55 protein-coding genes (1 of these 55 running past the window's edge) are annotated in these 55,357 nt (G+C 66.4%); 22 read left to right on the forward strand and 33 right to left on the reverse strand.

The window, feature by feature from the left end:
- Positions 1–273: the start of an RgsD C-terminal domain-containing protein gene (locus ACSF9G_RS10420; RefSeq protein WP_436641223.1), read on the reverse strand. It extends 942 nt beyond the left edge of the window; 273 of the gene's 1,215 nt are visible here — the first part of the coding sequence; the start codon lies at positions 271–273; its stop codon lies off the left edge, out of view.
- 20 nt (positions 274–293) lie between these two features.
- Positions 294–2,243, reverse strand: a complete 1,950-nt coding sequence (locus ACSF9G_RS10425; protein WP_436641225.1) for a vWA domain-containing protein — start codon at positions 2,241–2,243, stop codon at positions 294–296.
- A 119-nt stretch (positions 2,244–2,362) separates the two neighbouring features.
- Here ACSF9G_RS10425 and ACSF9G_RS10430 point away from each other — a divergent pair, with 119 nt between their 5' ends.
- From ACSF9G_RS10430 to ACSF9G_RS10450, 5 genes are all read left to right on the forward strand, one after another.
- Entirely contained in the window at positions 2,363–2,944 is a 582-nt protein-coding gene (locus ACSF9G_RS10430) for a nitroreductase family protein (RefSeq protein WP_436641227.1), read from the forward strand.
- A gap of 1 nt (position 2,945) precedes the next feature.
- Complete coding sequence (locus tag ACSF9G_RS10435; RefSeq protein WP_436641229.1) at positions 2,946–3,662, forward strand: HAD family hydrolase; 717 nt, start codon at positions 2,946–2,948, stop codon at positions 3,660–3,662.
- Positions 3,663–3,739: 77 nt separating this feature from the next.
- On the forward strand, positions 3,740–4,177 hold the full coding sequence (locus tag ACSF9G_RS10440) for a DUF1489 family protein (RefSeq protein ID WP_436641231.1): 438 nt from the start codon (positions 3,740–3,742) through the stop codon (positions 4,175–4,177).
- 101 nt (positions 4,178–4,278) lie between these two features.
- Positions 4,279–5,013 carry a vWA domain-containing protein gene (locus ACSF9G_RS10445; RefSeq protein WP_436641233.1) on the forward strand — a complete coding sequence of 245 codons (735 nt, stop codon included), beginning with the start codon at positions 4,279–4,281 and terminating at the stop codon, positions 5,011–5,013.
- Positions 5,014–5,025: 12 nt separating this feature from the next.
- Positions 5,026–5,742 carry a DnaJ domain-containing protein gene (locus ACSF9G_RS10450; RefSeq protein ID WP_436641235.1) on the forward strand — a complete coding sequence of 239 codons (717 nt, stop codon included), beginning with the start codon at positions 5,026–5,028 and terminating at the stop codon, positions 5,740–5,742.
- A gap of 5 nt (positions 5,743–5,747) precedes the next feature.
- Here ACSF9G_RS10450 and ACSF9G_RS10455 read toward each other — a convergent pair whose 3' ends face one another.
- Positions 5,748–7,148, reverse strand: coding sequence for a serine hydrolase (locus ACSF9G_RS10455; protein ID WP_436641237.1), 1,401 nt, complete (start codon positions 7,146–7,148; stop codon positions 5,748–5,750).
- A 400-nt stretch (positions 7,149–7,548) separates the two neighbouring features.
- On the opposite strand from ACSF9G_RS10455, the gene ACSF9G_RS10460 reads away from it, so the two are divergent.
- From ACSF9G_RS10460 to ACSF9G_RS10485, 6 genes are all read left to right on the forward strand, one after another.
- A complete protein-coding gene (locus ACSF9G_RS10460) occupies positions 7,549–7,881 on the forward strand; it encodes a phasin family protein (RefSeq protein ID WP_436641239.1) in 333 nt (110 codons plus the stop codon).
- Positions 7,882–8,158: 277 nt separating this feature from the next.
- On the forward strand, positions 8,159–8,485 hold the full coding sequence (clpS, locus tag ACSF9G_RS10465) for an ATP-dependent Clp protease adapter ClpS (RefSeq protein WP_436642114.1): 327 nt from the start codon (positions 8,159–8,161) through the stop codon (positions 8,483–8,485).
- A gap of 9 nt (positions 8,486–8,494) precedes the next feature.
- Entirely contained in the window at positions 8,495–10,936 is a 2,442-nt protein-coding gene (clpA, locus tag ACSF9G_RS10470; protein WP_436641241.1) for an ATP-dependent Clp protease ATP-binding subunit ClpA, read from the forward strand.
- Between the two features lie 30 nt (positions 10,937–10,966).
- Positions 10,967–11,680, forward strand: coding sequence for an AzlC family ABC transporter permease (locus tag ACSF9G_RS10475; protein WP_436641243.1), 714 nt, complete (start codon positions 10,967–10,969; stop codon positions 11,678–11,680).
- A gap of 43 nt (positions 11,681–11,723) precedes the next feature.
- Positions 11,724–12,071 (forward strand): AzlD domain-containing protein, encoded by a 348-nt coding sequence (locus tag ACSF9G_RS10480; RefSeq protein WP_436641245.1) that lies wholly within the window; start codon positions 11,724–11,726, stop codon positions 12,069–12,071.
- A gap of 102 nt (positions 12,072–12,173) precedes the next feature.
- Positions 12,174–12,608 carry an organic hydroperoxide resistance protein gene (locus ACSF9G_RS10485; protein WP_436641247.1) on the forward strand — a complete coding sequence of 145 codons (435 nt, stop codon included), beginning with the start codon at positions 12,174–12,176 and terminating at the stop codon, positions 12,606–12,608.
- Positions 12,609–12,695: 87 nt separating this feature from the next.
- On the opposite strand, the gene ACSF9G_RS10490 is transcribed toward ACSF9G_RS10485, so the two are convergent.
- From ACSF9G_RS10490 to ACSF9G_RS10500, 3 genes are all read right to left on the reverse strand, one after another.
- The gene (locus ACSF9G_RS10490; protein ID WP_436641249.1) at positions 12,696–13,121 is read right to left on the reverse strand and encodes an HIT family protein; all 426 of its coding nucleotides are present in this window, start codon (positions 13,119–13,121) and stop codon (positions 12,696–12,698) included.
- An 88-nt stretch (positions 13,122–13,209) separates the two neighbouring features.
- Positions 13,210–14,661 carry a sensor domain-containing diguanylate cyclase gene (locus ACSF9G_RS10495; protein ID WP_436641251.1) on the reverse strand — a complete coding sequence of 484 codons (1,452 nt, stop codon included), beginning with the start codon at positions 14,659–14,661 and terminating at the stop codon, positions 13,210–13,212.
- Positions 14,662–14,886: 225 nt separating this feature from the next.
- Positions 14,887–15,465, reverse strand: coding sequence for a beta-class carbonic anhydrase (locus ACSF9G_RS10500; RefSeq protein ID WP_436642116.1), 579 nt, complete (start codon positions 15,463–15,465; stop codon positions 14,887–14,889).
- A gap of 174 nt (positions 15,466–15,639) precedes the next feature.
- Between ACSF9G_RS10500 and ACSF9G_RS10505 the strand changes: the two genes are divergently transcribed.
- On the forward strand, positions 15,640–16,740 hold the full coding sequence (locus ACSF9G_RS10505) for a YeeE/YedE family protein (protein ID WP_436641253.1): 1,101 nt from the start codon (positions 15,640–15,642) through the stop codon (positions 16,738–16,740).
- Between the two features lie 40 nt (positions 16,741–16,780).
- Here the strand turns inward: ACSF9G_RS10505 and ACSF9G_RS10510 are convergent, their stop codons facing one another.
- From ACSF9G_RS10510 to ACSF9G_RS10525, 4 genes are read right to left on the reverse strand one after another with little or no spacing between them, the layout of a single operon-like run.
- Complete coding sequence (locus ACSF9G_RS10510) at positions 16,781–17,218, reverse strand: acyl-CoA thioesterase (RefSeq protein WP_436641255.1); 438 nt, start codon at positions 17,216–17,218, stop codon at positions 16,781–16,783.
- Positions 17,215–18,462, reverse strand: a complete 1,248-nt coding sequence (locus ACSF9G_RS10515) for a GNAT family N-acetyltransferase (protein ID WP_436641257.1) — start codon at positions 18,460–18,462, stop codon at positions 17,215–17,217. Before ACSF9G_RS10515 ends, ACSF9G_RS10510 begins: the two co-directional genes overlap by 4 nt.
- Before the next feature lie 26 nt (positions 18,463–18,488).
- Entirely contained in the window at positions 18,489–19,232 is a 744-nt protein-coding gene (locus tag ACSF9G_RS10520) for a glycerophosphodiester phosphodiesterase (RefSeq protein WP_436641259.1), read from the reverse strand.
- Positions 19,233–19,240: 8 nt separating this feature from the next.
- Positions 19,241–19,705 (reverse strand): RidA family protein, encoded by a 465-nt coding sequence (locus tag ACSF9G_RS10525; RefSeq protein ID WP_436641261.1) that lies wholly within the window; start codon positions 19,703–19,705, stop codon positions 19,241–19,243.
- Between the two features lie 146 nt (positions 19,706–19,851).
- Here ACSF9G_RS10525 and ACSF9G_RS10530 point away from each other — a divergent pair, with 146 nt between their 5' ends.
- On the forward strand, positions 19,852–20,673 hold the full coding sequence (locus ACSF9G_RS10530) for a cell envelope integrity EipB family protein (protein ID WP_436641263.1): 822 nt from the start codon (positions 19,852–19,854) through the stop codon (positions 20,671–20,673).
- A 27-nt stretch (positions 20,674–20,700) separates the two neighbouring features.
- Here ACSF9G_RS10530 and ACSF9G_RS10535 read toward each other — a convergent pair whose 3' ends face one another.
- The 3 genes from ACSF9G_RS10535 to ACSF9G_RS10545 all read right to left on the reverse strand — a co-directional run bounded on the left by ACSF9G_RS10535 (position 20,701) and on the right by ACSF9G_RS10545 (position 23,290).
- On the reverse strand, positions 20,701–21,990 hold the full coding sequence (locus ACSF9G_RS10535; RefSeq protein ID WP_436641265.1) for a DNA polymerase IV: 1,290 nt from the start codon (positions 21,988–21,990) through the stop codon (positions 20,701–20,703).
- 66 nt (positions 21,991–22,056) lie between these two features.
- Positions 22,057–22,986, reverse strand: a complete 930-nt coding sequence (locus ACSF9G_RS10540) for an ROK family protein (protein WP_436641267.1) — start codon at positions 22,984–22,986, stop codon at positions 22,057–22,059.
- 19 nt (positions 22,987–23,005) lie between these two features.
- A complete protein-coding gene (locus tag ACSF9G_RS10545) occupies positions 23,006–23,290 on the reverse strand; it encodes a DUF3572 domain-containing protein (protein ID WP_436641269.1) in 285 nt (94 codons plus the stop codon).
- Between the two features lie 149 nt (positions 23,291–23,439).
- Between ACSF9G_RS10545 and ACSF9G_RS10550 the strand changes: the two genes are divergently transcribed.
- Together ACSF9G_RS10550 and ACSF9G_RS10555 are read left to right on the forward strand one after the other, a co-directional pair.
- A complete protein-coding gene (locus ACSF9G_RS10550) occupies positions 23,440–23,823 on the forward strand; it encodes a response regulator (RefSeq protein ID WP_436641271.1) in 384 nt (127 codons plus the stop codon).
- Complete coding sequence (locus ACSF9G_RS10555) at positions 23,823–25,196, forward strand: PleD family two-component system response regulator (RefSeq protein ID WP_436641273.1); 1,374 nt, start codon at positions 23,823–23,825, stop codon at positions 25,194–25,196. Before ACSF9G_RS10550 ends, ACSF9G_RS10555 begins: the two co-directional genes overlap by 1 nt.
- Positions 25,197–25,617: 421 nt before the next feature.
- Here ACSF9G_RS10555 and ACSF9G_RS10560 read toward each other — a convergent pair whose 3' ends face one another.
- The 6 genes from ACSF9G_RS10560 to topA all read right to left on the reverse strand — a co-directional run bounded on the left by ACSF9G_RS10560 (position 25,618) and on the right by topA (position 33,638).
- Positions 25,618–27,105 (reverse strand): aldehyde dehydrogenase, encoded by a 1,488-nt coding sequence (locus tag ACSF9G_RS10560; protein ID WP_436641275.1) that lies wholly within the window; start codon positions 27,103–27,105, stop codon positions 25,618–25,620.
- Between the two features lie 115 nt (positions 27,106–27,220).
- Entirely contained in the window at positions 27,221–27,388 is a 168-nt protein-coding gene (gene rpmG / locus ACSF9G_RS10565) for a 50S ribosomal protein L33 (protein WP_261616756.1), read from the reverse strand.
- Between the two features lie 183 nt (positions 27,389–27,571).
- A complete protein-coding gene (locus ACSF9G_RS10570; protein ID WP_436641277.1) occupies positions 27,572–28,309 on the reverse strand; it encodes an NUDIX hydrolase in 738 nt (245 codons plus the stop codon).
- Entirely contained in the window at positions 28,306–28,782 is a 477-nt protein-coding gene (locus ACSF9G_RS10575; RefSeq protein WP_436641279.1) for a DUF983 domain-containing protein, read from the reverse strand. The genes ACSF9G_RS10570 and ACSF9G_RS10575 overlap by 4 nt, the downstream gene beginning before the upstream one ends.
- On the reverse strand, positions 28,779–31,055 hold the full coding sequence (gene rnr, locus ACSF9G_RS10580; RefSeq protein WP_436641281.1) for a ribonuclease R: 2,277 nt from the start codon (positions 31,053–31,055) through the stop codon (positions 28,779–28,781). Before rnr ends, ACSF9G_RS10575 begins: the two co-directional genes overlap by 4 nt.
- A gap of 15 nt (positions 31,056–31,070) precedes the next feature.
- Positions 31,071–33,638 carry a type I DNA topoisomerase gene (gene topA, locus ACSF9G_RS10585; protein WP_436641283.1) on the reverse strand — a complete coding sequence of 856 codons (2,568 nt, stop codon included), beginning with the start codon at positions 33,636–33,638 and terminating at the stop codon, positions 31,071–31,073.
- 254 nt (positions 33,639–33,892) lie between these two features.
- Between topA and ACSF9G_RS10590 the strand changes: the two genes are divergently transcribed.
- Positions 33,893–34,129 carry a hypothetical protein gene (locus ACSF9G_RS10590; protein ID WP_436641285.1) on the forward strand — a complete coding sequence of 79 codons (237 nt, stop codon included), beginning with the start codon at positions 33,893–33,895 and terminating at the stop codon, positions 34,127–34,129.
- Positions 34,130–34,151: 22 nt separating this feature from the next.
- Here the strand turns inward: ACSF9G_RS10590 and ACSF9G_RS10595 are convergent, their stop codons facing one another.
- The 8 genes from ACSF9G_RS10595 to ruvX all read right to left on the reverse strand — a co-directional run bounded on the left by ACSF9G_RS10595 (position 34,152) and on the right by ruvX (position 41,733).
- Positions 34,152–34,583, reverse strand: coding sequence for a class I SAM-dependent methyltransferase (locus tag ACSF9G_RS10595; RefSeq protein ID WP_436641287.1), 432 nt, complete (start codon positions 34,581–34,583; stop codon positions 34,152–34,154).
- 129 nt (positions 34,584–34,712) lie between these two features.
- Positions 34,713–35,843 (reverse strand): DNA-processing protein DprA, encoded by a 1,131-nt coding sequence (gene dprA / locus ACSF9G_RS10600; RefSeq protein ID WP_436641289.1) that lies wholly within the window; start codon positions 35,841–35,843, stop codon positions 34,713–34,715.
- Positions 35,840–36,457 (reverse strand): glycerol-3-phosphate 1-O-acyltransferase PlsY, encoded by a 618-nt coding sequence (plsY, locus tag ACSF9G_RS10605; protein WP_436641291.1) that lies wholly within the window; start codon positions 36,455–36,457, stop codon positions 35,840–35,842. Before plsY ends, dprA begins: the two co-directional genes overlap by 4 nt.
- Before the next feature lie 25 nt (positions 36,458–36,482).
- Complete coding sequence (locus tag ACSF9G_RS10610; protein WP_436641293.1) at positions 36,483–37,820, reverse strand: dihydroorotase; 1,338 nt, start codon at positions 37,818–37,820, stop codon at positions 36,483–36,485.
- An 8-nt stretch (positions 37,821–37,828) separates the two neighbouring features.
- Positions 37,829–38,785 carry an aspartate carbamoyltransferase catalytic subunit gene (locus tag ACSF9G_RS10615; RefSeq protein WP_436641295.1) on the reverse strand — a complete coding sequence of 319 codons (957 nt, stop codon included), beginning with the start codon at positions 38,783–38,785 and terminating at the stop codon, positions 37,829–37,831.
- A gap of 88 nt (positions 38,786–38,873) precedes the next feature.
- Positions 38,874–40,169 (reverse strand): GGDEF domain-containing protein, encoded by a 1,296-nt coding sequence (locus ACSF9G_RS10620; protein WP_436641297.1) that lies wholly within the window; start codon positions 40,167–40,169, stop codon positions 38,874–38,876.
- 150 nt (positions 40,170–40,319) lie between these two features.
- Positions 40,320–41,252: an AEC family transporter gene (locus ACSF9G_RS10625; protein WP_436641299.1), complete on the reverse strand. Its 933-nt coding sequence runs from the start codon at positions 41,250–41,252 to the stop codon at positions 40,320–40,322.
- 7 nt (positions 41,253–41,259) lie between these two features.
- Entirely contained in the window at positions 41,260–41,733 is a 474-nt protein-coding gene (gene ruvX / locus ACSF9G_RS10630) for a Holliday junction resolvase RuvX (RefSeq protein ID WP_436641301.1), read from the reverse strand.
- 118 nt (positions 41,734–41,851) lie between these two features.
- Here ruvX and ACSF9G_RS10635 point away from each other — a divergent pair, with 118 nt between their 5' ends.
- From ACSF9G_RS10635 to der, 6 genes are all read left to right on the forward strand, one after another.
- Positions 41,852–42,553: a metal-dependent hydrolase gene (locus ACSF9G_RS10635; protein WP_436641303.1), complete on the forward strand. Its 702-nt coding sequence runs from the start codon at positions 41,852–41,854 to the stop codon at positions 42,551–42,553.
- A gap of 111 nt (positions 42,554–42,664) precedes the next feature.
- Positions 42,665–42,952 carry an Asp-tRNA(Asn)/Glu-tRNA(Gln) amidotransferase subunit GatC gene (gene gatC, locus ACSF9G_RS10640; protein WP_436641305.1) on the forward strand — a complete coding sequence of 96 codons (288 nt, stop codon included), beginning with the start codon at positions 42,665–42,667 and terminating at the stop codon, positions 42,950–42,952.
- A gap of 58 nt (positions 42,953–43,010) precedes the next feature.
- On the forward strand, positions 43,011–44,489 hold the full coding sequence (gene gatA, locus ACSF9G_RS10645; protein WP_436641307.1) for an Asp-tRNA(Asn)/Glu-tRNA(Gln) amidotransferase subunit GatA: 1,479 nt from the start codon (positions 43,011–43,013) through the stop codon (positions 44,487–44,489).
- Between the two features lie 225 nt (positions 44,490–44,714).
- Positions 44,715–45,461 carry a tetratricopeptide repeat protein gene (locus ACSF9G_RS10650; RefSeq protein ID WP_436641309.1) on the forward strand — a complete coding sequence of 249 codons (747 nt, stop codon included), beginning with the start codon at positions 44,715–44,717 and terminating at the stop codon, positions 45,459–45,461.
- Positions 45,461–46,834 carry an outer membrane protein assembly factor BamB family protein gene (locus ACSF9G_RS10655; RefSeq protein ID WP_436641311.1) on the forward strand — a complete coding sequence of 458 codons (1,374 nt, stop codon included), beginning with the start codon at positions 45,461–45,463 and terminating at the stop codon, positions 46,832–46,834. The genes ACSF9G_RS10650 and ACSF9G_RS10655 overlap by 1 nt, the downstream gene beginning before the upstream one ends.
- Before the next feature lie 24 nt (positions 46,835–46,858).
- A complete protein-coding gene (gene der / locus ACSF9G_RS10660; RefSeq protein WP_436641313.1) occupies positions 46,859–48,217 on the forward strand; it encodes a ribosome biogenesis GTPase Der in 1,359 nt (452 codons plus the stop codon).
- On the opposite strand, the gene ACSF9G_RS10665 is transcribed toward der, so the two are convergent.
- The 6 genes from ACSF9G_RS10665 to ACSF9G_RS10690 form a co-directional block, all read right to left on the reverse strand.
- Complete coding sequence (locus ACSF9G_RS10665) at positions 48,214–48,966, reverse strand: SDR family NAD(P)-dependent oxidoreductase (RefSeq protein WP_436641315.1); 753 nt, start codon at positions 48,964–48,966, stop codon at positions 48,214–48,216. The two genes, der and ACSF9G_RS10665, sit on opposite strands and share 4 nt — an antisense overlap.
- Before the next feature lie 11 nt (positions 48,967–48,977).
- Positions 48,978–50,468 carry an amidophosphoribosyltransferase gene (gene purF / locus ACSF9G_RS10670; RefSeq protein ID WP_436641317.1) on the reverse strand — a complete coding sequence of 497 codons (1,491 nt, stop codon included), beginning with the start codon at positions 50,466–50,468 and terminating at the stop codon, positions 48,978–48,980.
- A gap of 48 nt (positions 50,469–50,516) precedes the next feature.
- Positions 50,517–51,170: a CvpA family protein gene (locus tag ACSF9G_RS10675; RefSeq protein WP_436641319.1), complete on the reverse strand. Its 654-nt coding sequence runs from the start codon at positions 51,168–51,170 to the stop codon at positions 50,517–50,519.
- 95 nt (positions 51,171–51,265) lie between these two features.
- Positions 51,266–52,657 (reverse strand): DNA repair protein RadA, encoded by a 1,392-nt coding sequence (radA, locus tag ACSF9G_RS10680; protein WP_436641321.1) that lies wholly within the window; start codon positions 52,655–52,657, stop codon positions 51,266–51,268.
- A 1-nt stretch (position 52,658) separates the two neighbouring features.
- Positions 52,659–53,804 carry an alanine racemase gene (gene alr / locus ACSF9G_RS10685; RefSeq protein WP_436641323.1) on the reverse strand — a complete coding sequence of 382 codons (1,146 nt, stop codon included), beginning with the start codon at positions 53,802–53,804 and terminating at the stop codon, positions 52,659–52,661.
- Positions 53,801–55,297, reverse strand: a complete 1,497-nt coding sequence (locus tag ACSF9G_RS10690; protein WP_436641325.1) for a replicative DNA helicase — start codon at positions 55,295–55,297, stop codon at positions 53,801–53,803. The genes alr and ACSF9G_RS10690 overlap by 4 nt, the downstream gene beginning before the upstream one ends.
- Positions 55,298–55,357 lie beyond the last annotated feature (60 nt).

The following is a 55,357-nucleotide window of genomic DNA, read 5'->3' on the forward strand; positions in this document are numbered from 1 at the left end:
AGACGTCGCCGCAGAATCGCGTGCCGGATTTTCTGCCGCCGCGCCGCCCGCCATCAATCCAAGCGAAATCATCCCGAAAACAGCTGCTTTCGCCAGGTGTCGAAGGTGATGATTGACGTTTCTCGGGCTCATCCGGCTGCTTTTGTCGGTGTGGGTCCCCCCGCACGGTTCGTCGCGTAGAATCTCCGGCCGGTGGTTCCAGCCGGATCCTCTACACGCGAACGGCGCTAATACGGGCCGCGAATATGGCACCGAAAAGGCGTGCCGTGCCAAGCCCTAACGGCGGAAAACCGTTACTGCGGCGGTGCCATCCCAATTTCGAGGGTCTGTCCGCTAACGACTGTGAAGGCCCGGTTCGCCGTCTTGTCGCCAACGATCAGTCGGGCTTCGTAGTCGCCCGGCGCCAGCACGTAGCTGACGTCTTCGCGAGTCGTCGCGCCGATCTGCTTGCCGGCCGCATCGTCGATTTCCCAGCGAATCCGCTCCCCGGGGGTGCCGTCCACGGAGAAACGGACGAAGCCGGCCTGCTGTTCGATCGTAATTTCCGAAAGCTGGCCGGCCGGGACGCTAACGTCCGTCTCGGAAACGACGTTCTGGCTCCCCAGCCGGGCTATGACGCGATAGCTGCCGGCGGGCAACCGTAGCACCGGCTCCGGTCTGGCCGTTGCGGAGATTTTCTTACGCTTTCCGGACAGATCCTTCGTTGCCGATTCGATTTCGTAGCGGAAACCGGCATCGGGAATGGCACCGGACAGGCCCGCGACCTGGGTGGACAGTTTCAGTGCTCCGAGTTCCATCACGATGGTGCGCTCGGTGCGCTGGTTGGCCGCGACCTCGACCTCGGTCGATGCCTCCGCCTCACCGGATCGTGCGACCACCAGGTACTTTCCGGCGGGCAGGCCGAATTCCGCGACGTCCCGGGCGGACCGGGTCACTTCCTTGCGTTTGCCCGACAGGTCGGCGCTGGCCTCGTAGACGGTGAAGTGCATGTTGTCGAGCGGCTCGCCGCCTTCGGTGGCGGTCGCCGAGATCACCAGGATGCCGGCGCCCAGGACGAGGGTTTCCTCGGTGAGCTTTCCGGCCGCGACGGTGACCTCCTTGCCGCCGCTGGCGCTCTTGTATTTTCCTTCCAGCCAATAGGTGCCGGCCGGCACGAAGAAATCGCCCTTGGCGCTGCCGGAGCGGGCGATCTCCTGGCGCTTCCCCTGCAGGTCCTTTTCGCTGCCGTAGAGGGTCCAATACGCCTCTTCCAGCGGTTGGGCGCCTTCCGAGGGTACCGCGACAGAAGTTAGGCGGCCGGCGCCGAGGACGAATATTTCGTCGGCCACGGCGCCTTCGGGCACCTCGATCTCGCGGGCCTGCTTGGCCTGCTTGTAGGAGACCTCGACCCAGTACTTGCCGGGCGGAACCTCGAGCGTCGCCACCGGACTGCCACTGCGCTTCACTTCCTGGCGCTTGCCGTTCTCGTCGGCTTCCGCCTCGTAGATCACCCAGTACGGGCCGGACGACAGCACCTCGGCGCCTTCGGCGGGAACGGCGGAAAGCTTGAGATTCGGGCCGGTCTGCGCCGGTTCCGGAGCCGGTTCGGGCGCGGTTTCGGGTTCGGCGGCGGCAACCTCGCGCACCGCGGTGTCGAGCGCGTCGGTCAGTTCGCCGGCGTTGCGCGCCTGGAAGAACTGCCCGCCGGTGCGCTCGGCAAGGCAGGAGAAGCTGGCGGCTTCCTCGGCGCTCACGTCGAAGCCAACGACGTGGACGGTGAAGTCGACTCCGGCGGCTTCAAGGTCGGCGGCGAGTCGGCAAGGGTCGGCATTGCAGGTCTCGATGCCGTCGGAGACCAGGATCACGGTCGACGGCACGTCGCTGTAGCGCAGTTCCTCCGCGGCGCGGCGCACGGCCTCCGTCAGCGGCGTCTTGCCCTTCGGCTTGATCGCGTCGATCACCGACATGTAGCGCGCGGGATCGACCGGCCCGACCGGGATCACGGTTTCGATGTCGCCGCAATCACCTTCCGAGCGATGGCCGTAGGCGATCACGCCGAGGCTCATGTCAGCGGGAATGTCGCCGAGCACGTCGCGCACCACGTCGCGGGCGATGACGATCTTGTTCTTGCCGTCGATCTGCCCCCACATGCTGTTGGAGGCGTCGAGCACCAGCATCACGTTGCGCTGTTCGGCGTGGGCGGTGGGAAGAAAAACGAGAGCGGTGAAAAGAAACAACGAAAATGCGAAGATTCGTTTGAACATTGCTTTGGAAATCCCGATCTGAGCGCGCTACAAAATCGAAACCTGTCGAAAGACTGCCGGTACAGGTTCACGCAACGATACCTTGCGCCGGCCCCCAGAAGAAGAGCCGCCCCACGGTTATGAACAAGCCCAATACCGATTTGATGACATATCTGTCGACCCGCCGGTCGATTCCCTCGGCGAAACTGGTCGCTCCCGCGCCGTCGACGGAGGAACTGGACAGGATCCTGACGGTCGCGGCGCGGGTGCCAGACCATGGCAAGCTGGCGCCGTGGCGATTCGTCGTGATTGCGGGGGAGGCGCGGTCCGTGTTCGTCGATCGGCTGATGGCGATCTGGCGCGCCACTCATCCCGACGCGTCCGCCGAGGCCGAGGCCGTCGAGCGCGGCAAGAGGACGGGCGGACCGCTCGTGGTGGCGGTGATCTCGCGTACGAGCGACCACCCCAAGGTGCCCGCCTGGGAGCAGGAGCTGTCGGCCGGGGCCGCGTGCATGAACCTGCTTCATGCCGCCCACGCCAGCGGCTATGCCGGCCAGTGGCTGACAGGGTGGCCGGCGTTCGATGCCGATGTGGCGACGTTGCTCGCGGTGGAAGCCAACGAGCGGATCGCCGGATTCGTCTATATCGGCACGCCGGCCGAACCGCCGAGCGAGCGCGACCGGCCCGATCTGTCCAGGATCGTCACCGAGTGGCGGGGCTGACATGAGGCGGCGGCGCCGGATTCGCGGCGTATTGCTCGACAAGGACGGCACGCTGATCGACTGCGACGCCACCTGGGCGCCGGTTATCCGCCACCTTGCGGTCGAGCTCGCCCCACCGGGCGATCCAGTGGAACTGGTCGAAGCCGCCGGCCTCGACCGCGAAACCGGGCGCCTGAAGGCGGGGTCGATCTGGGCGGCCGGCTCGACCCGCGATCTCGTCCGGTTGTGGTGGCCCTCTGCCGGGGTGGAGGAGGCGCGCGACCTGGCGGTACGGATCGACGCGATATGCGCTGCCAAGGGCCCAGAAAACGTGGTGCCTCTGCTGGATCTACACGCCTTGATTCGCGATTTGCGCGAGCGCGGGCTGGATGTCGGTATCGCCACCAACGATTCCACGATCGCCTTGGCGGCCTTCATCGACAAACTGGGGCTGACCGGTCGGATCGAACACCTGATCGGCTACGACAGCGTCGCCCGGCCGAAGCCGGAGGCGGACATGGTCCATGCCTTTTGCGATGCGGCCGGATTACATCCGGGCGAGGTGGCCGTTGTCGGCGACAATACCCATGACCTGGAGATGGCGCGGGCGGCCGGCGCGGGCTGGGCCGTCGGTGTGCTGACGGGCACGAGCGACAGGGCGCATCTCGAACCGCATGCCGACGTCATACTCGAAGGCGTGTCGGACCTGGTGGCGTGGCTTGAAAGGACGAACGGCTGACCGGCTTCGTCCACAGCCGTGAGAGAGCGATACCGGGCGGATTTGCGGTTTCCGGCGAACGGACTAGTTTCAGTGGCATGACCGTCAACCTGATCAAGCTGTGCGTCGGCGCGGAGTCCGTCGAGGACCTGACGGGCTGGATCGCCGAACGTCTCGCCGACAAGCAGAGACGCGGCATTCCTACCGAACAGATCCATGTCACGCGCATGACCCCGAAGCGGCATGACGATATCCTGGACGGAGGGTCGCTGTATTGGGTGATCAAAGGCATCATCCAGTGCCGTCAGCGCATATTGGAACTGCGCCCGGTGACCGGAGAGGACGGCGTGGCCCGCTGCGGCATCGTTCTCGATCCCGATGTGCGGCTGGTCGAACCGCGCCCGCGTGGCGCTTTCCAGGGCTGGCGCTATCTTGACGCCAGGGACGCGCCGCCGGATCTCGGGACCAAGACGAGCGGCATAGCCGAAATGCCGGCCGCGATGCGCCGGGAGCTTGTGGAACTGGGCCTGCTTTAGGCCTTTCCGAGGCTGCGAACCGGCCTCGGTTGCGATTTCGGCGCGACGCGCCAAATTTACTAGGGTAGCGAAGCGATTGCCCCGGGAGGCAGCAAAGAGTCATGTCGGGGGAACGAAAGAGCCCTGTAGCCCGCGAGGAAGGCGGAAAGATCAAGGAGGCGAGCACGCGCTCCGAGATCGACACGTTCCTGAAGCAGGCGCGTACGCTGACGCCCGCCAACACCGGCGGCGCGCGCGGTCGTCTGATCTTCGCCCTGGACGCCACCATGAGCCGGCAGCCGACCTGGGACTCCGCCTGCCAGCTTCAGGCGGAGATGTTCAACGAGACGGCCCAGATCGGCGGCCTGGACGTGCAGCTTCTCTATTTCCGTGGCTTCAACGAGTGCCGCGCGAGCCGTTGGGTCAGCGATCCCAAGGCGCTCGCCGACCTGATGACGCGGATCGATTGCCGCGGTGGCCACACCCAGATCCGCAAGGCGCTGGCGCACGTGCGCAACGAGTCCCGCAAGAAGTCCGTCCAGGCGCTCGTCTACATCGGTGACTGCATGGAGGAATCCATCGACGACCTGTGCGCCGTCGCCGGCGAGATCGGCATGACCGGCACCCGCGCCTTCATGTTCCATGAAGGCCGCGATGCGATCGCCGAGAAGGCGTTCCGCGAGATCGCACGGTTGACCAACGGCGCCTATTGCCGGTTCGACGCCGGATCGGCACAGCACCTGCGCGAGCTGCTGGCGGCGGTCGCCGTCTATGCGGCCGGCGGCCGGGCGGCCCTGGTCGATTATGGCCGGAAGGGCGGCGGTCAGGCCCGTTTGCTCCTCGAACAGATGCGCTGAGGCGAGCCGGGTATGGGGCCGTTTCTCCTAGGTCTGATCGGACTGATCCTGCTGGTGATCGCTGCGAATGCCTTCACCAAGGCCAACCCGGCGACGCTCGCGGCAGGTCTGCGCAAGGGCGTGGCCGGGGCCTTGCTGCTCGCCGCGGTCGGCCTCGCGCTGCTGGGCCGCTGGCAGCTTGCCGCGCCGCTGGCGATTGTCGGGTTCTCGCTGTTCGGGTTCGGCGGGAATCCGTTCGCTGGGCTCGGGTCGCGCGCGAACCGGTCGGCCGGCCAGACCTCGACCGTGCGGTCTCCCTGGCTGGAGATGACCCTCGATCACGACAGCGGACGCATGGAGGGCACAGTGCTGCGCGGGCAGTACGCGGGAAGCCCGCTTGAATCGCTTGAGGTCGATACGCTGCTGGACATGCTGTCCGAGCTCGACGACGCGGAGAGCCGGCAGCTACTCGAAGCGTATCTGGACCGCCGGGCGCCCGGTTGGAGTGAAGACGGAGAGACTGACGCGGCAGCGGGGGCGGGCGGACCGCGAAGTACCGGGCCAATGACGGCGGAGGAGGCCTATAAGGTGCTGGGCATTGAGCCTGGGGCCGGCGAGGCCGAGATCCGGCGAGCGCACAAGGAGCTCATGATGAAGCTCCATCCCGACCGGGGCGGTTCGACCTACCTTGCCGCGAAGATCAACGAGGCCAAGGAGTTTCTGCTTGGCAAACATCGCCGCCGCTCCTGACCCGGTCAATTGCGCGCCGGGAAGCAGCCGAACGACCGCTGCTTGAGCTGGGAGCAGGCGCCTTCAGCGCTCAGTCTGTCGAATCCGGCGAAGCGGGCGCGCCACAGGGTCTCGCCGTTCTTCTCGATTGTCTCCGTGAAGGCCTTCGCCGACGCCAGCGCCGTGGGGGCCGTGGACTTGGCCCTCTGCAGCGTGTCTAGCGCCAGCTGACGGTCGTTGAAGGCGCCGATCTGGATCACCCAGCCGCCCGCGGTGGCCATCGAGACGGTCGCCAGTTCCGGAACGTCCGAGCTCGTGTCGCCCTGGTCGACTTCGGTGGCCGGCTGTTCCTGGATCGGCTGCTCGATCAGCGCGACCATCGCGTTGCTGTCCAGCGGCATCGGCTTGCCGGCCATGCCGGCCGTCACCAGCGTTCCGGGAACCGTGGTAGAGGGCACCAGCATTCGGGGCGCAGGCACGGCCTGCATCGCGGTCGCCGACACCGGAAGCGAGGCTTGGTCGGGCCGGGTGCGCGGCAGCGGCGCGTTGGCGAACATGATCGCGCCACCCTTCGAGGCAATACGGATGTTCTTTTCGAGGATGTCGCGCATGTGGGCATCGCGGCTGGACCCGGTACGGCCGCCCATGACGACGCCAATGATGTGGCGGCCGTCACGGCGCATCGAAGAGACCAGGTTGAATCCGGAGGCGCGGATATAGCCGGTCTTCATGCCGTCGACGCCCTTCACACGGCCGAGCAGCTTGTTGTGGTTGCCATAGGTGCGTCCCTTCCACGTGAAGGAGCGCGTCTGGAAATAGCTGTAGTACTGCGGAAAGCGCCGCTGGGTCTGGATCGCCAGCGTCGCCATGTCGCGCGCCGTCGTATACTGCCCGGAATCCGGCAGGCCGTGCGGATTGCGGAAGTTGGACTTGCGCATCCCCATGGCGTGGGCGGTGCGCGTCATGCGGAGGGCGAAGGCGGCAACCGAGCCGCCGAGGTTTTCCGCCACCACGACCGCGACGTCGTTGGCCGACTTGGTCACCAGGGCGCGGATCGCCTGGTCCACGGTGATCGTCTCGCCGGGGCGAACGCCGATTTTCGACGGCGCCTGGTTCGCGGCGTTCTGGGAAACCTTGAGCGGGGTATCGAAGCGAATGCGACCGGCTTCGACATCCTCGAGCATCAGGTAGATCGTCATGATCTTGGTGAGCGACGCGGGATAGCGCCGGTCATCGGCGTAGCGCGAGAAAAGCACGTGACCGTTGGCGGCGTCGATGACGAATGCCGCGTAGCGTTCTTCCGCGCCGGCCGGCTGCGCGGACAGCAGACTGGTCGCGACCGTCGCCGCGCCGATACCCGCCGCTACGCCGATGCCCAATGTGAACAACTTGATTGTCGTCCGGATACGCCGGAGTACGCCGATCATCGATCGATCTCCATTCCGCTGAGCCGGTACCTCTACGCGAGGCCTGCTGCCACGCGACGCTGACGTCCGGTTCGTGTCGGCCGCCGCGTATGACGGACGCCTTTTGCGGAATCCCCACACCCACGCAATCGACCCGTTTACACCGTGCGAATGCAGCAATTCTGCGGCCGTCCCTGCTTTTGATGCCTGTTACGGTCGCTAAGCTATAAACGATCCAGTTAGGAAACCGTAAAGCAAGTTGGACCAAGACGGGTGCCGCTACGGCGTCCGGGGTTTCCGGATTTGTGCAGTGCAAAAAAATATTGACAAATATGCTGCGCTGCATATATCGTGATTGCAATGCACAAAGGCCGGATGCGTCCGGCCGGGAAGTCTTATCCCAGTTCTAGGAGACCCGCCCATGATCAACGGTTTTGATGACATTCAGAAAATCGGCAAGGACAACATGGACTATGCGATGAAGAGCTTCGGCTCCTTCTCCAAGGGCATGCAGTCGCTCGCCGTCGAGATGGCCGACTACTCGAAGAAGTCCTTCGAGGACAGCGCGGCCACCATGGAGAAGCTGATGGCCGCGAAGTCCATCGACAAGGCCATGGAAATCCAGACCGACTACGTGAAGTCGAGCTATGAGGGCTTCGTCGCCCAGGCCACGAAAGTCGGCGAGCTTTATGCCGATCTGGCCAAAGACGCCTACAAGCCCTTCGAGGGCATGGTCGCCAAGGTGTCCAAGTAAGGCGTTTTCGACGCAAACCACTGCGTATTTAGTCAGCGCGTAGGGCCCGGCCGTTTGGTCGGGCCTTTTGCTTTTGTGCTCCCCTCTGGAAACGGAGGCCGCTCCTTCCTAACTTAACCATCCAGCGTCTAGCCTGTCGCACCGGCTGCTTTTACAATGGGATTCGAAGGCACCTATCGCGATTTCCCGGATCGAGGGGATGCTGACAGTTACGGGAGAGCGCACGGGAATGAAGGGTATCACGCCATCTCTGGCCGAACGGCACTGGCCCCTCTACATGGCCAAGCGCGGCGGGGAGACGGATGACGAAAGCGGTACCGGCACCGCCACCAAGACGCGGCCGAAGACCAAGAGGCCGAGCCTGTACCGGGTGCTGCTTCTGAACGACGACTACACGCCGATGGAGTTCGTCGTCCACGTTTTGGAGCGGTTCTTTCACAAGGGCCCGGAAGAGGCGACCACCATCATGCTGCACGTGCACCACAACGGCGTGGGCGAATGCGGCGTCTATACGTATGAAGTGGCGGAGACCAAAGTGACGCAAGTCATGGACTTTGCCCGAAAGCATCAGCATCCTTTGCAGTGCGTCATGGAGAAGAAGTAGGATCGCATCGTGCCATCGTTCTCGAGAAGTCTAGAGCAGGCCTTGCATCGCGCGCTCGCTATCGCCAACGAGCGGCGCCACGAATACGCGACGCTTGAGCATTTGCTGCTGGCGCTGGTCGACGACCAGGACGCAGCGGCCGTAATGCGGGCCTGCAACGTCGATATCGACGCGCTGCGGCAGAGCCTCGTCGACTACATCGACAACGAGCTCGACAACCTGATCAGCGAGAGCGGCGAGGATTCCAAACCGACCGCCGGCTTCCAGCGCGTCATCCAGCGCGCCGTCATCCACGTGCAGTCCTCCGGCCGCGAGGAGGTGACCGGCGCCAACGTGCTGGTCGCGATCTTCGCCGAGCGCGAGAGCCACGCCGCCTTCTTCCTGCAGGAGCAGGACATGACCCGCTACGACGCGGTCAACTACATCAGCCACGGCATCGCCAAGCGGCCGGGCTTCTCCGAGACGCGCACCGTGCGCGGCGCCGAGGACGAGGCCGGTGAGGGCGAGGACGGCGACAAGAAGAAGTCCGACGCGCTCGAGGCCTATTGCGTCAACCTGAACCAGAAGGCCAAGGAAGGCCGCATCGATCCGCTGATCGGCCGCGAGGCCGAGCTGCAGCGCACGATCCAGGTCCTGTGCCGGCGCCAGAAGAACAACCCGCTGTTCGTCGGTGATCCCGGCGTCGGCAAGACGGCGATCGCCGAGGGCCTCGCCCGCCACATCGTCAACGGCGAGGTGCCGGAGGTTCTGAAGAAGGCGACGATCTTCCAGCTCGACATGGGCACGCTGCTCGCCGGCACCCGCTATCGCGGCGACTTCGAGGAGCGGCTGAAGGCGGTGGTCAAGGAGATCGAGAAGTATCCCGGCGCCATCATGTTCATCGACGAGATCCACACGGTGATCGGCGCCGGCGCCACGTCCGGCGGCGCGATGGACGCCTCGAACTTGCTCAAGCCGGCGCTGCAGAGCGGCCAGCTGCGCTGCATCGGCTCGACCACCTACAAGGAGTACCGCCAGTACTTCGAGAAGGACCGCGCCCTGGTGCGCCGGTTCCAGAAGATCGACGTCACCGAGCCGACGGTTCCCGACGCCATCAAGATCCTCAAGGGCCTCAAGCCCTATTTCGAGGACTTCCACAACGTCAAATACACCAACGACGCCATCAAGTCGGCAGTCGAGCTGTCGGCGCGCTACATCCACGACCGCAAGCTGCCCGACAAGGCGATCGACGTCATCGACGAGACCGGCGCCTCGCAGATGTTGCTGCCCGAATCCAAGCGTCGTCGCACGATCGGCTTGAAGGAGGTCGAGGCGACGGTCGCCACCATGGCCCGGATTCCGCCGAAGACCGTGTCGAAGTCGGATTCCGAGGTGCTCGCCCATATCGACGGGAACCTGAAGCGCACCGTGTTCGGCCAGAACAAGGCGATCGAGGCGCTGTCGGCTGCGATCAAGCTCGCCCGCGCGGGCCTGCGCGAGCCCGAGAAGCCGATCGGCAGCTACCTGTTCTCCGGCCCCACCGGCGTCGGCAAGACCGAGGTCGCCAAGCAGCTCGCGCAGTTGCTCGGCGTGGAGCTGCTGCGCTTCGACATGTCGGAGTACATGGAGCGGCACACGGTCTCCCGCCTGATCGGCGCGCCGCCCGGCTATGTCGGCTTCGACCAGGGCGGTCTGTTGACCGACGGCGTCGACCAGCATCCCCATTGCGTGCTGCTGCTCGACGAGATCGAGAAGGCGCATCCGGACCTGTTCAACATCCTTCTGCAGGTGATGGACCACGGCAAGCTGACCGATCACAACGGCAAGCACGTCGATTTCAGGAACGTCATCCTGATCATGACGACCAATGCCGGCGCCGCCGACATGGCCAAGGCGCCGATCGGATTCGGCCGCACCAAGCGCGAAGGCGACGACGAGGAAGCGATCAACCGCATGTTCGCGCCGGAATTCCGCAACCGGCTCGACGCGATCATCCCGTTCGACAACCTGCCGCCGGAAGTGGTGGCGATGGTGGTCGACAAGTTCGTCCTGCAGCTGGAGGCCCAGCTCGCCGACCGCAACATCACGATCGAGATGAGCCCGGAGGCGAACAAGTGGGTCGCCGATCGCGGTTACGATCCGCAGATGGGCGCCCGGCCGCTCGCGCGCATCATCCAGGAATACATCAAGAAGCCGCTCGCCGAAGAGGTGCTGTTCGGCAAGCTGAAGAACGGCGGCACGGTGAAGGTGATCGTCGAGACGCCCAAGGACGCCGAGCCGCGCCTTGGCTTCGAGTATATCGAGCCGGAGCCGCGTCCGAGCCCGCCGAAGAAGGCGCGCAAGAAGACCACGAAGGCCAAGAAGCCCGGTCCGTCCGGAAAGAAGACCGGCGGCGGTTCGGGTGGCGAGGGATCGGGCACGGGAAAGCGCGGCGGCCCCGTCGTGCCGAAGATCCCGCTGGCCAGCCAGTAGCCGCCGGACGGCCATGACCGGACATCAGTGGTGAGCGTGGCGCCGAACGGGTCGCGCGCGGCATTTCGAATGGGGGCGGGCAGGGCGATCGGGGTTCCCGGTATCGTCCTGTTCGCGTCGTTCTTCGGCTTCGGCGCCTTCGCCCGCGCCGCCGGCCTCGATGTCTTCCAGGCGACGATCATCACCGCCACCGTTTTCGCCCTGCCCGGGCAGGTCGTTCTCGTCGACCAGATCGCCACGGGCGCGAGCCTCGCCGCCGCGACCGTCGCCGTAACCCTGACGGCCGTGCGGCTTCTGCCGATGACGGTCGCGATCCTGCCCGTTCTCCGCCAGCCCGGTCAGTCCGCCTGGAAACAGATCCCGCTGTCGCACTTCGTGGCGGTGACGGTCTGGATCGAGTCGATGCGTCGGCTACCGGAGGTCGAGCGCCACCTCCGCATACCCTATTACCTCGGCATCGTCGCGTCGCTCTGGCCGATCTGTATCGTCGCGACCGTACTGGGATACGAGATCGCCGGAGGTGTGCCTGCGGCCATCGCTGCCGCGCTGCTGTTGCTGACGCCGTTCTATTTCCTGCTGTCGATGATGACGGCGGCGCGCGAACGGATCGACTGGCTCGCCATCGTCGCCGGCTTCTGCCTGGGCCCGGTGTTCTACCGCTACATGCCGGGACTGGACCTACTGTGGACCGGGCTGGTCGGCGGCACCGGGGCCTTCGTGCTCACGCGGGGATGGAGGCAATGACCGGGGCGCCAGCAACCGGGGCGCCAGCAACCGGGGCGCCAAGATGAGCGGGTTCTCGGGCGGCTGGTGGCCGTATGTCTTCATCGCCGTGGCCGGATTCGCGGCCACCGATTTCTGGCGTCTCCTCGGCGTCGGCATGGCCGCGCGGATCGACGAGACGAGCCTTGTCCTGCGCTGGGTTAAAGCGGTGGCGACGGCCCTGATCGCGGGCCTCGTCGCGCGGCTGATCGTCTTTCCCGTCGGCGATCTCGCCGCAACCAGCCTCGTCGCCCGGTTCGGCGCGGTCGCGGTCGGCGTGATTGTCTTCGCCCTGTTCAGGCGCAACATGCTGGTCGGCATACTGGCCGGCGAGGCGGCGCTGCTGGCGCTGGTCTGGCTCGGGGCAGGGTAGGGTCCGGCAACGAACGGAAACGGGCGTCCGTCCCTCGTCAGGGTGCGTGACGCCACTATATGGCGTCTTTATCGAACATCGCGAATACAACGGAGCATATTCATGAGCATCAAGCCGCTTTTCACCGCGACGGCGAGCGCCACCGGCGGCCGCAACGGCCATTCGGAGGCCACCGACGGATCGGTATCGGTCGATCTTTCCGTGCCGAAGGAGATGGGCGGTCCCGGCAACCCGGACACGACGACGCCGGAGCACCTGTTCGCCGCGGGATACGCGGCCTGCTTCGGCGGAGCGCTCGACTTCATCGCGTCCCAGCACAAGAAGGACGCCAAGGGCGCCGTCGTCACCTGCTCCGTCACGATCGGTCCGCGCGATGCGGGCGGCTTCGGCCTGATGGTGAAGCTGCACGTCAAGGACGACAGCCTGCCGAAGGACGAACTGCTGGCGCTCGCCAACGAGGCGCACGAGAAGATCTGCCCCTATTCGCACGCCACGCGCGGAAACGTGCCGGTCGAGATCGAGGTGGACGGCGCCTGACGAACGCACGAGGGCACCAAGGAAGCCCTCTGGTCTTGCGATTGCCCGTTGGCCCCGGATCACAATCCGGGGCCAACGGGGTGCGGCTCAGTCCGCCAGCGCCGCGGCGACGATCTTAGCCGTTTCCGCCAGCTCGTCCTTGTCGGCCATTGTCGTGCCGTGCGGCTTCAGGCTTTCGCCTTCCCAGCGCGGGATGATATGGATGTGCAGGTGAAACACCGTCTGCCCCGCGCCGGCGCCGTTGAACTGCTGGATCATGAAACCGTCGGCCCCGAGCGCGTCCGTGATCTTCGGCGCAAGCGTCTGCACGACACTCATCAGGTTGGCGAGGTCGTCATGGCCGATGTCGGTGAGGTCGGTCGCCCTCACCTTGGGGATGACCAGCGTGTGGCCGCGGGACCGCGGCATGATGTCGAGGAAGGCGAAGCTGCGGTCGTCCTCGTAAACCTTGAAGCTCGGAATCTCGCCACGGAGTATCTTGGCGAAGATGTTGTCGTCGTCATAGGCGGCCATGGCGGTCTTCCTTCCTGTGGGCTCGCCGTTACAAGCCAGAGCCGCCGGGGCAGGTCAAGGCCGACCGCAGGACGCCGCGGCTGCCACCTTACGCCACCGATACCAACGCGACCGGATGCGACGGCTCGTCGGTCTCGGGATAGGCCGCGACCACCCGGTTGCGGCCGGTTCTCTTGGCCTGGTAGAGCGCCGCGTCGGCGGATTCGACAAAGTCCTCGCTCGGCAAGGAGGCCGGTCGCCGGCAGGCGCAGCCGATGCTGACGGTGACGCTGACGGGCTCGGCGGCCCCGCAATCGAAGAGTTGGCGCTCGACGGCGCGACGCAGCCGGTCCGCCGTTGCCCAGGCTTCGCACTCGTCGGTGTCGGGCAGGATGACGGCGAACTCCTCGCCGCCATATCGCGCGACCACATCGCCCGGGCGGATGGTGTTTTCCATCAACTCCACCACGCCCCGCAGGATCCGGTCTCCGGTCTGGTGGCCGTGCGTGTCGTTGACCCGTTTGAAGAAATCGATGTCGACCATCAGCAGCGACAGCGGCCGTTCGTGCCGGTCGGCACTCGCGCAGTCCGCCGACAGGCGCTCGGTGAAGGCGGCGCGGTTCAGCGCGCCGGTGAGGCCGTCGCGGGTCGAGCGGTGCTCGAGTTCCCGGTATAGCCGTTGCAGCGAGGCGGCGGCGACGTTGAACGCGCGGCCGAGCTGACCGAGCTCGTCGGCCTTGTTGTGCAGCCGGACGCGATGGGCGAAGTCGCGCTTGCCCAGCCGGCGCGCGCCTTCCTGCAGGCTTTCGATCGGATGGAGGATGGATCGGCAGACATAGAGGCTGGTGAGGATCAGGATCAGATAGCCGGCCAGGATCGCCGACATCATGACATAGCCCGCCCAACTGGAAACGGCCTGACCGTTGCTGAGGTGCCGCTCTATCTCGCTGACCGTCCGGCTATAGAATTCCGAGGTCGCGGCGTAGGCGCTTTCGAGGCCTGTGGTCGTGTTGTGGAACGCCGCGGAGAACGCGGGCGTCTCCGGATTGCGTGCAAAGAGCCCGCTGGCCGCCTGACGCGCGCTTTGCCAGGCGTCGTAGGCCGAGACCATCAGATGGACGTCGATGTCGTCCTGATGTTCTTCGAAGTTCGTCAGATGGCCGACGAACATCAGAAAGTTCGATTCGATCGCGCCGGCGGCCAGCTCGAATTCCGTCGCCAACGCGGGGCTCTGATCCTTTTCGTAGAGCCTTACCAGCCGCTCGGCCTCCAGCAGCGAAACGGCGATATTGTGGGACGGGGTGATGTCCGTCCGTACCTCGTGCACCGTGTGTTCGAATGTCGACAGAAGCGCGTATTGCGATGCCTTCCAGACCGCCGCGGTGAGGGTAATGCCGAGGAGCGCGCAGGCCAGCGCGAAGACGAACCGAACGCGGATCGACCTGCGAAACGTACGCGTGATGGCGGTCCAGGTCGGCAGTGCGCGGCGCGATCCCGGGCGATCGCCGGAAGCAGGTTGGATTCTCCCGGCGTCCTCGTTTTCTGGGTATGAAATGGACATGAGCCCCCTTGCCGCGCGTCGTAGTCGATTTCTTGTTGTGTCGACCGGCTAACCTAGGGGCAATAGGTCGCAATCCGGTTAATCGGCGGGTGCGGTTTGGACACACCCGAACTGGGCGTACTGTGTAGAGGGGCGTGCCGGGAACCGGATCGGGACCTCGTGTCTGCGGAGACGGGCGCCGCGGGCGGCGGATACCATCCGCCGCCCGCCGCTTCGCTTGTCGTGTCAGCGCCGGCCCCTGGCCTGTCCCGCCTTGGTTGCGGCGGGCACCTCGACCAGCTTGCCGGTCCTGACGTCGTAGATGTAGCCGTGGATCGGGATGCGCCCCGGCACCAGCGGATGGCTTCGGATGCGCCTGACGTCCTCGACGACGCTTTCGGCGAGGTCCGAGATCGTCAGCCAGTCGATATACTTTCCTTCGGACGAGCCGCGACCCTTTCCGGTGTCGTGCCAGCCGTTCTCGTCAACCGTCGCCGTCTCCAGGCTCTTGCCGAGGAGGCCGCGCATGACGTCGTCGGTGAAGGTCTCCATGCCGCAGTCGGTGTGGTGGATGACGAACCACTCGCGCGTACCCAGCAGCTTGTAAGAGATCACCAGCGAACGGATGGCGTCGTCGCTGGCCCGGCCGCCGGCATTGCGGATGACATGGGCGTCGCCTTCCGCCAGGCCCGCGTATTTCGCCGGATCGAGCCGCGCGTCCATGCATGTCAGGATCGCGAAGGCGCGTGCGGGCGGCATCGGCAGGTGGCCCTTGTCGAAGCCCTTGCATCCGGGAATGCCCGCAAAAGTGTCGCCCCCGGCAATGCGGCGGTCAAGAAGCGGGCTTGAGGATGTCCGGAAAATCGGGTTTTCCTGCGCCGTGGTTGGACGCCTCCGGAACCGTTTTCTGGAAACACATTCTCAAATTATGATATGAACATATGAGGGGCGGGGGCACGGGGCCGACAAGAGCCCGGGCATGGTAGGAGACACGCGGCGATGGACGAGATTTCCGTCAGGATTCTGGTGGCGGCGGCGGGCTTCGGTGCCGGCATCATCTTCGGTGCGACGGCCCAGCGAACCAACTTCTGTACGATGGGTTCGCTGTCCGACATCGTCTACATGGGCAGCTACACCCGCTTCCGGGCGTGGCTTCTCGCGATCGCGATCGCGATCCTCACGAGCCAGGCGATGGACGCCGCCGGAATGGTCGAGCTCGACGGCTCGATCTATCTGACCGCCAATTTCGGCTGGCTGACCTCGATCGTCGGCGGCCTGCTGTTCGGTTTCGGCATGGTGCTGGCCGGCGGCTGCGGCAACAAGGTTCTGGTCCGCGTCGGCGGCGGCAACCTGAAATCGGTCGTCGCCGTGCTGTTCCTCGGCATCTTCGCCTACATGACCCTTCGCGGCCTGATCGGCCTGGCCCGGCTCGAGCTGGAACGCTCCAATGTCGACCTGACGCAGTACGGCCACGAGACCCAGGGCATCCCGGACCTCCTCGCCAACACGCTGGCCGTGGACGCCGGCACGATCCGCTGGGTGGTGGCGCTCGTGGTGGCGCTCGGCTTCCTGTGGTTCTGCTTCAAGGATCGGGATTTCCGGTCCTCGCCGCGCGACATCGCCGCCGGCGTCATCATCGGCCTGCTGATTCCGACCGGCTGGTGGATCACCGGCGTGCTCGGCTACGACGACTTCGAGCCGACGCAGCTCGCCTCCTTCACCTTCGTCGCGCCGATCGGCGAGAGCATGCAGTACCTGATGACCTTCACCGGCGCGACGATCAATTTCGGCATCGCCACGGTCGGCGGCGTCATCGTCGGCTCGTTCCTGGCGTCGATCCTGTCGCGCGAGTTCCAGGTGGAATCCTTCACCGACGCGGCCGACACCATGCGGCACATGCTCGGCGGCGCGATGATGGGCGTCGGCGGCGTGCTGGCGCTGGGCTGCACCATCGGCCAGGGACTGACCGGGCTGTCGACATTGGCGCTCGGCTCGTTCATCGCCTGGCTGTCGATCATCGCCGGCGGCGTTCTCGCGCTGAAGTACCTGGAGGAAGGCTCGATGAGCGGCGCCGTCAAGGCGCTGATCGTGCGCTCCTGACGTCTACGGCGCCGGATTAGCCGGCGGTCCAGTCGATGGACTAGTCGATGGCGATTTCCCTGAGTGCCGCGCGCATCGGATCGGGCAGGGGCATAGGCCGGCGCGTGGCGCTGTCGACATAGACGTGGACGAAGCCGCCCTGCGCCGCCGCGATCCCGGCGTCTTTGTCGAAAATGCCGATCCCGTAGGTGACGCTCGATGAGCCGATGCGGTCGACCCTCAGGCCGCCTTCGATCGGCTCGGGAAACGCGAGCGGCGCGAAATAGTGGCAGTGCGAGTTGACGACGAGGCCGATCATCGCGCCGCCGAGCGGGTCGACGAGGCCGTTGTCGATCAGGAAGCGGTTCACCACCGTGTCGAACAGCGCGTAATAGACCACGTTGTTGAGATGGCCGTACTGGTCGTTGTCCATCCAGCGCGTGGTGATCGGCTGGAACAGGCGATAGCGGTCGCGGCTCTCGGGCGTCGCCCTCGTCATTGGCTGTCCTTCCGGAACGGGGCGTGGTCTCTCAGCAGCCTGGCCTCCGCGTCGACATAGTGCCGTTCGCGTTCGAGATAGTCGGCGATCGCGTCGCGCAGGCCCGCATCGGCGATGTAGTGGGCGGAATAGGTGGTGACCGGCAGATAGCCGCGCGACAGCTTGTGCTCGCCCTGGGCGCCGGCCTCCACGAAGGCCATGCGATTGTCGATCGCGTGCTCGATCGCCTGGTAATAGCAGACCTCGAAATGCAGGAACGGATGGTCCTCGACGCAGCCCCAGTGGCGGCCGTAGAGCGTCGTGTCGCCGGCGAAGTTGAGCGCGCCCGCGATCCAGCGTCCCGCGCGCTTCGCCATGATGAGGACGATGCGCTCGGCCATCGACGCGCCGATCTCCGAGAAGAACGCTCGGTTCAGGTAGGGCCGTCCCCACTTGCGCCCGCCGGTATCCATGTAGAACGCGAAGAACGCGTCCCAATGGTCTTCCGTGATGTCGGAGCCGGACAGGCGAACGACGTCGATGCCCTCGGCGAGGGCCTCGCGCCGTTCGCGGCGGATCGCCTTGCGCTTGCGCGACGACAGGGCGGCGAGAAAAGCGTCGAAATCCGCGTAGCCCTCGTTCGCCCAGTGGAACTGCCGGTCGGTGCGTTGCAGCGCGCCGACCGCCCCGAGCAGGTCCCACTCGTGTTTCGGCAGGAACGTCCAGTGGACCGACGACGCCTTGTGCCGTTTGCACAGTTCGACCGCGGCCGCGATCAGCGCGTTGCGGTTGCGGTCCGCGTCGGGACCCGGCCGCGCCATCAGCCGCGGCCCCGTTACCGGCGTGAACGGCACGGAGATCTGGAGCTTCGGATAATAGTGGCCGCCGGCCCGCTCGTAGGCGTCGGCCCAGCCGTGATCGAATACGTACTCGCCATGGGAATGGTTCTTCAGATAGCAGGGCATCGCCGCCGCGATGACGCCGCCGTCCGTCCGGTGATCCTCCACCACGAGATGCTGCGGCAGCCAACCGGTCCTCGCCGAGACCGTTCCAGAGGCTTCTAGGGAATTAAGAAAAGTATGTGAAACAAATGGGTTGTATGTTTCTTCTGCAGTGATGTCTGAGAGACTTCTTGGTGCGGCGTCGGGCTGCGTCCGGGGATTGGCGCAGGCATCCCAGTCCGCGGCGGGAATATCGCCCAGCCGGTCCACGACGCGGACCGAAATGGTCCCGCCGCCGGATTCGGACGATTTCGAACGCGCCATCGCTCAAGTCCCCGCCACGAGATGTTTCAGGCCCGAAACCCCTCGAAGGTGATCTGATCGGCCCAGGTATCGCTGCACCGTCGCTGTTTTTCGGACCGGACCGTCCAGGTAATCAGCGGCAGGCCGAAGACCCAGCGCAACGCCAGCGGCGCCACCGCCGGCAGGTCGTCCACACAGTACGAAACGAAATGCGGTTTGGTTCGCCAGCCATGGAGAAGATGGCGCAGCCTGAACACGTCCCACCACGTCATTCCTTCGGGTTTGTCCTGCCGGAAGGATTCGGCGACGATCCCGCGCGGCAAGGCCGGAGCGATACGGCGAAACGCATCGACGGTTCCGGGATCGAACGACATCACCGCGACGCGACCCTTGTAGCCCGTCAGGACTTCGGCGATCCGGGCACAGAATTCGGGCATTCCCGTGAAGTCGGTCTTCACCTCGACGATCACCGGCACCCGGTCGCCGACCACCCCGAGAAAGTCGTTGAGCGTCGGGATGCGATCGTCTGTCCCTTTGAAGGGGACGCCGGCCAGCTCTTTGGCCGTCAGCGCGGAAACGGGCCCGGAGCCCGTCGTCAGCCGGTCGAGCGTGTCGTCGTGGAAGACGACCGGGACCAGGTCCCGGTCGGGCTGGACGTCGAGCTCGATGGTATAGCCGGCCTCCATCGCCGCCCGTGCCGCCGAAAGCGTGTTTTCGATGACGCCGTTCTCGGCGTCATGCAGTCCGCGATGGGCGATGGGGCGGGCGGTGAGCCAGTCGAGGCCGGCCATGTGATCCCTTACGCGACCTCGAAGATGCCCTCGACCTCGACGGCGACGCCGAGCGGCAGTGCGGAGGAACCGACGGCGGCGCGGGCATGCTTGCCCTTGTCGCCGAGTGCCTCGGCGATCAGGTCGGACGCGCCGTTGACGACCTTGGGCTGGTCATGGAAGTCCGGCGTGCAGTTGACGAAGCCATTGAGTTTCACGCAGCGCGTCACCTTCTCCAGGTCGCCGGTCGCCATCTTCATCACCGCGAGCAGGTTGATGGCGCACAGCCGCGCCGCCGCCATGCCCTGTTCGATGGTGTAGTCGGCGCCGAGCTTTGCTACATGCTCGATCCCGTTCGGTCCCATCGGCACCTGGCCGGAGCAGTAGACGAGGTTGCCGGTCTTCACGAACGGCACGTAGTTGGCGGCAGGCGCCGGCGGCGTGGGCAGGGTAATGCCCATGGCAGCCAGGCGGGATTCGACGGTATCGGACATGCGAAGTTCTCCTCGGGTGTCGGCGCAGTGCCACCGTTGATCCCCGATTTCGCTGCGTCATGCAAGACGCGGCCCGGCGCGCCCTTGTAAAAACATCTTGTGATGCGAGATTGTCGAAACATCGGAACTCTGAGGGGATTCGCCTAATGCTCATGCCGCGCCTCGGCCGGTTCGCTTTCGCCGCAGCACTGGTGCTGGTCGCGACGCCGCTCCAGGCCGGCGTGCCGACCATCGCCCCGCACCGGGCCGTCTACGACCTCGAGATCGATCGCACGCAGGGCGGGGGCGGTTCTTCGGACATCGAGGGGCGGCTGGTCCTGGAGACCATGGGATCGGCCTGCGAGGGGTTCACGGTGACCACGCGTTTCGTCACCCGCATCACCGGCACGCGGCGCAGCCTCGTCAACGACCTGCGTTCGACCACCTGGGAGGCCGGCGACGGCTCCAGCTACCGTTTCGTGACCAAGAACTATCTCGATCAGGACCTGGCCGACGAGACCGACGGAATCGCGACGCGCGAGGATGGAACGATCACGGTCGACCTGAGCGTCCCCGAGGACACGGAGTTCTCGCTCGACTCCGAAATCCTGTTCCCGACCCAGCACGTGATGCGCATTCTCCAGGCAGCGGAGTCGGGCGAGAAGATCGTCGTCGCCGACATCTATGACGGCTCCGATACGGGCCGCAAGGTTTACTCGACGACCACCGTGATCGGCGCGCGCCGGGAGCCCGGCGGAGACGAGGGCCAGATCGGCGACGATGTGCTTGGAGATCTGGCGAGCTGGTCGGTGTCGGTCGGCTATTTCGACAACGACGCGGAAAACAAGGACCTGCCGTCCTACGAGTTCAGCTACGATCTGTTCTCCAACGGAGTCAGCCGCAAGATCGTGCTCGACTATGGCGACTTCACTCTGGTCGGCGACCTGTCCGCGATCGAGTTCCTCGACGCCGAGCCCTGCGAGCAGTAGGGCGGGGCTTCCCCGGATATTCCGAAACTACTTCGACCGATCTCGCGGGGCGTCCCCCGAAAACGCGATCCCGCGCTTCACGGCGTCGCGGCCGAATTTGTCGCGCACCGCGTCGACGGCGCGTTCCGCCGCGGCGCGGCGGGCCGGTCCCGTATCGATCAGGTCGGTGAGGGCGTCGGCGTCCTCTGGCCCGAACTCCGATACGCCGATGCCGATCAGCCGGAACGCCGTGCCGTCGGCGGCGTCGGCGAGAAGCCGCTGGCCGCTTTCGAAGATGCGGTCGGCGAGCTGGGTTGGCGAGGACAGCGTGTGCGAGCGGGTCAGCGTTCGGAACCCGGCGGTCTTCAGCTTCAGCGTCACCGTGCGCCCGCTCAACTGCGCCGTCTTGAGCCGGCGTGAGACCGTTTCGCTCAGGTCCCACAGGATCGTCCTCAGGCGCGCCGGGTCGGAAATGTCGTCCTCGAACGTCGTTTCGGAGCTGACGCTCTTGGCCGGCCGGTCGGGCGAGACGCGACGGTCGTCTTCGCCGCGCGCCAGCTGCGCGAGCCGCAGCCCCGTCGCGCCGTAGCGTCGCGCCATATCCGTTTCCGGGATGCGCTGCAGGTCGCCGATCCTGGTGATGCCGTCCCTGGCCAGCTTCGTCTGCATGGCCGCGCCGACGCCGAAGATCAGTCCGACCGGCTTGTCGCGCAGGAAGTCCAGCGTCTCGGCCTTGCCGATGACCGAGAAGCCGCGCGGTTTCTTCAGGTCGGAGGCGATCTTGGCGAGGAACTTGTTGTGGCTGAGGCCGACCGAGATGGTGATGCCGATCTCGCTCTCGACGCGGCGGGCGAAGCGGACCAGCGTGCTCGCCGGCGCCATGCGGTGGGCGGCCTGTGTGCCGGTCATGTCGAGGAAGGCCTCGTCGATCGACAGCGGCTCGACCAGCGGCGTCAGCTCCAGCATCAGCGCGCGCACCTGGCGGCCGACGGCGGAATACTTCTCCATGTTCGGCTTGATGACGACGGCGTTCGGGCAGAGCTTCAGCGCCTTGAACATCGGCATCGCCGAGCGCACGCCGTCGATGCGGGCGATATAGCAGGCGGTCGACACGACGCCGCGCTTGCCGCCGCCGATGATCAGCGGCCTGTCGGCGAGGCTGGGGTCGTCGCGCTTCTCGATCGCCGCATAGAAGGCATCGCAGTCCACATGGGCGACGGACAGGTCGAACAGCTCGGCGTGGCGCACGAGCCGGGGCCCGCCGCAGGACGGGCAGCGCGCCGCCCCGTCGGGCGGGCGCGTCGAACAATCGAGGCAGAGAGTGGGCAGTCCCGACATGGCCGTGCCTGGCGAGCGACGAGATCGGCCCGACTATAGCGCGTCGGGCCGTTCCCGGCATCCATCTCAGCGCGAGGCGTCTTCCCCCGTCCACAGCCGTGCGGCGCCGCGCACGCCGCTGGCATCGCCGTGCGCCGGCGGCCGGATGTCGATCTTCGGCGTGTCGGCGAAGACGTAGGGCGCCATCGCCGGGGGCACCCGTGCGTAGAGATGGGGAAGCTGAGACAGCCCGCCGCCGAACACGATGACCTCCGGGTCGATGATGTTGGTGATCATCGCCAGCGCCCGGGCGAGCCGCGAGACGTGGCGCTCGAGCGCCGCCTCGCAGGCCGGGTCGGCGGCGGCGCGGGCGGCGATCTCGGGGCCGGACAGGATGTGGTCCGTCGCCTGCGCGAAGTCCCGCTCCAGCCCGCTTCCCGACAGCCAGGTCTCCAGGCATCCCAGCCGGCCGCACCAGCAGCGCGGGCCTGGATGTTCCTCGGCGGTGGACCAGGGGAGGGGCGTGTGGCCCCATTCGCCGCCGCAGCGGTTCGGCCCCTCGACGATCCGCCCGCCGACGACGACGCCGCCGCCGCAGCCGGTGCCCATGATGACGCCGAACACGCTGTCCGCGCCCGCCGCGGCGCCGTCGGTGGCTTCGGACAGGGCGAAGCAGTTGGCGTCGTTGGAAAAGCGCGCCGGCCTGCCGAGCGCGGCCTGCACGTCCTCGGCGAACGGCGTATCGTTGAGCCACACCGAATTGGAATTCTGGACGCGGCCGGTCACCGGCGAGATAGAACCGGGCATGCCGATGCCGACCGTGCCGGTGCCCCCGGCCTGCGTCTCCAGTTCGCCGATCGCGTCCACCACCGCCGCGACCGTCGCGCCGTAGTCGTCGCGCGGTGCCGGACCGCGCGTCTCGGCGACGACGACATCGGCGTTATCGAAGACGATCCCGGCGATCTTGGTGCCGCCGAGGTCTATTCCGATGCGCAGGTGGGGGCTGGAGCTGTCCATTTGGGCCAAATCCGCGGTTTCAGAACGCTTTGTCCGGATTGCCGAGGGCCATCCGGGCCGCCGGCACGGAACGGGCCGAAATGCCGGAATCCTCGGAGAACATCAGCAGCAGCGGCTCGTCGGCCAGCAGATAGTCGAGAACGGCGGCCAGAAAGCCCGGTTCGCGGGCGACGTCGCGCAGCCGGTCCGGTCCGATGCCGGCATTCGCCAGAAAGCCCGAGATGCGATCGGGATCCCGGGCCAGGAAAGAGAGGACTTCGATCGCCACGGCCTGCGCCGCTTCGCGGCTGTTCATGTTGGTCATGTCTAGTATCTGGTTTGCTTTTGCGTAAGGAATCCCCGGTAAGGTTACAGCGGATCACGGCAACGCATAAACCCGCCACCGACCCGGTGCGGCAGATCCGTGTACGCACCGGCGCCGCCGCGCGCCGGCCCATTGGGGACGTCGGAACATTGGCCAAGAAAATCCTGATCGTCGAAGACAACGAGCTCAACATGAAGCTCTTCAACGATCTGCTCGTGGCCAACGGCTACGAGACCATACAGACGCGCCACGGCACCGAGGCCATGAATCTCGCCCGCGAGCATCGTCCTGACCTCATCCTGATGGACATTCAGCTGCCGGAAGTGTCCGGGCTCGACGTCACCCGCTGGATCAAGGAGGACGACGAGCTGCACACCATACCGGTGATCGCGGTCACCGCCTTCGCGATGAAGGGCGACGAGGAGCGCATCCGCAAGGGCGGCTGCGAGGCCTACATCTCCAAGCCGATCTCGGTGGCCAAGTTCATCGAGACCGTGAAGCACTATCTGGGCGACGGCGACGAGGCCGGCTGATGACCGCGCGTGTCCTCGTCGTCGACGACACCCCCGCGAACGTCAAGCTTCTCCAGGTCCGCCTGACCGCCGAATATTTCGAGGTCGTCAGCGCCACCAACGGCTATCAGGCGCTGGAGCTCGCCGAGCGTTCGGCCTGCGACATCATCCTGCTCGACGTGATGATGCCCGGGATGGACGGCTTCGAGACCTGTCGCCGGCTGAAGGCCAATCCGGCGACCCATCACATTCCCGTCGTCATGATCACCGCGCTCGACAGTCCCGAGGACCGGGTGCAGGGGCTCAAGGCCGGCGCCGACGACTTCCTGACGAAGCCGGTCAGCGACATCGCCGTTGCTACCCGTGTACGCAGCCTTAGCCGCCTGAAGCTGATGACCGACGAGCTGCGCCTGCGCGCCGCCAGCGGCCGCCACATGGGCATCGACGACCCGCTGGCCGCCGCGATCCAGGTCTCCGGCGAGAACGGACGCATCCTGATCGTCGACGACCGCACGGAGGCGGCCGACCGGACCCGCGCCATTCTGGAGGGGCATCATCGCGCCGAGATCGAAACGAGGCCGCAGGAGGCGCTGTTCCGCGCGGCCGAGGGCCAGTACGACTGCGTCATGATCAGCCTGGCGCTGAACGGCTTCGATCCACTCAGGCTGTGCTCGCAGTTGCGTTCCCTCGACCGCACCCGCGACCTGCCGTTGCTGCTGGTCGCGGAGAGCGACGACACGGCGCGCGTGCTGCGCGGCCTCGACATGGGCGTCAACGACTACGTTCTGCGACCGATCGATCACGACGAACTGATAGCCCGTGCCGCGACGCAGGTACGGCGCAGGCGCTACACGGAGAAACTGCGCGACAACGTGCAGCTCTCCGTGACCATGGCTGTAACCGACCCGCTGACCGGTCTGCACAATCGCAGGTACATGGAAGCGCATCTTCGGACGCTGGTCGGGCAGGGCGTCGAAAACGGGCGCGCGCTGTCCGTGCTGGTCCTCGACATAGACTACTTCAAGTCGATCAATGACGATCTCGGTCACGACGCCGGCGACGAGGTTCTGAGGCAGTTCGCCGCGCGCCTGCGAAGCTGCACCCGCGGCGTCGACCTTGCCTGCCGGTATGGCGGCGAGGAGTTCGTCGTGGTCATGCCGGAGACCGAGGTCCCGGTCGCGCTCCGGGTCGGCGAACGGATCCGTCAGGCAATCGGTCGGGAGCCGTTTGTCGTGGGTCCGGGCCGGCAGACGATCGATATGACGGTGAGTATTGGCGTCGCGGTTCTGGAGCACCCGGACGATACGCCCGAACGCCTGCTGAAGCGCGCGGACCATGCCCTCTACGCGGCCAAGAGAGAGGGAAGAAATCGTGTCGCGGCGGAAGCCGCATAAGGTGGCTAATGAAAAATATTTCGATCCGCTCGACAAAAACGCGGTCGGATCTTTACCTTAATAGCCTAATACGCCGCAATTATCGAAAATTAGATTGATTCTTTCGTCTGGCGGGCTACCCTCACGGCGAAGTTAGAACTGTCCGTTGGCAGGGGCGCAAATCGGAGGCCACACGGACAGCGACCGAATACCCTACGGAATGCTCAGGTCCGCCGCATCTCCTGGGTCCGTGGGGTTAGGCCGGTCGGAGTGCGGTTAGAGTGGCCTCCTCGTATGACCCGCCTCCGGCCGGCCACCAAACTTTTTAGAACGGGACGTGGTCTCGAGGACGACAAGGTTGCGCCGGATGGCGAAACCTTGGGAATGCTGGGGTGTAGTCAGGCGGTGCCTTCGGGCGCCGCCTTTCTTCTTGGCGACGGCCCTAACTCAGTGTGATCCACGTCGTCTTGAGCTGGGTATACTTGTCGTAGGCGTGAAGCGACTTGTCGCGGCCAATCCCCGACTGCTTGTAGCCGCCGAAGGCCGTGGTGATGTCGCCGCCGTCAACATCGTTGATGGCGACGAGGCCGCACTTGATGGCGCGGGCGAGGCGATGGGCCCGGTTGATATCGCGCGTCCAGACCGCAGCCGCCAGTCCGTACATGGAGTCGTTGGCGATGCGCAGGGCTTCGTCCTCGTCCTTGAACGTGATGGTCGACAGCACCGGTCCGAAGATCTCCTCCTGGGCGATCCGCATCTTGTTGTCGACGCGGTCGAACACGGTCGGCTGGATGTAGACGCCGCCCGTCTCCTGCATGACCTGCGCGCCGCCGAAGGCGAGCTCGGCGCCTTCGTTCCGGCCGACATCGATATAGCCGAGGACGCGATCGAGCTGGTCCCGGTCGACCATGGAGCCCATCGTCGTCTTCTCGTCGAGCGGGTTTCCGGGCTGCCAGGAGTCACCCAGAGCCCTGATCTTGTCCATAAGGGCGTCGTGCACGCTGTCCTGGACGATCAGACGGGTGGCCGCGGTGCAGGTCTGTCCGGAATTGTAGAAGACGCCAATTGCCGTCTGCCTGGCGACCTCGTCGAGGTCGGCGGCGTCGGCGAACACGACGTTCGGCTTCTTGCCGCCGCACTCGAGACTGATGTGCTTCATGTTGGATTCGCCGGAGTACCTGAGGAAGTACTTGCCGACCTCCGTCGAGCCGGTGAAGGCCACCATGTCGACGTCCATGTGACGGCCGAGCGCCTGCCCGGCGGTCTCGCCGAAACCGGTGACGACCTGGAACACGCCGGCCGGGAAGCCGGCTTCCCGTGCGATCTCGCCGATGCGGATCGCGGTCAGGGGCGATTGCTCGGCGGGCTTCAGGATGACGCTGTTGCCGGCGGCAAGCGCGGGGCCGAGCTTCCAGGCGGCCATCAGCAGCGGATAGTTCCACGGCACCACCAGGCCGACGACGCCGATGGGCTCGCGGGTCATCATGCCGACCGCGCCAGGGCCGGTCGGGGCGAGCTCGTCGTAGATCTTGTCGATCGATTCCGCGTACCACTCGATGCAGCTGATCGAGGCGGGGATGTCGACGGACCGGGAGTTGGAGATCGGCTTGCCGACGTCGAGCGTCTCCAGCATGGCGAGCGCGTCGGCGTTGTCTTGCAGGAGCTTGGCGAATTTCTTCATCACGCCCTTGCGCTTGCGCGGTGCCGCCATCGACCAGGCGCCGCCCTCGAAGGCCGCGCGGGCGGCGCTGACGGCGCGGTCGACGTCCTCGGTCTCGCAGGCAGGGATTCGGGCGAGGACGGTGCCGTCGATCGGGCTCACGCAGTCGAAGGTCTTGCCCGAAGCGGCGCCAACGGCTTCGCCGCCGATGATCGCCTTGTCAGAGATGCGGATCGACTTGAGGGTTTCCGGGACCACGGGAGCGTTCATCGCGCCATACCTCGCCTGTGAAACTCGAATTTGCTTCGGCTCAAACCAAAAGAGGCACCGCACAGAGCGATGCCTCCCAGTAGTCTAGCGAGAAAACCGGTCGCGAGAACTGCGACTATTTGATCTTGGCTTCCTTGAACTCGACGTGCTTGCGGACGACCGGATCGTATTTCTTGACGGTCATCTTTTCCGTCATCGTCCGCGTATTTTTCTTGGTCACGTAGAAATAGCCCGTGTCGGCGGTGCTCACGAGCCGGATCTTGACCGTTGTCGGCTTGGCCATCGTTTTCAGTCCTTGCGAAAGGTCGCCGCACCTCCGCGGCCGGCGTTCGATATCGGGCGGCAACCTACGCCGCGCGCGCGAAAAGTCAAGGAACCAGCCGTCAGGATCCAGCCGGCCGCGTCAGCCCTCGGGCTCCCTCTGTTGGCCATCTCCCGTCGTGGCAGGTCCCGCGGTCCGCGGATCCTAGAGCAATTCGCGTCGGAAGCTGCTTCCGACGGCGAAATAATAGGGGACCGGGTGTTTCGTGGCGAGGCCGTCGGGCGAGGCGAGGCGGGCCTGCAGTTCCTCCATCGCCACCTGGGTGATGTTGGGCAGATGCAGCGACTTGAGGTCGGTCAGCGGGACCCACACCATGTCGCCCAGCTCGTCCGTCGGCCGTTGCTCGCGCGGCAGATCGAGCGTGATCGCCGAGACGTCGACGGCGAAGAACCGGTTGTCGAATCGGCGTGGGCGGCGCGGCGGCGTCGTCGCGCGCATGAAGTAGACGAGCGGCGTGGGGTCGGGCAGCAGGCCGTGGTCGACGAAGCCCTGCCAGTCCTTCGGCACGGGCGTGGTCGGCTTGCCGGGCTTGCCGATCAGGATGCCGGCTTCCTCGAACGCCTCGCGGATGCCGGCAAGCGCGATGGCACGCGCGCGGCGCAGGCTCGGCCGTCCGCGCATGCGCACCTTCAGGCGGGCGATCAACTCGGGATCCGGCTCGATGGCCGCCGACATCGAGGCGTCGTCGGGATCGACGCGGCCGCCGGGGAACACATAGGCGCCCGGATAGAAGACGTGCGCGTCGCTGCGCCGTCCCATCAGCACATGCGGTTCTTTCCCGCGCGTGTCGACAATGACGAGCGAGGCGGAATCGGCGGGCTTCATATTGGGCCCGGAGAGGCGCTTCTTGGCCTCCTTGGCAAGACCCGGGGCGATTGTCATGGCTTGGCGGCAGGGGATACGAATGCGTCTCGGCTCATGCCGTCCCAGTCCTCGCGTCCGCCGGACCGCGGATCGAAGCCGTGCATGTAGTTGGCCCATTGCAGGCCGACCAACGAGCCCTTCACCAGCGGCAGCAGCGCCATGCACAGAGCGACCGTGACCAGCGTCCATACCGAGGCCTGCAGCCAGATCGCCGGCGCGAACATGCGCTCGACGGTGAGTACCAGCGGAACGACGATGTGGCCCACGATCACGATGGTGAAATAGGGCGGGGCGTCGTCGGCACGGTGGTGATGCAGCGCCTCGCCGCAGGACGGGCAGGCATCGTTGACCTTCAGGTAGGCGCGGAAGATCGAACCTTCGCCGCAGGCCGGGCAGCGCATCCTGACGCCGCGCAGCATCGCGTCGGCAACCGGCCGAGGCGGCAGCGCACCATCGTCCTGGGTCCAGGTAGTGGGGTGGACTTCGCTCATCGTCTTCCCTGTTTCCTCGCTCTTGCACCGCCCCCGGAACGGACACGGCCGCCCGCCTTGCGGCCGGCTCCAACCTTTACATACTTGCCTTCACTCACGATCTCAAACCTCAGAGCGCCGGCCAGCGGCACCGCCTCGACGAGCTTCACCTCGCAGGGGTCGCCGAGGGTGAACGCCTCGCCGGTGCGCTCGCCGACCATCCGCCGGCCCGCTTCGTCGAAACGGAAATAATCCGCGCCCAGCGTCGAGGCGGGAATGAAACCGTCCGCGCCGGTGTCGTCCAGCCGCACGAAAAGGCCCGATTTGGTGACCCCGGTGACCGTGCCATGGAATCGGGCCCCGACCCGGTCAGCCAGGAAATCGGCGATCAGCCGGTCGATGGTTTCGCGTTCGGCCGCCATGGCGCGACGTTCGGTCGCGGAGATATGGGCGGAGATTTCGTCGAGATCCGCGATCGCCCGGTCGCTCAGGCCGTCCTTGCCGAGTTCGAGCGCCCGGATCAACGCCCGATGCACGATCAGGTCCGCGTATCGCCGGATCGGCGAGGTGAAATGCGCGTATCGTCGCAGATTGAGGCCGAAATGGCCGAAGTTCTCCGGCGTGTACTCGGCCTGCGCCTGACTGCGCAGCACCACTTCGTGGACGAGCCGCTCGTTCTCGGTACCTTCGACCTTCGCCAGGATGCCGTTGAAATGGTGCGGCAGCAGGACGCCCGCCTTGGGCAACTTCAGGCCGATCGTCGCCAGGAAGTCGGCGAGGGCGGCCAGCTTTTCCGGCGACGGCGAGTCGTGCACGCGGTAGATCAGCGGCGTGCGCTTCCTCTCCAGCGTCTCGGCGGCGGCCACGTTGGCGAGGATCATGAAGACCTCGATCAGCTTGTGGCTTTCCAGGCGCTCGGGAACGAGCACCCGCGCGACATGGCCGGTCTTGTCGAGGATCAGCTTGCGTTCGGGGATCTCGAGTTCCAGCGGCGCGCGCGCGTCCCGCGCCTTGGCGACGGCCCGATAGGCGTCCCACAGGGGCTTCAGAACGGTGTCGAGAAGCGGTCCGGTGGCCTCGTCCGTCTGCCCGTCGATCGCCGCCTGGGTCTGCCGGTAGTCGATATTGGCGGCGACGCGGACCATCGCCCGGAAGAAGCGATGCCGGCTGACCCGGCCGTCGGGCGCGATCGCCATTTCGCAGGCGAGCACCGGCCGGTCCTGGTTTTCCTTCAGCGAGCACAGGTCGGCAGACAGCTGCTCGGGCAGCATCGGCACCACCCGGTCGGGAAAATAGACCGAGTTGCCGCGTTCGCGCGCCGAGCGGTCGAGCGCCCCGTTGGGCCGCACGTACCAGGCGACATCGGCGATCGCGACGGTGACGACGAAGCCGCCCTTGTTGCCGGGATCGGCGTCGGGGGCCGCGTGTACCGCGTCGTCATGGTCCTTGGCATCGGCCGGGTCGATGGTGACGAGCGGAAGTTTTCGCAGGTCCTCGCGTCCGTCCATCACCGCCGGCGCGGCGGCCTCGGCTGCGGCGATGACGTCTTCGCCGAAAGGCTGGGGAATGCCGTGCGTCAGGATGGCGATCTGGCTGACGGCCTTCTCGCTCTTCATGTCGCCGACGACCTCGCGCACCACCACCCGTGGCGGCCCGAGGCGCGTGCTCTTGCGGATCTCCACGGCGACCAGATCGTCCTTACGGGCATCGCCGGTGTCCTCCGGGGCGACGATCAGGTCGCGCCGCACCTTCTTGTCGACCGAATGGACGACGCCGCCGCCGCCCGGGCGCGGCGCGAACACGCCGATCACCGTGCGCGGCCGCCGGTCGAGGATGCGAACGACCTTGCCCTCGTGGTGCGTGGCGCCGGTTTCGTCGGCGACCTCGCGCACGCGCGCCATAACCCGGTCGCCGACGCCGGGCACCGGCATGCGCGACTTGCGGCTGCTGTCGGGCAGGATCAGGACGGAGGGCGCTGCGCCGTGCAGCGCCACGTCCCAGTCGGTCGGGGAGGCGATCAGCTCGCCGTCCCTGTCGCGGCCGGTGATTTCCAGCTCCTCGACCGGCGCCATGTGGCCGGCCCGCTGGACGCGCTTGCGGCGGCCCTCGATCTGGCCGTCTTCGGCCATGTCCCTGAGCAGCCGCTTCAGGGCGATGCGATCGGCCGACTTGACGCCGAAGGCGCGCGCGATCTCGCGCTTGCCAGCCCGTCCGGGGTGGTCACGCAGGAACTCGAGGATCGCCTCGCGGCTCGGCAGTCCTTCATCGGACGCACCGCCACGGCGTTTTGCCATCAGCTTTACCCGCCCCTAGCTTTTCGGGGATGCCTTCTTCTTGGCCCGTTTGGGTTTCTTGCCGCCGCCCTTTTCGGCCTTGGCGGCGAGCAATTCGGCGGCAAGCTCCATCGTCACGCCTTCCGGTTCGGTGCCCTTGGGCAGCGTCGCGTTGATCTTGCCGTTGGTCACATAGGGGCCGTAGCGGCCGGCTTTCACCTCTATCGTGCCGAAATCGGCGTTGTCGCCGAGCGCCTTGATCGTGGCCGCGGCGCCGCGCCGCCCGCCGCGCTGCTGCTTCTCGGCGATCAGCGTCACGGCTCGGTTGAGCCCGACGGTGAACACCTCCTCGGCCGATTCCAGATTCGCGTAGATGCCGTCGTGCTGGACGAAGGGACCGTAGCGGCCGATGCCGGCGGTGATGGGCTTGCTCGTTTCGGGATGAATGCCGACCTCGCGCGGCAGCGACAGGTAGGACAGTGCCCGCTCCAGGTCGACGGATGCCGCATCGACGCCCTTGGGCAGACTCGCCCGCTTCGGTTTTTCCCCTTCCGGCGCCTCGCCGAGCTGAACATAGGGACCGAAACGCCCGGTACGGAGGGAAACCTCCTGATTCGTTTCCGGATCGGTGCCGAGGACCCGCTGTCCGTTGACCAGCGCCTCGGCGGCGTCGCCGTCGCCCGGCGTCGTCAGATCGCGGGTATAGCGACACTCGGGATAGTTCGAGCAGCCGATGAAGGGGCCGTTCTTGCCGCGCTTGATCGACAGCCGGCCGCCCTCGCAGGACGGGCACGCGCGTGCATCGGAGCCGTCTTCCTTCGGCGGGAAGACATAGGGCCCGAGGATGTTGTTGAGCGCCTCGAAGACCTCGGACGTCTTCAGCTCGCTCGTCGCCTCGATCTCCGTGGCGAAATCGCGCCAGAACTCGCGCAGGACGTCGCGCCAGCCGATCTCGCCGTTGGAGATGCGGTCGAGCTTCTCCTCGAGGCTCGCGGTGAAGTCGTACTCGACGTAGCGCTTGAAGAAGCCCTCGAGGAACGCCGTGACGATGCGGCCCTTCGGCTCGGGGATCAGCCGGCGCTTGTCGAGACGGACATACTCGCGGTCTTCGAGCACCTTCAGCGTGGCCGCGTAGGTCGACGGCCGTCCGATGCCGAGTTCCTCGAGCCGCTTGATCAGCGTCGCCTCGGTGAAGCGCGGCGGCGGCTCGGTGAAGTGCTGGGTCGCGGTCACCTTGTCGAGGCCGAGGCTTTCGCTGTCCTTCAGGGCCGGCAGGCGGCGGTCTTCCTCGTTCTCGGAATCGTCGTCGGCAGTCTCCTGGTAGAGCGTCAGGAAACCGTCGAACCGCTGGACCGTGCCGACCGCGCGCAGGCCGTAGCGCTTTCCGTCCGGCGCGGTCGCCTCGATGTCGACGGTTGTGCGTTCCAGTTCCGCCGATTCCATCTGGCTGGCCAGCGTCCGCTTCCAGATCAGCTCGTAAAGGCGCGCCTGATCTTCGTCGAGTGCGCGGCGCACCTCGGCCGGGCGGCGGTTCAGGTCGGTTGGCCGGATCGCCTCATGGGCTTCCTGCGCGTTCTTCGCCTTGGTCTTGTAGACGCGCGGCGATGAGGGCAGGTAGCGGTCGCCGTAGTCCGTGGCGATGACGCCACGCGCGGCGTTGATCGCCTCCGGCACGATCTCGACGCCGTCGGTACGCATGTAGGTGATCAGGCCGACGGTCTCGCCGCCGAGATTGATGCCTTCGTAGAGCCGCTGTGCGGTGCGCATGGTGCGGTCCGCGGAAAAGCCGAGCTTGCGCGACGCTTCCTGCTGCAGTGTCGAGGTGGTGAACGGCGCATAGGGGTGGCGCTTGACCGGCTTCTTCTCGACCGAGCGGACCGCATAGCCGGACTGCTCCAGCGCGGCCTTCAGCGCTTCGGCTTCCGCGCCGGCCCCGATGGTCAGGCGATCGATCTTCTTGCCGTCGGCGGTCACGAGGCGGGCGTCGAAGGCGTTGCCCTGCGAATTCAGGCCGGCAACGATGCTCCAGTATTCCCGCGGGACGAACGATTCGATCTCGGCTTCGCGGTCGGAGACGATCCTGAGCGCGACCGACTGGACGCGCCCGGCCGAGCGCGCGCCCGGGATCTTCCGCCACAGTACCGGCGACAGCGTGAAGCCGACGAGATAGTCGAGCGCGCGGCGGGCCAGGTAGGCCTCGACGAGCGGCCCGTCGATCTCCCTGGGATGGGCGATGGCATCGAGCACCGCCTGCTTGGTGACGGCGTTGAAGACCACCCGGTCGACCGGCTTGTCCTTCAGCACGCCCCTGCGGCGCAGGACTTCCAGGACGTGCCAGGAAATCGCCTCGCCCTCGCGATCCGGGTCGGTGGCGAGGATGACGCGATCGGCCGTCTTCACCGCGCTTGCGATCTCGGAGACCTGCTTGGACTTCTTCGGATCGATCTCCCAAGTCATCTCGAAGTCCTGATCCGGCTGGACCGAGCCGTCTTTCGACGGCAGGTCGCGGATATGACCGAAGGACGCCAGGACGTGATAGTCGCCGCCGAGATACTTGTTGATGGTCTTTGCTTTCGCCGGGGACTCGACGATGACAACCTGCATGCTTGAACCAATGGCCTCGATAGGGGGAACGCCGGTGCCGGACCGTGCGTATTCGGCCGCGAAGATGGGGAATGCCGCACACCAAGTCAAACGGGCAGTCTGTGAAAGCGCACCGAGCACTACCATTATACACGCATAGCGTGTAATAATGAATAATTTCAATTATTTATAGAAACATGCTATCTCTTGCCCCACCGAACGCGGCGTAAGGGGATTGGCTTCACGCACAGGCGATCCTCCTGCGAAACCATGCGGTGGCGAAGAGGGACATTGAATTGTCTGGGCGAAAAGGCCGGGATGGCGAAGGGAAATTGCCGGCGATTGCGCCACCGTCCGACCAGGCGGCGGCCGAATATCTGGCGGGCATACTTCCCGAACTCGTGCATATAGCCGACCAGGGAGGCCTGGACCTGACGGCCTATCTCCTGGAAATGGCGCGAATCGAGGCGACGAGCAAAGCCATGAACGCCGCATCCCGGAAGCCACGTTGACCAACCGCCCCGAAGCACCGGGTCAGGGCTCGATCTGGCGCCCGGTAATCGGTTTGCGGTCGTCGATGAACAACAATCCGTCCGGTTTGAGAGCGGCCTTCAGCCGCTTCATCGCCAGTTTGCCGGCCTCCGGATGACGACCGTCCAGCGCACCGACCCGCATGGCGAAGGCCAGATCGAATTGCTCCTCGCCGTCGTCCAGCTCGAATTGTTCGATCGCAACGGTTCGCAATTCCAGTCGACCGGCCTCGATTTCCGCCGCTGACGTCTGGGCCGCGATCCCGATGGCCTTGGCGGAGCGGTCTATCGCCACGACCTTGCCGTCGCCGATCCGCCGGGCGACTTCGCGCGCGGCCACTCCCGGGCCGCAGCCGATCTCGAGCACGCGAAGTCCCTGGTTAAGCGGGAGGGTCGCCACGTAGGTCGCAATTCTGTCCGATGGCTTGCCGTTCATGCCGGTTGCGATCGTTGTGGAACCACAACGCTTTTCCCATCTCTGATTGCGGTGTGTAAAGTCTGCACCTGCTGCGGGATCGGCGATGAGAGCAGGGCAGGGAGCGCCGCCCCGTACCGCACGTTTCGCTTAGAGGAGCGATACCCGTTGCCCGGAGTGCCGCTCGATGCGGCCGGCGAGTTCCAGCTCGATCAGCGCCAGCATAATCTGTCCGTGCGTGAGCCCGGTCAGCCGCAGGATATCGTCGATGGAGACCGGGCTCGGACCGATCGCGTCGATGACCCGGCGTCGGTCTGAATCGTCGATATCGGCGGAGACCGGCCGTCCTTCCTCCGGTTCGCCGAGCGGGGCGATTGGCGGCGGGAACAGCCCGAGCATGGGACGCAGAACCTCCAGCACGTCCTCGGCGTTGCGGGTCAGTGTGGCGCCGTCGCGGATCAGCCTGTTGGTCCCTTCCGCCCGCGGGTCGAGCGGCGAACCGGGCACCGCGAAAACCTCGCGGCCCTGCTCCAGCGCGAATCGCGCCGTGATCAGCGAGCCCGAGCGCGCCGCGGCCTCGACGATGACGACACCGTAGGAGGCGCCCGAGATGATCCGATTGCGGCGGGGGAAATCCTTCGCGCGCGCGATCCAGTCCGGTGGCATCTCGGTGATCAACACGCCCTCGGCCTTGATCGCGTCGGCCAGATCGACGTGTTCGGCGGGATAGATATGGCCGTGGCCGCCGGCGAGTATGGCGATCGTGCCGGTCTTGAGCGAGGCCTGGTGCGCGGCGGCATCGATCCCGCGGGCAAGGCCGGAGACGACCACGAACCCCTCCGCCCCGAGGTCGTTCGCCAGGGTGGAGACGAGGCGCCGTCCGAGCGCGGAACAGTTGCGCGATCCCACGATCGCCACGGTCGGCATGTGGGTGACGTCGAGGCGCCCCGCCGCGTAGAGCAGCGGCGGCCCGCCCTCGGTATCGGCGAGCCGTTTCGGATAGCCCGGGTCGCCCCAGGCCACCAGCGTCGCGCCGAGACGCGCCGCCGTCTCGATCTCCCGTTCGGCGTCCGCGCGCGAGCACACCCTGATGCGGCGCTTCAGCCCGCCGCGCGCCGAAAGATCGGGAAGGGCGTCGATCGCCGCTGCGGCGCTGCCGAAACGGTTGACCAGCGCCCGGAACGTCGCCGGGCCGACATTCTCGGAGCGAAGGAGACGCAGCCAGTCGAGCTTCTGCGCGTCAGTCAGCGTCGCCCGCCGACTGCCGCCGGCGCCGCTCACGACTTGGCGCCGCCGATCCGGCCCTCTGTGCCGCTGACCAGCCGCTGGATATTGGCGCGATGGGCAATGAACAGCAGCGCGGTCAGGACGGCGAACAGCTCGGCTGCCTGCCACTTGCCCGACAGGACGAGCACGAACGGCGTCAGCGCGCTGGCGACCAGTGCCGACAGGGACGAATAGCGGGAGATCAACGCCGTCACGAGCCACATGGCGGCGAAGATCAGCATGGCCGGCCAGTAGAGGCCGAGCAGCACGCCGAGATAGGTCGCGACGCCCTTGCCGCCCTTGAACTTGAGCCAGACCGGGAACAGATGGCCGACAAAAGCGCCGAAGCCGGCCAAAATCGCCGTATCCGGCCCCCATTGGGCGGCGGCCAGCACCGCGACGGTGCCTTTCAGCGCGTCCGCCAGTAGCGTTGCCGCCGCCAGCCCCTTGCGGCCGGTGCGCAGCACGTTGGTCGCCCCGATATTGCCGGACCCGATCGCGCGCACGTCGCCGAGCCCCGCCATGCGGGTGAAGATCAGCCCGAACGGGATTGAGCCCAGCAGGTAGCCGAACAGCAGGGCCGCCAGAAAATAGGGCAGGGCGAGGCTCCAACTGATCGGATCGGGCATGGCGTCGGCCGGTGTCTGGTTCGGTTCAGTCCGAACCGTAGTCGTAGACCGTGCGTCCGGCAACGATGGTGCGCAGGACACGGCCCTGCATGCGCGCATCCTCGAACGGCGTGTTCTTCGAGCGCGACGACAGCGCGCCGGCATCGACGAGCCACGGTTCGTCCGGATCGAAGAACACGAGATCGGCCGGCCGCCCCTTTTCCAGGCTGCCGCCTTCCAGACCGAGGATGGCCGCCGGCCGTGTCGACATAGCGTCGATCAGGCGCATGAGCGGCACGTCGCCGGAGTGATGCAGGCGCAGGGCCGCCGACAGGAGCGTCTCCAGGCCGATCGCGCCGACCTCGGCTTCCGCGAACGGATGCCGCTTGGTCTCGACGTCGTGCGGATCGTGGCTGGAGACGATGACGTCGATCAGCCCTTCGGCCAGTGCCGCGACGAGCGCCATGCGGTCGTCCTCGGAGCGCAGCGGCGGCGACAGCCTGAAGAAGGTGCGGTAGGTGCCGATGTCGTTTTCGTTCAGAGCCAGATTGTTGATCGACACGCCGGCGGTGACCTTGATGCCGCGGTCCTTGGCGCGGCGCAGCGTCGTCAGCGAGCGGCCGGCGGACAGCTGGGCGGCGTGATAGCGCCCGCCCGCGAGCCCGACGAGCTTGAGATCGCGCGACAGCATCACGGTCTCGGCCTCGACCGGAATGCCCTTCAGGCCGAGCCGGGTCGCCATCTCGCCCTCGTGCATGACCCCTTCGCCGACGAGATCGGGATCTTCGGGGTGATGGACGATGAGCGCGTCGAAATCGCCCGCGTAGGTCAGCGCCCGGCGCATCGTCTGGGCGTTGGTGATCGCCCGACGCCCGTTGGTGAAAGCGACCGCACCGGCCGCCGACATCAGGCCGATCTCGGTCATCTCGTTGCCGGCGAGATCCCTGGTCAGCGCCCCCATCGGCAGCAGCCGGACGATAGCGGTATCCCGCGCCAGCCGCTGCACGTAGTCGACCATGGCGACGTCGTGGATCACCGGATTGGTGTCCGGCATGCAGATCATCGTGGTGACGCCGCCGGCCGCCGCGGCCCGGCTCGCCGACGCGATCGTCTCGCGGTGCTCGAAGCCCGGTTCGCCGGTGAAGACCTGCATGTCGATGAGGCCGGGCGCCAGCACCTTGGCCCCGCCGTCGATCACCTCGGCGCCTTCGGGAAAGGAGTGGGCCTTCAGATGCGGTCCCACGTCGGCGACGCGGCCGCCGTCGATCAAAAGGCCGCCGATCTCGTCGCGACCGCTCGCCGGATCGATCAGCCGCACATCATGGAATCCGATCGGTCGGACCTTTTCCGGTTCGAAGCGCTCCGGCGACCCCCAGACTGGCATCGGTTTCCTCACGCGTTCGGCAGGTTGCTGGCGAGCGCCTCGAGCACCGCCATGCGGACCGCAACGCCCATCTCGACCTGCTCGCGGATGACGCTCTGCGGGCCGTCGGCGACATCGCTGTCGATCTCGACGCCGCGGTTCATCGGCCCCGGGTGCATCACCAGCGCGTCCGGCCTGGCGAGCGTCAGCTTGGCGGCGTCGAGGCCGAAATAGTGGAAGTACTCGCGCACCGACGGCACGAAGGCGCCGCTCATGCGCTCGCGCTGGAGCCGCAGCATCATCACGACGTCCGCGTCCCGGATCCCGGAGCGGATGTCGCGATGGACCTCGACGCCGATTCGATCGATCGCCGCCGGCAGCAGCGTCGACGGAGCGACAACGCGCACCCGGGCGCCCATGGTGTTGAGAAGCAGGATGTTCGAGCGGGCGACCCGGCTGTGCAGGACGTCGCCGCAGATGGCCACGATCAGGCCCTGGAGCGCGCCCTTGTGACGCCGGATCGTCAGGGCGTCGAGCAGGGCCTGGGTCGGATGCTCGTGCGCACCGTCGCCCGCATTGACGACGGAGCATCCGACCTTCCGGGCCAGAAGCTCCACCGCGCCGGCGGCGTGATGGCGCACGACGATCAGGTCGGGATGCATGGCGTGCAACGTTACCGCCGTATCGAGCAGCGTTTCGCCCTTCTTAACCGAGGACGAGCCGACCGACATGTTCATGACGTCGGCGCCGAGCCGCTTGCCCGCGAGCTCGAACGAGCTCTGCGTCCGCGTGGAGGCTTCGAAGAACAGGTTGATCTGGGTGCGTCCGCGCAGCGTCGACAGCTTCTTTTCCACCTGCCGGTTGATATCGACGAAGCCGTCGGCGAGATCGAGCAGGCTGGAGATCTCGTCCGGCGAAAGCTGGTCGATGCCAAGCAGGTGGCGATGCGGGAACGCGATCGGACGGGGTTGGTGCGCTGTGGCCATTAAAAGCGTCCCTATAGGGGGAGTCCGGCGGTCCGGCAAGCGCGATGCCGGTGGTTGCCCGCGCAATCCACGGTTTGATTTGCCGCGATCAGGTCGGCCGGACCAATTCCGGACTGGGCTCGCCGGTCCTGTCGTCGCCCGCGACCACCCGGTCGCGGCCGCTGCCCTTGGCCGCGTAGAGTCGCTTGTCGGCCCGGGACAGCAGGGACAGGAAGTCCATTCCGTCTTCCGGCGAATGCGCGGCGCCGATGCTCACCGTCAGCGGTTCGCGCAGGTCCGGAATATCCAGCTTGCCTGCAATCCGGTGCAGGCGCCGGGCGAGGTTGGACGCGTCCTCGCGCGCCCGACCGGCGGTGATCACGACGAATTCGTCGCCGCCGAAACGATAGATCCGGTCGACATCGCGCAGGTCGCGCGTCAGCAACTCGGCCAGGCCGCGCAGCGCGGCATCGCCGACCAGGTGACCCGAGTCGTCGTTGAGCTGCTTGAAGTTGTCGATGTCGATGATCAGGACGCTGGCGATATCGCCGCTGGCGATTATGCGGGCCGTGCACTGCTCGGCCTCGGCCTCCATGCGGCTGCGGTCGGCGATTCCGGTCAGGCCGTCGCGTCCACTGCGTTCGAGCAGGTTCTCATAGCGTTCGCGGTAGGTCAGCGCGTCGAAGACGTCGGCGAGGCGGGGATGGGCGAGGCCGTCGAACATGCGCCGCTCGAAATGGCGCAGATAGATGCCGGCAAGCACCGCATAGGCCACGGCCGCGATCGACTTGGCGATCAGCCCGCCATACAGGATTTCGACCGGGATGCCGGCGACCGCATGCAGCACCGGCCAGAACGCGACCTGGTCGAAGGCGAGGACGGCGACGCCGCTGATCGCGATGCGCAGCGTCATGTGCGGGCCGAGCCAGCGGCCGACCTGCTCGTAGATCAGGATGATCAGGATCCCGTCGATCAGCAGCAGGACCGTGCCCCAGATCATCAACAGGCCCATCTGGTCCATGAACGGGAAGTCCGGCGACTGACCCGCGCTGGGCAGCACCGTGTTCGCGCCGAGGATCGCGACGAGGCCGATCGTCAGGATGTTCCCCGCGAACAGGCCGTAGATCGGCTGTCGCACGGCGATGGCGTCCTCGCGGATATAGACCAGCAGGAGCAGGATGATCTTGCCGGGAAACAGGATCGTCGACCCGGGCGAGACGATGATGCCGAACGGCACGGCCACGTAGAAGGTGGCGGCGAGATAGGTTTCGAGGAAATGCATCGCGCCGAGCGCGCAGAAGAAGATGCCGATGCCGTAGCGGTGCCGAAGCCCGAACAGCATTGCAAGGACCGAGAAGTACAGAACGAGCTGACAGCCAAGCAGCCCGAGATCCCACAATCCCACGGGGCCTCCCCGGAAAAGGCGAGTGCACGAAGAAAATCAGTGTGTCAGAATCATCCGACACCACGATCGACAAGGTCGAACGTCTGAATAAGCGAGTGCCTGACGCTTGGGGAGTCCCGCTTTTGATTAAACAATAGGCAGATCTAGACCTCAGGAAAGCGCCATCAGCGCCAGCCACAGGGGGAGGGTGATCGCCGCCGCCATCGTCTGCAAGGTGATGATCTCGGCCATCAGCTTGGCGTTGCCCCCCATCTGGCGCGCCAGCAGATACCCGTTCGACGCCGTCGGCACCGCCAGGGCGACCACCGCGGTGCCGAGCGCGGTGCCGGTGAGCCCGAACAACGATGCATAGACGAGCCCGATAGCCGGCATCACGATCAGCCTCAGGCCGGTCCCGACGAGATGGGCGGGGCCCGGGCGGCGCAGCGACGACAGATCGAGACCGAGGCCGACGGCGACCAGCGCCACGGCCAGGCCGGCGCGCCCGAAAATGTCGAGGGTCGCCGCGATCGGCCCGGGGATTGAGAGGCCGGCAATGCTCAGCGTCAGGCCGACGACGCAGGCGATGATCAGCGGGTTCTTCGCGATTTCCCGGAGCAGGATCCGCGCCGGCGGGCGCGTCGTCCCGCCGTGATGCGCCAGAACGACGACGGATATCAGGTTGAGGATCGGCACCATGGCGACGATCGCCACCGCGACCAGCGTGAGCCCCTCCTTGCCGAACAGGCTTCCCGAAAGCGCCAGCGCGATGAACGTGTTCCACCGGGCCGCGCCCTGGAACACCGAGGTGAAGGCGGGACCGTCCACGCGGAACCGGTTCTTGAGAACCGGATAGAGGGCGAGGCACAGCGCCGTCATCGTCAGGACCGAGAGCAGTAGCGTCGCGCCCAGCGCCTGCCAGGGCAGGGCGCCGTAGTCGGCACCGGCCAGCGTCAGCACGATCAGGCAGGGAAACAGCACGTAGTAGGCGAGCCGCTCGATGCCAGCCCGGCCGGCATCGTCGATGATGCCGAAACGATGGATTGCCCAGCCCGTCGCGATGACGATGAGGACGGGCAGAATACTGTACAGGGCTGCATGCATGGCGGGCCTAGCTAAGAGAGGAGAGGCGGTCGAGTGCCCCCTGCAGGATGTAGGCGGCGGCGACCTTGTCGACGATCTCGGCGCGCTTCTTGCGGCTCGTGTCCGCCTCGATCATCACTCGCGTGACCGCAACCGTCGACAGGCGTTCGTCCCACAACAGGATCGGCAGCTCGACGACACCGGTCAGGTTACGGGCGAAGGCGCGCGCCGCCTGCGCCTTCGGTCCGGCGGTGCCGTCCATGTTGAGCGGCAGGCCGATGACGATGCCGGCGACCTTGTTGTCGGCGCACAGCTTGGCGATTGCCGGGCCGTTTTCCTTGAATTTCGCCTTCTTCAGTCCGAGCAGCGGCGAGGCGATCCGCCATCCGGCGTCGCAGATGGCGATGCCGATCGTCCTTTCGCCGGGATCGATGCCCAGCAGCGCCCCCCGCGTTGGCATGGCGGCGGCGAAGTCCTCGGCGTTTTCGGTGGGCGCGGTCATGGGCGCCTCCTAGCAGATACCGCGGCGCCTGGCAGCGGTTGTTGGCGGGATATGGCCGTGTATAACCTCAAGATGAGGAAAGCGCGGCGTCGCGGCCGCCAATACGGAGGCGATTTCCATGAAGGTAACCTGGTTCGGCCACTCGGCCTTCCGTGTCGAGACTGGCAACGCGGTCATCATGATCGACCCGTTCCTTAGCGGCAATCCGACCTGGGACGGCTCTGTGGAGGACGCGAGCAACGGCGCCACCCACGTGGTGCTCACACACGGTCACAGCGATCACATCGGCGATACCGTCGATATCTGCAAGGCGACGGGCGCGGTGCTGATCGCCAATTTCGAGATTTGCATGTATCTGGCGGCCAAGGGCGTCGAGAATTTCAGCCCCGGCAACCATGGCGGCACGCAGTCCTTCGACGATTTCGACGTCTCCTTCGTGCAGGCTTGGCATTCCTCCTCGGAGATCGAGGATGGCGGCAGGCCGCTCTACCTCGGCAATCCGGCCGGCGTCGTCGTTGCCTCGAAGGTGGAGCAGGGCAAGGTCCTCTACCACATGGGCGACACGGACATCTTCTCCGACATGGGCCTGATCAACGAGATCTACGGACCGACCGTCGGCATCGTTCCGATCGGCGACCGCTTCACCATGGGCGCGAAGCTCGCCGCGATGGCCTGCCGGAAGTTCTTCGGGTTCGACACGATCATCCCCTGCCACTACGGCACCTTCCCGATCATCGACCAGACGGCCGACAAGTTTGTCGCCGAGGCGGCGGGGCTGAACGTGGTGGTGCCGGATCGGGGCATCGCCGTCGACCTATAGGTCCGGGGATCGGCCCGCGCCCCGTGTGCAAGGCGTCGGGTTGCCGGGCCGCCCGCGCCGGTGATATAGCCGGCGCGACCTTTCTCCTGTTTGTCCATCGGAAGCTGTCCCATGTCGGTCGACATCGACACCGTGAAGCGCATCGCGCGACTGGCCCGCATCGCCGTGAGCGAGGAGGAGGCCCAGGGCCTCCAGGGCGAGCTCAACTCGATCCTCGGCTGGGTGGAGCAACTGGGCGAGCTCGACGTCGACGATGTCGAGCCGATGACCTCCGTCGTCCAGGTTGCGATGAAGAAGCGCGAGGACGCGGTGACCGACGGCGGCATCGCCGCGGACATCGTCGCAAACGCGCCGGAAACCGAGGACAACTATTTCGTCGTGCCCAAGGTCGTCGAGTAGGACGCCTGCGGGGCTTCTTGAAGAACACCGCTGAACCGCTGACCACGCACTGACGACCATGACCGATCTCACCGAACTGACTATTGCCGAAGCCCGTGACGGCCTGAAGGCGAAGACATTCTCCGCCGTCGAGCTGACCGACGCCTATCTGAAGGCGATGGAGGCGGCGCGCGGCCTGAACGCCTATGTCGCCGAGACCCCTGAGATGGCGCGCGAGATGGCGGCCGGTTCCGACGCCCGCATTGCCACGGGCGAGGCGCGGCCGCTGGAAGGCATTCCGCTGGGCATCAAGGACCTGTTCTGCACCGAGGGCGTGCACAGCCAGGCCGGCAGCCACGTGCTCGACGGCTTCAAGCCGCACTACGAATCGACCGTCACCGCCAACCTTTGGGCCGATGGCGCGGTCATGCTCGGCAAGCTCAACATGGACGAGTTCGCCATGGGCTCGTCCAACGAGACCTCCTACTACGGCCCAGTGATCAGCCCGTGGCGGTCGAATGCCAACAACGCCGATCTGGTGCCCGGCGGCTCGTCCGGCGGCTCGGCCGCGGCCGTCGCCGCGCGGCTCTGCGCCGGCGCCACGGCCACCGATACCGGCGGCTCGATCCGTCAGCCGGCCGCCTTCACCGGCACGGTCGGCATCAAGCCGACCTACGGACGCTGCTCGCGCTGGGGGACGGTCGCCTTTGCGTCCTCGCTGGACCAGGCCGGACCGCTCGCCCGCGATGTCCGCGACGCGGCAATCATGCTGAAGTCGATGGCCTCGGTCGATCCGAAGGACACCACGTCCGTCGATATCGAGGTGCCGGACTACGAGGCGGCGATCGGCAAGTCGGTCAAGGGCATGCGCATCGGCATCCCGAAGGAGTACCGAATCGACGGCATGCCCGCCGAGATCGAGGAGATGTGGCAGAAGGGCGCCGCCTGGCTGAAGGACGCCGGTGCCGAGCTCGTCGATATCTCGCTGCCGCACACGAAGTACGCGCTGCCGGCCTATTACATCGTGGCGCCGGCCGAGGCCTCGTCCAATCTCGCCCGATACGACGGCGTGCGCTACGGCCTGCGCGTCGAGGGCGAGGACGTTATCGACATGTACGAGAAGTCCCGGTCCGCGGGCTTCGGCGCCGAGGTGAAGCGCCGTGTGCTGATCGGCACATACGTGCTGTCGGCGGGCTACTACGACGCCTATTACCTGCGTGCTCAGAAGGTCCGCACCCTCATCAAGCGCGATTTCGAGACCGTCTTTGCCGAGGGAATCGACACGATCCTGACGCCGGCAACGCCGTCCGCCGCCTTCGGCGTCGCGGCGATGTCGACGGCCTCGCCGATCGAGATGTACCTGAACGATGTGTTCACCGTGACGGTCAACATGGCCGGCCTGCCGGGCATTGCCGTTCCCTCCGGCCTCAATGCCGAAGGGTTGCCGCTGGGGCTGCAGCTGATCGGTCGTCCCTTCGACGAATCGACCCTGTTTCAGGCCGCCAAGGTCATCGAGGATGCCGCCGGCTCGTTCGCGCCGAAGCGCTGGTGGGCCTGAGTTCCGGACCGCTCACGCGGTTTGTCGGGGCGGGACGCCGAGCACTCTGCGTCCGGTTAGCCTTGATATCGGCTCAATGAGCGCTTAATCACGGGCGCCGAACGGTGGTTTGCGTGTTTGTTTGCGCCGAAGAGCGCAGACGGGCAGGCGGCGCCGAATTTTTGTCGGCCCGGACGGGCCCGCCGATTGTACGGCGTCGAGAAAAGAAAGCGCGGGCGGATCTGAATGTCCGACATTTTTCGCGAAGTCGAGGAAGAAGTCCGCCGGGAACAGGCCAAGGAGCTCTGGGACCGGTTCGGGGGCTATGTGATCGGTGTTGCCGTCCTGATCGTCGTGGTCACGGCGGGCTGGCGCGGCTGGGAATGGTATTCCGCCCAGCAGGCGGCGCAGGCCGGTGCCGAGTACTACGAGGCGATGCAGCTTGCCGATGATGGCAAGTCCGAAGAAGCCCAGGCCGCATTCGAGGCGATCGCCAAGAAAGGCGGCGGCTTCGGCACGCTTGCCCGTCTGCGTGCCGCGGCTGGCAAGGCGACGGCAGGCGACGCGCAGGGCGCGCTCGCCGATTACGACGCCATCTCTTCCAATTCGGCTCTCCCGATTGATCTGCGCAACGTTGCCCGCGTGCGCGCCGCCTATCTCCAGCTCGAAGCCAACGATCGTGCCGGCGTCGAGCAGCGCGTCGGTCAGATGGCCGTGGAAGGCAATCCGTGGCGGGCGTCGGCGCGGGAACTTCTCGGCCTTGCCGCCTATCAGGCCGGCGACTACGAGGTCGCGACCCAGCGCTTCGAGGAACTTCTCGGCGACAATGAAACACCGCAGGAGATGCGCGCTCGCGCTCAGTTGATGATCGCGCTGCTCGCCGCCGACCGTACGCCGGCGCCGACTGCGGCCGACCCTGCGGCCGACCCTGCGGCCGACCCTGCGGCCGAAGCTGCGACGCCTGCGGCCGAAGCTGCGACGGACGCTCAGTGATGGCGGTATTTCGCACGCGATCTACGCGGGTTCTGCCGGCGGTCCTTCTGGTCGGGGCATTCGCATTGTCGGCCTGCGACAGCGCGCCGTCGCTTGAAGATCTCAGCCTCGTCGCCAATCCCTTCGCGGAGAAGGAGAAGCGTCTCCCGGGTGAGCGTCGCGCCGTGATCCAGTCCACCGACGGTCTGGAGGTCGACGAAGCCGCTGCCGCGACGCCGGTCAGCGTGCCGGCCGCCCAGGACATTGGCGACTGGTCGCAGCCCGGCGGCAACGCCGCCAACGCGCCCGGCAACGTCGCCGTCGGCAGCGGCGGGGCCACCTGGGCGGCTTCGGTCGCCAAGGTCAATCGCAAGGGACGCCTGTCTTCGCGACCGATCGTCTATCGCGGCCTCGTCATCGTCATGGACCAGATGGCCAACGTCGCGGCCTATAACCTGAACGGTGGCGGCCGCGGTTGGTCGGTTTCGCTGCGGCCCGAAAAGGAAGACAGCCCGAGCTTCAATGGCGGGGTCGCCGCGGAGGGCGGTTTCGTCATCGCCGCGACCGGTTACGGCACCGTTGCCGGCATCAGCGCCAACGACGGCGGCATCCTCTGGTCGGTCGAGCTCGGCGCGCCCGCGCGCAGCGCCCCGACGATCGCCAACGGCAAGGCCTATGTCGTTTCCTCGGACAACATCGTCTACGCGATCGCCATCGATACGGGCGAGACCGTATGGACCTATTCGGGAATCGGCTCGTCGGCCGGCGTGCTGGGCAATGCGAGCCCGGCCGTCGTCGGCAATCAGGTGATCGTGCCCTATTCGTCCGGCGAGATACTCTCCTTCGACGCCGAGAGCGGCGAGCCGAAGTGGCTCGACGCGCTGACCGGCGCCAGCCGGTTCACCGCCGTCTCCGGCTTGACCGATGTCGCCGCGTCCCCGGTCGTCTACGACGGCTCGGTCTACGCCGTGTCCGTGTCGGGACGCATGATCGGCGTCAGCGTGAAGGACGGCAACCGCCTGTGGGCGCAAAACGTCGCCAGCGCCCATACGCCCGCGGTCGCCGGCAACGCCATCTTCGCGACGACGCTCGGCGGCGCCGTGGTGGCGCTGGACCGCAAGAACGGTGCGGTGCGCTGGATAAGCGACCTGACGCCGGAGACCGGAGACAAGAAAAAGAAGAAGAACGACGTGTTCAGCCTCGCCGGTCCGCTGCTGGCCGGCGGCCGGCTCTGGGTCGGCACCTCCGACGGGCGGATCGTCACGCTCGATCCCTCGAACGGTTCCGTCGTATCCGCCCAGACCGTCGGCAGTCCCGTTTACGTCAACCCGATCGCCGCGGGAGGCCGTATCCTGGTCCTCGACAATTCGGGCAAGCTCACCGCCTATAACTAGGCGAGCACGCGAATGGGCAGGGCGATGGCGCCTCCGTTACGGCCGATCAAGGTCGCGATCATCGGCCGCCCCAACGTGGGCAAGTCGACGCTGTTCAATCGGCTCGTCGGCCGCAAGATCGCGCTCGTCGACGATCGGCCTGGCGTAACCCGCGACCGTCGCGAGGGGACCGCCGAACTCGGCGATCTCCTGGTTACTCTTATCGATACCGCCGGTCTCGAGGAGGCCGATCCGGGAAGCCTGGAAGGCCGCATGCGCGCCCAGACCGAGCGTGCCGTCGACGAGGCCGACGTGGCCCTGTTCCTGATCGACGCCCGCGCCGGCCTGACCCCGACCGACCGCCATTTCGCCGACATGCTGCGCAAGACCGGCAAGCCGGTCGTCCTCGTCGCCAACAAGTACGAGGGCGCGGCGGGCGATCCCGGTTTCTACGAATCCTTCGAGCTCGGCTTCGGTGAGCCGGTGGCCTTTTCCGCCGAGCACGGTATCGGTCTCGCCGACCTGCACGAGGCCCTGCGGGCGCATCTGCCGGACGAGCGTCTGGACGACGAGGCCGAGGCGCCGGAGGAAGACGGTACGGTCCGCATCGCCGTCGTCGGACGGCCGAACGCGGGCAAGTCGACGCTGGTCAACCGGCTGATCGGCGAGGACCGCATGCTGACGGGCCCGGAAGCGGGTATTACCCGCGACGCGATCGCCGTCGACTGGGAGTGGAAGGGCCGTCCCGTCCGCCTCGTCGATACCGCCGGCCTGCGCCGCAAGGCGCGGGTACAGGAAAAGCTGGAGAAGCTGTCGGTCGGCGATGCGTTGCGCGCGATCCGGGCCGCCGAAGTGGTGATCCTCGTCGTCGACGAGCAGATGCCTTTCGAGAAGCAGGACCTGCAGATCGCCGATCTGGTGACCCGCGAGGGCCGGGCGCTGGTCATCGCCGTCAACAAGTGGGACCGTTGCGAGGAGCCCGACACGCGCGTCCGGGAATTGCGCGAGATGGCCGACCGCCTGCTGCCGCAGGTGCGCGGCATGCCGCTCGTCCCCGTCTCGGCGCTGACCGGCTATGGCCTGCCGAAGCTGATGCAGGCGGTGTTCAAGGTGCGCGAGCGCTGGGAGCGGCGCGTGTCGACGTCGGAGCTGAACCGCTGGTTCGCAGCCCTGATCGAGCACCATCCCCCGCCGGCGGTCGCAGGCCGCCGCATCAAGCTGCGTTACGTGACCCAGGGCGCGACCCGTCCGCCGACCTTCATCGCCTTCGGCACGCGCGTCGACGCGCTTCCCGAATCCTACCGGCGCTATCTGCTGAACGGCCTGCGCGAGGCCTTCGACCTCGTCGGCGTGCCCGTGCGCCTGTACCTGCGCAAGACCGAGAACCCGTACGAGAAGACCTAGCCGTCGATCGGCGCGGGGGGCTGCGGCTTGAGCCAGCTCTTGTGCGGGAAGCTGTAGATCAAACCGTTATGCGTCTGTCCGGGCAGCACCATCTCGACGATCAAGGGGGCGACGTCCTCGGGCTTCGGCAGGTCGGAAAGGTCCTGGCCGCGGTACAGCGCCTGCTGCATCCGGGTGAACACCCGGCCGGGCCCGAACAGGTTCACCTTGATGCCGAATTGCTCGACCTCGGCGGCATAGGTGCGCGCCAGAATCTCCAGCCCCGCTTTCGAGGCGGAATAGGCCGAGTGGTAGGGCGCGCCCATATGGGCGAGGCCCGACGTCACGAACACCGCACGGGCGGCGTCCGACTGGCGCATCAGCGGGTCGAGCGAGCGGATGAGCCGCCAGTTGGCGGTCAGATTGACGGCGATGGCCTCGTCCCAGTCCTTGGCGCGGATGTGGCCGACAGGCGTCAGCGCGCCGGCGATGCCGGCATTTCCAACCAGGATGTCGAGCTTGCCCCAGCGCTCGTGGATCGCCCCGCCGAGGCGGTCGATCGCGGCCATGTCGGCAAGCGAGACGGGCACAAGGGTGGCGCTCGATCCGGCTTTCCCGATCTCGTCGTCGAGCTCCTCGAGCGCGCCGGTGGTGCGGGCGATGGCAATGATGTGCGCGCCTTCGCGGGCGAGGGCGACGGCGACGGCGCGGCCGATGCCGCGCGACGCACCGGTGACGACCGCGATGCGGTTTTCCAGACGACGTTCCATGGCGTTGCGAACTATCCGGTTTCGGCCAGAAGCGAAAGGTGCTCGTCGCGTTCGGAGGCGCTCTTGTCGGTCAGCGTCGTCGGATAGTCGCCGGTGAAGCAGTGGTCGGTGTATTGCGGCTCGTCGGCGTCGCGATGGTTATGCCCCATGGCGCGATAGATGCCGTCGACCGACAGGAAGTCCAGCGTATCCGCCCCGATGAACTTGCACATCTCCTCCAGGCTCATCTGCGAGGCGAGCAGGTTTTCCTTTTCCGGCGTGTCGATGCCGTAATAGTCCGGATGGGTGATCGGCGGGCTGGCGATGCGCATATGCACCTCCTTTGCGCCCGCCTCGCGGATCATCTGCACGATGCGCGCCGAGGTCGTGCCGCGCACTAGGCTGTCGTCGATGAGGACGACGCGCTTGCCGGCGATCTGGCTGCGGTTGGCACTGTGCTTCAGGCGGACGCCGAGCGCGCGGATCTGCTGGGTCGGCTCGATGAAGGTGCGGCCGACATAATGGTTCCGGATGATTCCGAGCTCGAAGGGGATCCCCGAGGCCTGCGAATAGCCGATCGCCGCCGGCACGCCGGAATCGGGCACCGGCACCACCACATCGGCGGGTACGGGCCGATCGGTGGCCAGTTCCTGGCCCATGCGCTTGCGCACTTCGTAGACACTCTTGCCGCCGACGACCGAATCCGGCCGGGCGAAATAGATGTACTCGAAGATGCAGGGACGCACCTTCTGCGGCGGAAACGGCTTGTGCGATTCGATGCCGTCCTTCGAGATCACAACGACCTCGCCGTTCTCGACGTCGCGGACGTAGCGTGCGCCGATGATATCGAGCGCGCACGTTTCCGAAGCCAGGATCGGCGTGCCGTCGAGGTCGCCGAGAACGAGCGGACGAATGCCGAGCGGATCCCGCGCGCCGATCAGCTTCTTGTTGGTCAACGCGACCAGCGAATAGGCGCCTTCGATCTGGCGCAGGGCCTCGATGAACTTGTCGACGAGGCGCGGCTTCGTGCTGCGCGCGACGAGATGCAGGATCACCTCGGTGTCCGACGTCGACTGGCAGATCGCGCCGTCGCGGATGAGCTGGCGGCGCAGGGACAGCGCGTTGGTCAGGTTGCCGTTGTGGCAGACCGCGATGCCGCCGCCGGCCAGATCGGCGTAGAGCGGCTGGACGTTGCGCATGATCGTGTCGCCGGTGGTGGCGTAGCGGCAGTGTCCGATGGCGCCTTCGCCGGCAAGCCGATCGATCACCGAGGCCTTGGAGAAATGGTCGCCGACCAGCCCCATCCGCCGCTCGGAATGAAAGTGCCGGCCGTCGAAGGTGACGATTCCGGCCGCCTCCTGGCCGCGGTGCTGCAGGGCGTGCAGGCCGAGCGCGGTGAAGGCGGCGGCGTCGGAATGTCCGAAAACGCCGAAGACGCCGCATTTCTCACGAAGAAAATCGCCCTCGACGTCATTGTCTACGTCTCTCGGGGTGGTTTTTCGACCCTCGTCGGGGTGTGTCATCGGGTGCTCCGGGTCGGCTCCGCGCAGTCCGCGCGGAGCCGGGGACCATTACTGGTTGGCGCCGCGTGTACTGTCGAGCAACTGGTTGAGGCCCTGCCTCTCGGAGGGCTGGTAACTCTGATCGGTCTGGTCGCCGCTTCCTGTTGCGTCGTCGCCCTCGGGGGCTGGCGCTTCCTCGCCTGGACCGCCGCGATTGCGCAGCTTGTCGAGGATGGCCTTTTCCGGGTCCTCGGGCAGAAGCGCGATGATCGCATCGCCGGTCTGTTTCAGGATCGGCGCCGAACGGGCGTCACGGATCCAGTTTGGCTGGTTCTCGACCGGCACGAGCCAGACGAGGAACATATAGGCGATTACGACGAGAAGTAGACCCCTGAACAGCCCGAAAATGAATCCGAGCGTGCGGTCGAGCGCGCCGATCCGGCTGTCCAGGATGAAATCGGAGATGCGCATCGTGATGAAGGACACGACGATGAGCGTGATCACGAAGATGCCGACGGCGAGCGAGATGTCGGCCAGCCAGTTCGGCTCCACCATCGCCCGCACGTCCGCCTGGAAGCGCGGGAAGAAGTAGAGTGTCGCACCGGCGGCAACCACCCACGAGGCGATCGACAACACCTCGCGCGTCAGTCCGCGCACCATGGCGAGCAGCGCCGAGATCAGCATGATCGCTACGACAATAAAATCGAGCCCCGTAATCACCATTTTCGCGGGGAACCTCCGTTGCGCGAGCCGAGGTTAATTACGCCGTATTTCCTGTTGGCGCAAACGCATAGCGTCCAAAATCCCCAGCCGCGGCCTCAATCCTCGTCGCGTTTGGGCGCTTCCGCGGCGATCCGCGCCACTAGGCCGGCGAGCGAGTCGATCGGTTCGATCGGGATCGGTGGCGCGTCGCCGGCCTCGGCGGTATTGCCGGCGGGCGCTAATGCCTTGGAAAACCCGAGCTTTTGCGCCTCGCGCAACCGTGCCGAGGCATGCGCCACCGAGCGCACCGCCCCCGACAGACTGATCTCTCCGAAAAACACCGCGTCGGCGGGCAGCGGCGCCTGCGCCAGGGAAGAAACCAGTGCCGCGGCGGCGGCGAGATCTGCGGCCGGCTCGATGATTCGCAAACCGCCGGCGACGTTGAGATAGATGTCGTGCCCGCCGAGCTTCAGTCCGCAATGGGCGTCGAGCACGGCGAGCACCATCGAAAGCCGGCTCGAATCCCAGCCGACCACGGCGCGTCGCGGCGTGCCGAGCGGGGAGGGGGCGACAAGCGCCTGCATCTCCACCAGGAGCGGCCGCGTGCCTTCCATGCCGGCGAAAACCGCGGCTCCGGGACTTGCCGCGTCCCGGTCGCCGAGAAACAGGGCCGACGGGTTGGGGACCTCGATCAGGCCCTTGCCGGACATCTCGAAGACGCCGATCTCGTCCGTCGGACCGAATCGGTTCTTGACCGAACGAAGGATGCGGAACCGGTGCGCCCCGTCGCCCTCGAAGTAGAGCACCGCGTCGACCATGTGCTCGACCACGCGCGGACCGGCGATCTGGCCGTCCTTGGTGACGTGGCCGACGAGGATGACCGTCGTCCCGCTCCGCTTGGCGAAACGGATCAGGGCCTGGGCGGTCGCGCGGATCTGGGTGACGGTTCCCGGTGTCGAATCCACCGTTTCCGTCCACATGGTCTGGATCGAGTCGATGATCAGGACGTCCGGCGGCGTACCGGTCGAGACGGTCGCCAGGATATCCTCGATCCTCGTCTCCGCGGCGAGGGCGACGGCGGCCTCGCCGAGCGCCAGCCGATCGGCGCGAAGGCGGATCTGGCCGATCGCCTCTTCGCCCGAGACGTAGACGACGCGTCTTCCGGCCTCGGCGACGGCTGCCGCCGTCTGGATCAGCAGGGTCGACTTGCCGATGCCGGGATCGCCGCCGATCAGGATCGCCGATCCGCGCACGAAGCCGCCGCCGGTGACACGGTCCAGTTCCGCCATGCCGCTTGGCGTCCGCGGCGTATCTTCGGTGGTGCCGGCGAGCGGCTGCAGCTCGATGATCCGGCCCTTGCCGGGCTTCAGGCCCGGCGATGCGAGCGGCCCGCCGTCGGAGTCCTCGATCAGCGAGTTCCAGGTGCCGCAGGATTCACAGCGGCCGGCCCACTTCGAGCTGACCGTGCCGCAGGTCTGACAGACATATTGGGTGGTTCGCCGGGCCACCTCAGCCTTCCTTGACGATATGCCGGAAGCGGCGGCCCAGGTTCGTCAGAATCTCGTAACCGATGGTGCCGGCCTTGTCGGCGAGATCGTCGACGGTGAATCGATTTCCGAGAAGTTCGACGTAATCGCCTGTTTTGACGGCATTTTCGTCGAAATCGGTGATGTCGACGGCGATCATGTCCATGGAGACGCGGCCGACCACCGGCGCGGCCTGGCCGTTGATGGTGACCTCGGCGCCGGGCCGCCCGTCGACGGAGCCGCCGGCGCGAAGATAGCCGTCGGCATAGCCGGCCGACAGGATCGCGAGCCGGCTGTCGCGTGTCAGGCGTTCGGCCGCGCTGTAGCCGACCGGCGTGCCGGCGGCGGCCTCGCGGATACGGATGACTCGCGCCTCGACGGTGACGACGGGGCGCATGGGATTGGGGATGCCGCCGACGGCGCGGCCGCCGTAGATCGCCACGCCAGGGCGCACCAGGTCGAACCGGAAGTCCCCGCCGATGATCGTTCCCGCCGAATTGGCCAGCGATGCCGGGGCGTCGGGCAGGCGCTTGCGCAGGTCGGCGAACCGCCTCAGCTGCTCGCGGTTCAGCGGATGGTCCGGCGTGTCGGCACAGGCCAGATGGCTCATCACCAGGGCGAGGCGGAAATGATCGAAATGCGAGGGATCCTCGGCCAGCGCGTCGGCTTCCGCAGGCGTCAGGCCAAGCCGGGTCATGCCGGTATCGACATGGACGGCCGCGGGCAGCGCCTTGCCCCATTGCCGGCAATGGTCGGCCCAATGGTCGATTTCCTCAAGGCTGCCCAGGACCGGGCGAACGGAATAGTCTCGAAAAACGGACGCGGCGCCGTAGGCCAGGCCCTCCAGCACGTAGATTGTCGCATCCGGAACGGCCATGCGCACCCGACGCGCTTCCGACAGGATCGCCACGAAAAACGTCTTGCAGCCGGCCTCGGCCAGCGCGGGGACGACGCGTTCGATCCCGAGCCCGTAGGCGTCGGCCTTGACGACGGCGGCGGCTTCGGCGGGCTCCGCCCGCCCGGCCAGCGCCTTCCAGTTCGCTTTCAGCGCCGAAAGATCGATGGTGAGGCGGCCGGCGACCTCGAAATCCTGAAGATCGTCGGGAAAATCGTGCTTTCGGCCTGTCATTCGATCCGTTCCGGCAACCGCGCGTCGGCCGCCAGGTTCTCGAAGCGGGTGAATTCGGCCTGGAAGGACAGGTTCACCGTGCCGGTCGGACCGTGGCGCTGCTTGGCGATGATGACCTCGGCGAGCCCGTGCGCCAGCGCCATCTCGTCCTGCCAGGTCTCGAATTCCGGCGAGCCTTCGCGCGGCTTCTTGCCCTTGAGGTAGTACTCCTCGCGATAGACGAACATCACCACGTCGGCGTCCTGTTCGATCGAGCCGGACTCACGAAGGTCGGCGAGCTGCGGGCGCTTGTCCTCGCGCGATTCGACCTGACGCGACAGCTGCGACAGCGCCAGGATCGGCACGTTCAGTTCCTTGGCCAGCGCTTTGAGGCCCGTGGTGATTTCGGTGATTTCCTGCACGCGGCTGTCCTGCGAACGCCGGCTCGACCCCTGCAGCAGCTGCAGGTAGTCGATCACCAGCATGTCGAGCCCCTTCTGCCGCTTGAGCCGGCGGGCGCGGGCGGCGAGCTGGGCGATCGACAGGCCGCCGGTGGCGTCGATGTAGAACGGGATCGCCTGAAGCTGCGTCGCGACGTCCACCAGCCGGTCGAATTCCTCGCGGGTGGTCTTGCCGCGCCGGATTGTCTCGGAGGCCACCGCCGCCTGCTCGGAAATAATACGGGTGGCGAGCTGCTCGGGCGACATTTCCAGCGAGAAGAAGCCGACGATGCCGCCGTCGAGGGTCTCGATCCGCCCGTCCGGCAGCGTCTGGGCCTTGTAGCGGGCGGCGATATGGAAGGCGATGTTGGTCGCCAGCGCGGTCTTGCCCATGGCGGGGCGGCCGGCCAGGATGACCAGGTCGGAGGGCTGCAGACCGCCGAGGGTGTCGTCGAGGTCGCGCAGGCCCGATGAGATGCCGGACAGGTGCCCGTCGCGCTGATAGGCCTTGCTGGCCATATCGATGGCGTCCTTGAGCGCCTCGGCGAAACGCAGGAAACCGGACCCGTACTTGCCGGTCTCCGCGAGTTCGAACAGCCGCTGCTCCGTCTGCGCGATCTGCTGGGCCGGCGGCATGTCGACGGGCGCGTCGTAGGCCAGGTTGACCATGTCCTCGCCGATCGAGATCAGTCGCCGGCGGGTCGCGAGTTCGTATATCGTGCGCCCGTAGTCCTCGGCGTTGATGACCGTGGTCGCGGCGGCGGCGAGGCGCGCGAGATACTGGGTGACAGGGACCTCGCCGATCGGCTCGTCGCGTTCCAGGAAGGTCTTCAGCGTCACCGGCGTCGCGGTCTTGTTGCCGCGAATCAGCTGGCTGATGACGTCGAAGATGCGCTGGTGCACCGTCTCGAAGAAATGCTCCGGCGCCAGGAAATCCGAGACCCGGTAGAACGCTTCGTTGTTGACGAGGATCGCGCCCAGCAGCGCCTGTTCGGCCTCGATGTTGTGCGGGGCCGCGCGGTATTCACTGTCTTGCCGCTCGTCGAGCGGGCGGGGGAGGGCCTGGATCGTCATGGTTTCGTTAGTTGCACGATTCGAGGGGCGCTGGCCTGCCCGAATCAGCGTGCACGTCAC

The organism is Microbaculum mangrovi (assembly GCF_051390635.1).
Classification (GTDB): Bacteria; Pseudomonadota; Alphaproteobacteria; order Rhizobiales; family Tepidamorphaceae; genus Microbaculum.

What these genes read in the sequence shown, in the direction of transcription:
- ACSF9G_RS10425 (WP_436641225.1), bottom strand. Translation starts at nt 2,243, where the DNA reads ATGTTCAAACGAATCTTCGCATTTTCGTTGTTTCTTTTCACCGCTCTC.
- ACSF9G_RS10430 (WP_436641227.1), top strand. Translation starts at nt 2,363, where the DNA reads ATGAACAAGCCCAATACCGATTTGATGACATATCTGTCGACCCGCCGG.
- ACSF9G_RS10435 (WP_436641229.1), top strand. Translation starts at nt 2,946, where the DNA reads ATGAGGCGGCGGCGCCGGATTCGCGGCGTATTGCTCGACAAGGACGGC.
- ACSF9G_RS10440 (WP_436641231.1), top strand. Translation starts at nt 3,740, where the DNA reads ATGACCGTCAACCTGATCAAGCTGTGCGTCGGCGCGGAGTCCGTCGAG.
- ACSF9G_RS10445 (WP_436641233.1), top strand. Translation starts at nt 4,279, where the DNA reads ATGTCGGGGGAACGAAAGAGCCCTGTAGCCCGCGAGGAAGGCGGAAAG.
- ACSF9G_RS10450 (WP_436641235.1), top strand. Translation starts at nt 5,026, where the DNA reads ATGGGGCCGTTTCTCCTAGGTCTGATCGGACTGATCCTGCTGGTGATC.
- ACSF9G_RS10455 (WP_436641237.1), bottom strand. Translation starts at nt 7,148, where the DNA reads ATGATCGGCGTACTCCGGCGTATCCGGACGACAATCAAGTTGTTCACA.
- ACSF9G_RS10460 (WP_436641239.1), top strand. Translation starts at nt 7,549, where the DNA reads ATGATCAACGGTTTTGATGACATTCAGAAAATCGGCAAGGACAACATG.
- clpS (WP_436642114.1), top strand. Translation starts at nt 8,159, where the DNA reads ATGGCCAAGCGCGGCGGGGAGACGGATGACGAAAGCGGTACCGGCACC.
- ACSF9G_RS10480 (WP_436641245.1), top strand. Translation starts at nt 11,724, where the DNA reads ATGAGCGGGTTCTCGGGCGGCTGGTGGCCGTATGTCTTCATCGCCGTG.
- ACSF9G_RS10485 (WP_436641247.1), top strand. Translation starts at nt 12,174, where the DNA reads ATGAGCATCAAGCCGCTTTTCACCGCGACGGCGAGCGCCACCGGCGGC.
- ACSF9G_RS10490 (WP_436641249.1), bottom strand. Translation starts at nt 13,121, where the DNA reads ATGGCCGCCTATGACGACGACAACATCTTCGCCAAGATACTCCGTGGC.
- ACSF9G_RS10495 (WP_436641251.1), bottom strand. Translation starts at nt 14,661, where the DNA reads ATGTCCATTTCATACCCAGAAAACGAGGACGCCGGGAGAATCCAACCT.
- ACSF9G_RS10505 (WP_436641253.1), top strand. Translation starts at nt 15,640, where the DNA reads ATGGACGAGATTTCCGTCAGGATTCTGGTGGCGGCGGCGGGCTTCGGT.
- ACSF9G_RS10510 (WP_436641255.1), bottom strand. Translation starts at nt 17,218, where the DNA reads ATGACGAGGGCGACGCCCGAGAGCCGCGACCGCTATCGCCTGTTCCAG.
- ACSF9G_RS10515 (WP_436641257.1), bottom strand. Translation starts at nt 18,462, where the DNA reads ATGGCGCGTTCGAAATCGTCCGAATCCGGCGGCGGGACCATTTCGGTC.
- ACSF9G_RS10520 (WP_436641259.1), bottom strand. Translation starts at nt 19,232, where the DNA reads ATGGCCGGCCTCGACTGGCTCACCGCCCGCCCCATCGCCCATCGCGGA.
- ACSF9G_RS10525 (WP_436641261.1), bottom strand. Translation starts at nt 19,705, where the DNA reads ATGTCCGATACCGTCGAATCCCGCCTGGCTGCCATGGGCATTACCCTG.
- ACSF9G_RS10530 (WP_436641263.1), top strand. Translation starts at nt 19,852, where the DNA reads ATGCTCATGCCGCGCCTCGGCCGGTTCGCTTTCGCCGCAGCACTGGTG.
- ACSF9G_RS10535 (WP_436641265.1), bottom strand. Translation starts at nt 21,990, where the DNA reads ATGTCGGGACTGCCCACTCTCTGCCTCGATTGTTCGACGCGCCCGCCC.
- ACSF9G_RS10540 (WP_436641267.1), bottom strand. Translation starts at nt 22,986, where the DNA reads ATGGACAGCTCCAGCCCCCACCTGCGCATCGGAATAGACCTCGGCGGC.
- ACSF9G_RS10545 (WP_436641269.1), bottom strand. Translation starts at nt 23,290, where the DNA reads ATGACCAACATGAACAGCCGCGAAGCGGCGCAGGCCGTGGCGATCGAA.
- ACSF9G_RS10555 (WP_436641273.1), top strand. Translation starts at nt 23,823, where the DNA reads ATGACCGCGCGTGTCCTCGTCGTCGACGACACCCCCGCGAACGTCAAG.
- ACSF9G_RS10560 (WP_436641275.1), bottom strand. Translation starts at nt 27,105, where the DNA reads ATGAACGCTCCCGTGGTCCCGGAAACCCTCAAGTCGATCCGCATCTCT.
- rpmG (WP_261616756.1), bottom strand. Translation starts at nt 27,388, where the DNA reads ATGGCCAAGCCGACAACGGTCAAGATCCGGCTCGTGAGCACCGCCGAC.
- ACSF9G_RS10570 (WP_436641277.1), bottom strand. Translation starts at nt 28,309, where the DNA reads ATGACAATCGCCCCGGGTCTTGCCAAGGAGGCCAAGAAGCGCCTCTCC.
- ACSF9G_RS10575 (WP_436641279.1), bottom strand. Translation starts at nt 28,782, where the DNA reads ATGAGCGAAGTCCACCCCACTACCTGGACCCAGGACGATGGTGCGCTG.
- rnr (WP_436641281.1), bottom strand. Translation starts at nt 31,055, where the DNA reads ATGGCAAAACGCCGTGGCGGTGCGTCCGATGAAGGACTGCCGAGCCGC.
- topA (WP_436641283.1), bottom strand. Translation starts at nt 33,638, where the DNA reads ATGCAGGTTGTCATCGTCGAGTCCCCGGCGAAAGCAAAGACCATCAAC.
- ACSF9G_RS10595 (WP_436641287.1), bottom strand. Translation starts at nt 34,583, where the DNA reads ATGAACGGCAAGCCATCGGACAGAATTGCGACCTACGTGGCGACCCTC.
- plsY (WP_436641291.1), bottom strand. Translation starts at nt 36,457, where the DNA reads ATGCCCGATCCGATCAGTTGGAGCCTCGCCCTGCCCTATTTTCTGGCG.
- ACSF9G_RS10610 (WP_436641293.1), bottom strand. Translation starts at nt 37,820, where the DNA reads ATGCCAGTCTGGGGGTCGCCGGAGCGCTTCGAACCGGAAAAGGTCCGA.
- ACSF9G_RS10615 (WP_436641295.1), bottom strand. Translation starts at nt 38,785, where the DNA reads ATGGCCACAGCGCACCAACCCCGTCCGATCGCGTTCCCGCATCGCCAC.
- ACSF9G_RS10625 (WP_436641299.1), bottom strand. Translation starts at nt 41,252, where the DNA reads ATGCATGCAGCCCTGTACAGTATTCTGCCCGTCCTCATCGTCATCGCG.
- ruvX (WP_436641301.1), bottom strand. Translation starts at nt 41,733, where the DNA reads ATGACCGCGCCCACCGAAAACGCCGAGGACTTCGCCGCCGCCATGCCA.
- ACSF9G_RS10635 (WP_436641303.1), top strand. Translation starts at nt 41,852, where the DNA reads ATGAAGGTAACCTGGTTCGGCCACTCGGCCTTCCGTGTCGAGACTGGC.
- gatC (WP_436641305.1), top strand. Translation starts at nt 42,665, where the DNA reads ATGTCGGTCGACATCGACACCGTGAAGCGCATCGCGCGACTGGCCCGC.
- gatA (WP_436641307.1), top strand. Translation starts at nt 43,011, where the DNA reads ATGACCGATCTCACCGAACTGACTATTGCCGAAGCCCGTGACGGCCTG.
- ACSF9G_RS10650 (WP_436641309.1), top strand. Translation starts at nt 44,715, where the DNA reads ATGTCCGACATTTTTCGCGAAGTCGAGGAAGAAGTCCGCCGGGAACAG.
- ACSF9G_RS10655 (WP_436641311.1), top strand. Translation starts at nt 45,461, where the DNA reads ATGGCGGTATTTCGCACGCGATCTACGCGGGTTCTGCCGGCGGTCCTT.
- der (WP_436641313.1), top strand. Translation starts at nt 46,859, where the DNA reads ATGGCGCCTCCGTTACGGCCGATCAAGGTCGCGATCATCGGCCGCCCC.
- ACSF9G_RS10665 (WP_436641315.1), bottom strand. Translation starts at nt 48,966, where the DNA reads ATGGAACGTCGTCTGGAAAACCGCATCGCGGTCGTCACCGGTGCGTCG.
- purF (WP_436641317.1), bottom strand. Translation starts at nt 50,468, where the DNA reads ATGACACACCCCGACGAGGGTCGAAAAACCACCCCGAGAGACGTAGAC.
- ACSF9G_RS10675 (WP_436641319.1), bottom strand. Translation starts at nt 51,170, where the DNA reads ATGGTGATTACGGGGCTCGATTTTATTGTCGTAGCGATCATGCTGATC.
- alr (WP_436641323.1), bottom strand. Translation starts at nt 53,804, where the DNA reads ATGACAGGCCGAAAGCACGATTTTCCCGACGATCTTCAGGATTTCGAG.
- ACSF9G_RS10690 (WP_436641325.1), bottom strand. Translation starts at nt 55,297, where the DNA reads ATGACGATCCAGGCCCTCCCCCGCCCGCTCGACGAGCGGCAAGACAGT.